This window comes from Pseudonocardia sp. MH-G8, assembly GCF_002262885.1.
Taxonomy (GTDB): Bacteria; Actinomycetota; Actinomycetes; order Mycobacteriales; family Pseudonocardiaceae; genus Pseudonocardia.
The window spans coordinates 1-57,391 of sequence record NZ_NKYF01000041.1 but is presented as its reverse complement, the minus strand read 5'-3'; the positions used below and the strand labels follow the sequence as shown (position 1 = coordinate 57,391).

At 73.0% G+C, this 57,391-nt stretch carries 50 protein-coding genes (1 of these 50 cut by a window edge); 30 read left to right on the top strand and 20 right to left on the bottom strand.

Translation table 11 applies throughout. The features are described 5' to 3' along the window. On the bottom strand, positions 1–462 hold the 5' portion of the coding sequence (locus CFP66_RS44045) for an alcohol dehydrogenase catalytic domain-containing protein (protein WP_094931345.1). Its footprint begins 561 nt before the window's first position; the window shows 462 of its 1,023 coding nt (coding positions 1–462); it begins with the start codon at positions 460–462; the stop codon falls past the left edge of the window. Between the two features lie 93 nt (positions 463–555). On the opposite strand from CFP66_RS44045, the gene CFP66_RS44040 reads away from it, so the two are divergent. The 6 genes from CFP66_RS44040 (at position 556) to CFP66_RS44015 (ending at position 9,444) form a co-directional block, all read left to right on the top strand. Further along, a complete protein-coding gene (locus CFP66_RS44040) occupies positions 556–1,746 on the top strand; it encodes a mandelate racemase/muconate lactonizing enzyme family protein (RefSeq protein WP_094931344.1) in 1,191 nt (396 codons plus the stop codon). After that, the gene (locus CFP66_RS44035; RefSeq protein ID WP_094931343.1) at positions 1,743–2,780 is read left to right on the top strand and encodes an aldo/keto reductase; all 1,038 of its coding nucleotides are present in this window, start codon (positions 1,743–1,745) and stop codon (positions 2,778–2,780) included. The genes CFP66_RS44040 and CFP66_RS44035 overlap by 4 nt, the downstream gene beginning before the upstream one ends. Further along, the gene (locus tag CFP66_RS44030; RefSeq protein WP_094931342.1) at positions 2,777–3,634 is read left to right on the top strand and encodes an MBL fold metallo-hydrolase; all 858 of its coding nucleotides are present in this window, start codon (positions 2,777–2,779) and stop codon (positions 3,632–3,634) included. The genes CFP66_RS44035 and CFP66_RS44030 overlap by 4 nt, the downstream gene beginning before the upstream one ends. After that, on the top strand, positions 3,634–4,686 hold the full coding sequence (locus tag CFP66_RS44025) for an aldo/keto reductase (protein WP_233160233.1): 1,053 nt from the start codon (positions 3,634–3,636) through the stop codon (positions 4,684–4,686). The genes CFP66_RS44030 and CFP66_RS44025 overlap by 1 nt, the downstream gene beginning before the upstream one ends. A gap of 25 nt (positions 4,687–4,711) precedes the next feature. Then, a complete protein-coding gene (locus tag CFP66_RS44020) occupies positions 4,712–8,794 on the top strand; it encodes a serine protease (RefSeq protein ID WP_094931341.1) in 4,083 nt (1,360 codons plus the stop codon). A 119-nt stretch (positions 8,795–8,913) separates the two neighbouring features. Continuing rightward, a complete protein-coding gene (locus CFP66_RS44015; RefSeq protein WP_094931340.1) occupies positions 8,914–9,444 on the top strand; it encodes a hypothetical protein in 531 nt (176 codons plus the stop codon). 211 nt (positions 9,445–9,655) lie between these two features. On the opposite strand, the gene CFP66_RS49715 is transcribed toward CFP66_RS44015, so the two are convergent. The 9 genes from CFP66_RS49715 to CFP66_RS43965 all read right to left on the bottom strand — a co-directional run bounded on the left by CFP66_RS49715 (position 9,656) and on the right by CFP66_RS43965 (position 19,182). Beyond that, positions 9,656–10,885, bottom strand: coding sequence for a serine hydrolase (locus CFP66_RS49715; protein ID WP_158228452.1), 1,230 nt, complete (start codon positions 10,883–10,885; stop codon positions 9,656–9,658). Then, on the bottom strand, positions 10,882–11,853 hold the full coding sequence (locus CFP66_RS44000; RefSeq protein ID WP_094931351.1) for an ABC transporter ATP-binding protein: 972 nt from the start codon (positions 11,851–11,853) through the stop codon (positions 10,882–10,884). Before CFP66_RS44000 ends, CFP66_RS49715 begins: the two co-directional genes overlap by 4 nt. Continuing rightward, on the bottom strand, positions 11,853–12,863 hold the full coding sequence (locus CFP66_RS43995; protein WP_094931338.1) for an ABC transporter ATP-binding protein: 1,011 nt from the start codon (positions 12,861–12,863) through the stop codon (positions 11,853–11,855). The genes CFP66_RS44000 and CFP66_RS43995 overlap by 1 nt, the downstream gene beginning before the upstream one ends. After that, positions 12,860–14,041, bottom strand: a complete 1,182-nt coding sequence (locus CFP66_RS43990; RefSeq protein WP_094931337.1) for an anhydro-N-acetylmuramic acid kinase — start codon at positions 14,039–14,041, stop codon at positions 12,860–12,862. The genes CFP66_RS43995 and CFP66_RS43990 overlap by 4 nt, the downstream gene beginning before the upstream one ends. Further along, positions 14,038–14,958 (bottom strand): N-acetylmuramic acid 6-phosphate etherase, encoded by a 921-nt coding sequence (gene murQ / locus CFP66_RS43985; RefSeq protein WP_094931336.1) that lies wholly within the window; start codon positions 14,956–14,958, stop codon positions 14,038–14,040. Before murQ ends, CFP66_RS43990 begins: the two co-directional genes overlap by 4 nt. Continuing rightward, a complete protein-coding gene (locus tag CFP66_RS43980) occupies positions 14,955–15,836 on the bottom strand; it encodes an ABC transporter permease (RefSeq protein ID WP_094931335.1) in 882 nt (293 codons plus the stop codon). The genes murQ and CFP66_RS43980 overlap by 4 nt, the downstream gene beginning before the upstream one ends. After that, positions 15,833–16,801: an ABC transporter permease gene (locus tag CFP66_RS43975; RefSeq protein ID WP_094931334.1), complete on the bottom strand. Its 969-nt coding sequence runs from the start codon at positions 16,799–16,801 to the stop codon at positions 15,833–15,835. The genes CFP66_RS43980 and CFP66_RS43975 overlap by 4 nt, the downstream gene beginning before the upstream one ends. Next, positions 16,798–18,345 (bottom strand): ABC transporter substrate-binding protein, encoded by a 1,548-nt coding sequence (locus CFP66_RS43970; protein ID WP_198962098.1) that lies wholly within the window; start codon positions 18,343–18,345, stop codon positions 16,798–16,800. Before CFP66_RS43970 ends, CFP66_RS43975 begins: the two co-directional genes overlap by 4 nt. Positions 18,346–18,465: 120 nt before the next feature. Beyond that, positions 18,466–19,182 carry a TIGR02206 family membrane protein gene (locus CFP66_RS43965; protein WP_094931332.1) on the bottom strand — a complete coding sequence of 239 codons (717 nt, stop codon included), beginning with the start codon at positions 19,180–19,182 and terminating at the stop codon, positions 18,466–18,468. A gap of 143 nt (positions 19,183–19,325) precedes the next feature. Between CFP66_RS43965 and CFP66_RS43960 the strand changes: the two genes are divergently transcribed. The 5 genes from CFP66_RS43960 to CFP66_RS43940 are packed head-to-tail and all read left to right on the top strand — an operon-like array spanning position 19,326 to position 24,821. Continuing rightward, complete coding sequence (locus CFP66_RS43960; protein WP_094931331.1) at positions 19,326–20,345, top strand: LacI family DNA-binding transcriptional regulator; 1,020 nt, start codon at positions 19,326–19,328, stop codon at positions 20,343–20,345. 23 nt (positions 20,346–20,368) lie between these two features. After that, positions 20,369–21,664 (top strand): ABC transporter substrate-binding protein, encoded by a 1,296-nt coding sequence (locus CFP66_RS43955; protein WP_094931330.1) that lies wholly within the window; start codon positions 20,369–20,371, stop codon positions 21,662–21,664. Further along, positions 21,661–22,563 (top strand): carbohydrate ABC transporter permease, encoded by a 903-nt coding sequence (locus tag CFP66_RS43950; RefSeq protein ID WP_094931329.1) that lies wholly within the window; start codon positions 21,661–21,663, stop codon positions 22,561–22,563. The genes CFP66_RS43955 and CFP66_RS43950 overlap by 4 nt, the downstream gene beginning before the upstream one ends. After that, positions 22,550–23,434: a carbohydrate ABC transporter permease gene (locus CFP66_RS43945; protein ID WP_094931328.1), complete on the top strand. Its 885-nt coding sequence runs from the start codon at positions 22,550–22,552 to the stop codon at positions 23,432–23,434. Before CFP66_RS43950 ends, CFP66_RS43945 begins: the two co-directional genes overlap by 14 nt. A 19-nt stretch (positions 23,435–23,453) precedes the next feature. Then, positions 23,454–24,821, top strand: coding sequence for a sulfatase-like hydrolase/transferase (locus tag CFP66_RS43940; RefSeq protein WP_094931327.1), 1,368 nt, complete (start codon positions 23,454–23,456; stop codon positions 24,819–24,821). 45 nt (positions 24,822–24,866) lie between these two features. On the opposite strand, the gene CFP66_RS43935 is transcribed toward CFP66_RS43940, so the two are convergent. Continuing rightward, positions 24,867–26,138 carry an MFS transporter gene (locus tag CFP66_RS43935; protein WP_094931350.1) on the bottom strand — a complete coding sequence of 424 codons (1,272 nt, stop codon included), beginning with the start codon at positions 26,136–26,138 and terminating at the stop codon, positions 24,867–24,869. Between the two features lie 335 nt (positions 26,139–26,473). Here CFP66_RS43935 and CFP66_RS43930 point away from each other — a divergent pair, with 335 nt between their 5' ends. Next, positions 26,474–27,523, top strand: coding sequence for a LacI family DNA-binding transcriptional regulator (locus CFP66_RS43930; protein ID WP_094931326.1), 1,050 nt, complete (start codon positions 26,474–26,476; stop codon positions 27,521–27,523). Positions 27,524–27,529: 6 nt separating this feature from the next. Here the strand turns inward: CFP66_RS43930 and CFP66_RS43925 are convergent, their stop codons facing one another. Further along, positions 27,530–28,471: a Gfo/Idh/MocA family protein gene (locus CFP66_RS43925; RefSeq protein ID WP_094931325.1), complete on the bottom strand. Its 942-nt coding sequence runs from the start codon at positions 28,469–28,471 to the stop codon at positions 27,530–27,532. Between the two features lie 290 nt (positions 28,472–28,761). Between CFP66_RS43925 and CFP66_RS43920 the strand changes: the two genes are divergently transcribed. Genes CFP66_RS43920 through CFP66_RS43895 form a run of 6 tightly spaced genes read left to right on the top strand, consistent with a single transcriptional unit; the run spans position 28,762 to position 35,802 of the window. Beyond that, positions 28,762–29,943: an ABC transporter substrate-binding protein gene (locus CFP66_RS43920; protein ID WP_158228451.1), complete on the top strand. Its 1,182-nt coding sequence runs from the start codon at positions 28,762–28,764 to the stop codon at positions 29,941–29,943. Between the two features lie 11 nt (positions 29,944–29,954). Further along, positions 29,955–30,857, top strand: coding sequence for a carbohydrate ABC transporter permease (locus CFP66_RS43915; protein WP_158228450.1), 903 nt, complete (start codon positions 29,955–29,957; stop codon positions 30,855–30,857). Further along, positions 30,854–31,690 carry a carbohydrate ABC transporter permease gene (locus CFP66_RS43910; RefSeq protein WP_198962097.1) on the top strand — a complete coding sequence of 279 codons (837 nt, stop codon included), beginning with the start codon at positions 30,854–30,856 and terminating at the stop codon, positions 31,688–31,690. Before CFP66_RS43915 ends, CFP66_RS43910 begins: the two co-directional genes overlap by 4 nt. A gap of 38 nt (positions 31,691–31,728) precedes the next feature. Then, positions 31,729–33,645, top strand: coding sequence for a cellulase family glycosylhydrolase (locus CFP66_RS43905; protein ID WP_233160231.1), 1,917 nt, complete (start codon positions 31,729–31,731; stop codon positions 33,643–33,645). A gap of 10 nt (positions 33,646–33,655) precedes the next feature. Continuing rightward, on the top strand, positions 33,656–34,846 hold the full coding sequence (locus CFP66_RS43900; protein WP_094931321.1) for a mandelate racemase/muconate lactonizing enzyme family protein: 1,191 nt from the start codon (positions 33,656–33,658) through the stop codon (positions 34,844–34,846). Further along, on the top strand, positions 34,843–35,802 hold the full coding sequence (locus CFP66_RS43895) for an aldo/keto reductase (protein ID WP_094931320.1): 960 nt from the start codon (positions 34,843–34,845) through the stop codon (positions 35,800–35,802). The genes CFP66_RS43900 and CFP66_RS43895 overlap by 4 nt, the downstream gene beginning before the upstream one ends. 395 nt (positions 35,803–36,197) lie before the next feature. Here the strand turns inward: CFP66_RS43895 and CFP66_RS43890 are convergent, their stop codons facing one another. Further along, complete coding sequence (locus tag CFP66_RS43890; protein ID WP_094931319.1) at positions 36,198–37,148, bottom strand: LysR family transcriptional regulator; 951 nt, start codon at positions 37,146–37,148, stop codon at positions 36,198–36,200. Positions 37,149–37,229: 81 nt separating this feature from the next. On the opposite strand from CFP66_RS43890, the gene CFP66_RS43885 reads away from it, so the two are divergent. The 4 genes from CFP66_RS43885 (at position 37,230) to CFP66_RS43870 (ending at position 40,864) form a co-directional block, all read left to right on the top strand. Further along, entirely contained in the window at positions 37,230–38,168 is a 939-nt protein-coding gene (locus CFP66_RS43885; protein ID WP_094931318.1) for a DMT family transporter, read from the top strand. A 95-nt stretch (positions 38,169–38,263) separates the two neighbouring features. Continuing rightward, a complete protein-coding gene (locus CFP66_RS43880) occupies positions 38,264–38,755 on the top strand; it encodes an Lrp/AsnC family transcriptional regulator (RefSeq protein WP_094931317.1) in 492 nt (163 codons plus the stop codon). A gap of 109 nt (positions 38,756–38,864) precedes the next feature. Further along, entirely contained in the window at positions 38,865–39,812 is a 948-nt protein-coding gene (locus CFP66_RS43875) for a DMT family transporter (RefSeq protein WP_233160230.1), read from the top strand. A 131-nt stretch (positions 39,813–39,943) separates the two neighbouring features. Then, a complete protein-coding gene (locus tag CFP66_RS43870) occupies positions 39,944–40,864 on the top strand; it encodes a ferritin-like domain-containing protein (RefSeq protein ID WP_233160229.1) in 921 nt (306 codons plus the stop codon). Between the two features lie 7 nt (positions 40,865–40,871). Here CFP66_RS43870 and CFP66_RS43865 read toward each other — a convergent pair whose 3' ends face one another. From CFP66_RS43865 to CFP66_RS43860, 3 genes are all read right to left on the bottom strand, one after another. Beyond that, on the bottom strand, positions 40,872–41,756 hold the full coding sequence (locus tag CFP66_RS43865; RefSeq protein ID WP_094931314.1) for a helix-turn-helix domain-containing protein: 885 nt from the start codon (positions 41,754–41,756) through the stop codon (positions 40,872–40,874). A 148-nt stretch (positions 41,757–41,904) separates the two neighbouring features. Further along, positions 41,905–42,072, bottom strand: coding sequence for a hypothetical protein (locus tag CFP66_RS48335; protein ID WP_158228449.1), 168 nt, complete (start codon positions 42,070–42,072; stop codon positions 41,905–41,907). Between the two features lie 22 nt (positions 42,073–42,094). Continuing rightward, positions 42,095–43,450: an erythromycin esterase family protein gene (locus CFP66_RS43860; protein ID WP_094931313.1), complete on the bottom strand. Its 1,356-nt coding sequence runs from the start codon at positions 43,448–43,450 to the stop codon at positions 42,095–42,097. A gap of 62 nt (positions 43,451–43,512) precedes the next feature. Between CFP66_RS43860 and CFP66_RS43855 the strand changes: the two genes are divergently transcribed. Further along, positions 43,513–44,061, top strand: coding sequence for a helix-turn-helix domain-containing protein (locus CFP66_RS43855; RefSeq protein WP_094931312.1), 549 nt, complete (start codon positions 43,513–43,515; stop codon positions 44,059–44,061). A gap of 298 nt (positions 44,062–44,359) precedes the next feature. Here CFP66_RS43855 and CFP66_RS43850 read toward each other — a convergent pair whose 3' ends face one another. Continuing rightward, positions 44,360–44,797, bottom strand: coding sequence for an Lrp/AsnC family transcriptional regulator (locus CFP66_RS43850; protein WP_094931311.1), 438 nt, complete (start codon positions 44,795–44,797; stop codon positions 44,360–44,362). Between the two features lie 161 nt (positions 44,798–44,958). Here CFP66_RS43850 and pdhA point away from each other — a divergent pair, with 161 nt between their 5' ends. The 6 genes from pdhA (at position 44,959) to CFP66_RS43820 (ending at position 51,398) form a co-directional block, all read left to right on the top strand. Next, positions 44,959–46,014, top strand: a complete 1,056-nt coding sequence (gene pdhA, locus CFP66_RS43845; protein WP_094931310.1) for a pyruvate dehydrogenase (acetyl-transferring) E1 component subunit alpha — start codon at positions 44,959–44,961, stop codon at positions 46,012–46,014. Positions 46,015–46,028: 14 nt separating this feature from the next. After that, positions 46,029–47,006: an alpha-ketoacid dehydrogenase subunit beta gene (locus CFP66_RS43840; RefSeq protein ID WP_094931309.1), complete on the top strand. Its 978-nt coding sequence runs from the start codon at positions 46,029–46,031 to the stop codon at positions 47,004–47,006. Then, positions 47,003–48,229 (top strand): dihydrolipoamide acetyltransferase family protein, encoded by a 1,227-nt coding sequence (locus tag CFP66_RS43835; RefSeq protein ID WP_094931308.1) that lies wholly within the window; start codon positions 47,003–47,005, stop codon positions 48,227–48,229. Before CFP66_RS43840 ends, CFP66_RS43835 begins: the two co-directional genes overlap by 4 nt. Before the next feature lie 81 nt (positions 48,230–48,310). Continuing rightward, complete coding sequence (locus tag CFP66_RS43830; protein ID WP_158228448.1) at positions 48,311–49,513, top strand: heparan-alpha-glucosaminide N-acetyltransferase domain-containing protein; 1,203 nt, start codon at positions 48,311–48,313, stop codon at positions 49,511–49,513. Further along, positions 49,510–50,700 (top strand): sensor histidine kinase, encoded by a 1,191-nt coding sequence (locus CFP66_RS43825; RefSeq protein WP_198962095.1) that lies wholly within the window; start codon positions 49,510–49,512, stop codon positions 50,698–50,700. Before CFP66_RS43830 ends, CFP66_RS43825 begins: the two co-directional genes overlap by 4 nt. Next, positions 50,697–51,398: a response regulator transcription factor gene (locus tag CFP66_RS43820; RefSeq protein WP_094931306.1), complete on the top strand. Its 702-nt coding sequence runs from the start codon at positions 50,697–50,699 to the stop codon at positions 51,396–51,398. The genes CFP66_RS43825 and CFP66_RS43820 overlap by 4 nt, the downstream gene beginning before the upstream one ends. Positions 51,399–51,420: 22 nt before the next feature. Here CFP66_RS43820 and CFP66_RS43815 read toward each other — a convergent pair whose 3' ends face one another. Then, positions 51,421–52,863, bottom strand: coding sequence for a sulfatase (locus CFP66_RS43815; protein WP_094931305.1), 1,443 nt, complete (start codon positions 52,861–52,863; stop codon positions 51,421–51,423). Between the two features lie 20 nt (positions 52,864–52,883). Beyond that, the gene (locus CFP66_RS43810; protein ID WP_158228447.1) at positions 52,884–54,200 is read right to left on the bottom strand and encodes an MFS transporter; all 1,317 of its coding nucleotides are present in this window, start codon (positions 54,198–54,200) and stop codon (positions 52,884–52,886) included. A 131-nt stretch (positions 54,201–54,331) separates the two neighbouring features. On the opposite strand from CFP66_RS43810, the gene CFP66_RS43805 reads away from it, so the two are divergent. Next, the gene (locus tag CFP66_RS43805; RefSeq protein WP_158228446.1) at positions 54,332–55,306 is read left to right on the top strand and encodes a sugar-binding transcriptional regulator; all 975 of its coding nucleotides are present in this window, start codon (positions 54,332–54,334) and stop codon (positions 55,304–55,306) included. A 103-nt stretch (positions 55,307–55,409) separates the two neighbouring features. Here CFP66_RS43805 and CFP66_RS43800 read toward each other — a convergent pair whose 3' ends face one another. Further along, positions 55,410–56,681 (bottom strand): HNH endonuclease signature motif containing protein, encoded by a 1,272-nt coding sequence (locus tag CFP66_RS43800; protein WP_094931302.1) that lies wholly within the window; start codon positions 56,679–56,681, stop codon positions 55,410–55,412. Between the last annotated feature and the right edge of the window lie 710 nt (positions 56,682–57,391).

The window sequence follows — 57,391 nt, the reverse complement described above, 5'->3', positions numbered from 1 at the left end:
GACCACGCTGGCGGGCTCGACGAGCACGCCGGCCAGGCCGAGGGCGGGATCCACCCGTACCGCGTACTCGGGCTCGAGCCGGTAGCGGTCGGAGGCGAAGCCGTCCCGGCCGAGGATGCCGCGCTCGGTGTAGCGGCCGTTCTCGCAGAGGTCGAACCGTCCTGCTGCGCAGGACGGGCAGGGCACCGGGTCCGGCCGTCGCACGATCCCCGCGACGAGATCCCCGGCCGACACTCCCGCGCCCGGCGGCGCGTCCAGGACCCGACCCAACGACTCGTGGCCGACGACGAGGGTGTTCCGGCCCGCGGGCGGGTGCCGGGGTCCCGCGGCGACGATGTGGCGATCGGTGCCGCAGATGCCGACCGCCAGCGCCTCGACGAGGATCTCGCCGTCCTCGAGCGACGGCTCGGGGACGTCGTCCAGCACCAGCTCGCCGGCTCGACGGAGGCTCAGTGCGCGCACCGGAGGTCTCCTCTCGTTCCCGGAGGGCGGCGAGAACGGCTAGTTTTGTATTCGAACTTAACATAGGCTGAGCTCCTCGATGAGGAGGAGCCGATGAAGATCGTCGATCTGAGGTGCGCGGTGATCGGGCAGAGCCCGATCGTGCGGATCGTGACCGACGAGGGCGTCGACGGCTTCGGGGAGATCGAGTCGTCCAAGCCGTACATGCGCCCGGTGGTCGAGATGTACAAGGACTTCCTGGTCGGCGAGGACCCCACCGACGTCGAGCGTTGCCTGCTCAAGATCCGTCGCTTCGCCGGGTTCAAGCCGTGGGGAAGCGCGGTGTCGGCGATCGAGATCGCCCTCTGGGACGTGGCGGGCAAGGCCGCGGGGTTGCCGGTGTACAAGCTGCTCGGTGGCAAGGTGCGCGACCGCGTGCGCGTCTACAACGGGGGAGTGCGGCCGGGGCTGCGCGGCCACCGTCCCGAGGACTACGCCGAGGCCATGGCCGCGATGAAGGCTGCGCCCGAGGGCTTCACGCTGATCAAGGAGGGCGTCGGCTACCACGGGCCGATGGCCCCGAACACGCCCGGTTTCTCCTACGCCGAACCGCGCACCGGCCCGCGCCACCCCAACCGCGGCCCGCTCACCGAGCGGGGGCTGAAGCACATCGTCGCGTGCGTCGAGGCGATGAAGGACGTGCTGGGCGACGAGGTCGGGCTGGCGCTGGACGCCGGGCCCGGTTTCACCGTGCCGGACGCGATCCGGCTGTTGCGGGCGCTGGAGCCGTTGAACCTGATGTGGGTGGAGGACCTGCTCACCGGCGACTACGTGCCGTGGGTGCACGCGGAGCAGTACCGCGAGGTCACCGTCGCCACGAGCACGCCGACGCATACCGGAGAGCAGATCTACCTGCGGCAGAACTTCAAGGACCTGATCTCCACGCAGGCCGTGCGCGTGGTCGGCCCCGACCCGTGTGACGTCGGCGGGATCGCCGAGCTGAAGTGGGTGGCCGAGTACGCCGACCTGCACGGGGTCCTGATGGCCCCGCACGGCGTGCTCGACGGCGTGTTCGGCCTCGCCGCGCTGGTGCAGGTGAGCGCCACGCTCCCGGACAACTTCATCGCGTTCGAGTACCCGGTCGCCAGGCCGGACTGGTGGTACTCGATCGTGACGGGCCTGCCGGAGCAGATCGTCGTGGACGGGTTCATCGAGGTGTGGGACCGGCCGGGCCTCGGTATCGAGTTCGACCGGGAGGCCGCGAAGGCGCACCTGCGCCCCGAGGACGAGGACTTCTTCGCATGAACACGGATCGTTCCCAGCCGGCGACGCGGACGGTCGGGCGTACCGGCGTCGAGGTCACGACGCTCGGGTTCGGCGGTGGGGCGCTCAAGCTGCCCCGGGCCGAGTACTCCGAGGACGACGCGGCGGCCGCGCTCGACGCGTCGTGGGCCGGCGGGGTTCGCTACTACGACACCGCGCCGTTCTACGGGCGCGGGATCAGCGAGCAGCGACTCGGCCGCTTCCTCGGCGGCAAGTGCGACGAGAGCTTCGTGCTCTCCACGAAGGTCGGGCGGCTGATCCGCCCGGCCCGCGCGGTGCAGCGGCCTGCGGCGCGGACCGCGATGGGCGACCCCGCCACGTGGGAGGTGCACTACGACTACAGCCGCGACGGTGTCCTGCGCTCCGTCGAGGACTCGATCCAGCGGCTGGGCGTCTCGGCGATCGACCTGGTGCTCGTGCACGACCTCGACACCGGCCACCTCGGGCCGCAGGCGCGGATGGACGCCCACACCGACGACCTGCTGCGCTCGGGCTGGGCGGCCCTGCAGGACCTCAAGGCGCAGGGCGTGATCCGCGGCGTCGGGTTCGGGATCAACGAGATCGGGCTGGTGTCGCACTGGCTCGACCGGTTCGACCCGGACCTGTTCCTCGTGGCGGGCCCGTACACGTTGATGGAGCAGGGCGGGCTGGCCGAGCTGGACCGCTGCGCCGAGCGCGGCGCCGGCGTGGTGATCGGGCAGGTGTTCGCCTCGGGCGTCCTCACCACGGGCCCGGTGGCGGGGGCGAGCTACTACTACCGCGACGCCGGTCCGGACGAGCTGGAGCGGGCCCGGCGGCTGCAGGAGGTGTGCGCGTCGTTCGGCGTGCCGCTGCCCGCGGCGGCGGTGCGGTTCCCGCTCGGGCACCCGGCCGTCGCCGCCGTGATCCCCGGGGTGAAGGACGCCGGCGAGGCGCGGTCCTGCCTGGACGCCTTCGCCCACGACATCCCGGCCGGGCTGTGGGCGGCGCTGACGGACCAGGGCCTGGTGACGCCCGACGCGCCGATTCCCGCATGAGGGCGCCGTGGACGTTCGCCGACGCCGCGAACGCAGCACTGCCCGACGGCGAGGTGCTGCTGTGGTGGCTGGGGCAGGCCGGGTTCCTGCTCCGCGGCGCGGGCGCGACCCTGCTGGTCGACCCCTACCTGACACCGACCGGGGCGCGGCAGGTGCCACCGCCGTTCCCCGCGGCCGACGCCGTCGGTGTGGACGCCGTGCTGGTGACCCACGAGCACGGCGACCACCTCGACGTCGACGTCGCCCGCGCGTTCGCCGAGGCCGGATCCACGGCGCGGTGGGTGGTGCCGGAGCCGGTCGCCGGCAAACTCGAAGCCCTCGGGATCCGCCGGGAGCTGATCGAACCCGCCCGGCCCGGCCGGCCGGTCACGATCGGCGCGGTGCGGGTCGACCCGCTGCCGGCCCACCACGGCATCGACATGACGGACGCCTACGGCACCGGTGCCGAGCACTCGGGCGGGCCGGCGCGCTTCCTCGGCTACGTCCTCGATCTCGGCGGCACGCGGATCTACCACTCGGGCGACTGCATCGACTTCCCCGGGCTCGCCGACGAGCTCGCCCGGCTGGACGTGCACGTCGTGCTGCTTCCGGTCAACGGCCGGGACGCCGAGCGGGAGGCTCGCGGCATCGTCGGCAACATGTCCGCCGAGGAGGCGGTCGACCTGGCCGCGCGGGCGGGCGCCGAGGTGTTCGTCCCGATGCACTGGGACATGTTCGCGGGCAACCCGGGCCATCCCTCGCGCGCCGTCGCGCTCGTCGAACGTGACCACCCCGAACTGGCAGTGCTCGTTCCGAGCAGGGCCCGCCCGATCGGCGTCCGCCGGTTCGGGCCGCGACGACCAGGAGTGGCCTGATGAGCATCGAGACCCGGTTCTTGGGCGCCAGCGGCCTGCAGGTGCCGGTGCTGACCATGGGGACCATGACGTTCGGTGGCGCCGGCCGGCACGCGCCGATGGGGCACGTGCAGGTCGACGAGGCAACGCGCATGGTGGACATGTGCCTCGAGCGCGGGGTCGACTTCTTCGACACCGCCGACGTCTACTCGCAGGGCCTGTCGGAGGAGATCCTCGGGCAGGCACTGGGCAAGCGCCGCCAGGACGCCCTCGTCGCCACGAAGCTCAACGGCCCGATGGGCGAGGGCGTCAACGACCGCGGCCAGTCCCGCCACCACATCATCGCGGCCTGCGAGGCGAGCCTGCGGCGCCTGGGCACCGACTGGATCGACCTCTACCAGGTGCACTCCGTGGACGAGCGGACACCGATGGAGGAGACCCTGAGCGCGCTCGACGACCTGGTGCGCCAGGGCAAGGTGCGCTACATCGGCTGCTCGAACTACTCGGCGTGGCACCTGGTGAAGGCGCTGTCGACCGCCGACCGGCGCGGGTTGGAGCGGTACGTCTCCCTGCAGGCCTACTACAGCCTCGTCGGTCGCGAGCTGGAGCGCGAGCTGCTGCCGGCGAGCCAGGACCAGGGGGTGGGCGTGCTCGTCTGGAGCCCGCTCGCCGCCGGCTTCCTCACCGGCAAGCAGCGCAGGGGCGAGGCCCCGCCCGCGGGCAGCCGCCGCGAGACCACCGGCGACACCGGCACGATGGACGCGGAGCAGGGCTTCGACGTCGTCGACGTGCTCGACGGGATCGCGCGCGAGCACGGTGTCAGCATCGCGCAGGTCGCGATCAACTGGCTGCTGCGCCGCCCCGGCGTCACGTCGGTGATCATCGGCGCCCGGACGCCGGAGCAGCTGCAGGACAACCTCGACGCTGCGTCCTGGGAGCTCACCGCCGAGGAGGTGGCCCGGCTGGACGAGGTGAGCGCGCGCCCCCTGCCCTACCCGTACTGGCACCAGCTGAAGATGAACCGCCCCCGCCTGCGCTACACGCTCGCGGACTCGGGAGCGCCGCCGGCCTGATCACCCGCACTCGTAGGCTCACCCCGTGCTCCCGGGGGAAGCGGACGCGGTCGCGGGTTCCGCCGCGCGGATCTGGTCGGCCCGCGGCGAGGTGGTCGGGGCCGGGTTCGTCGTGGGACCCGACACCGTGGCCACCTGCGCGCACGTGGTGGCAGAGGCGTTGGGCGCCGATCCGTACGCGCCGGAGCCTCCGGCCGGACCCGTCGCGCTCGACCTGCCGCTGCTGGGCGACGGGGAAGAACCGCCGCGGGTGACGGCGGTGGTGACCCGGTGGCTGCCGATCGCGCCCGACGGGACGGGTGACGTCGCGTTGCTGCGGGTGCGCGAGCCGCTCCCCGCCGGGGCGCGGATGCCGCCGCTGCGGCGGGCGGACGAGCTGTGGGGCAGGCCGGTCCGGGCGCTCGGGTTCCCCGACGGCGCCTGGGACGGGGTGTGGTCGGCGGGACGGCTGCGCGCCGCGCAGGGCACCGGCTGGGTGCAGCTGCAGGGCGACCCGGGCGAGCAGCCCGTCGTCGGCGGGTTCAGCGGCTCCGCGGTGTGGGACGACGGGAGCGGTGCCGTCGTCGGCATGACCGTCGCGGCGGACCGCGTTGAGACCAGCACCGCCTACCTCGTGCCGATCGACCGCGTCCTCGGGCTCGACCCCGAGCTGCTGCCGTGCCCGTACCAGGGGCTGGCGCCGTTCACCGAGGAGCACGCGGCCTACTTCTTCGGCCGGGACCAGGAGATCGAGCGGCTCGTCGACACCGTGGGCCGGGAACCGCTGGTCACGCTGGCCGGTCCCTCCGGGGCGGGGAAGTCCTCGTTGCTGCGGGCGGGTCTGTTGCCCCGCCTGAAGCAGGCCGGCACGGCGGTCGTCGAGCTGCCCGTCGGGGCGTCGGTCACCGACTTCCGGCCCGACGGCACCGAGCAGGTGCTCGTCCTCGACCAGTTCGAGGAGCTCGCCGCCCGGGACCCGCGCTCGGCCCGCGAGCAGCTGGAGGAGCTGGTCCGGCTCACCGGTTCCGGCCGGGTCCGCGCCGTACTGACGCTGCGCTGGTCCGCGCTGGATGAGCTGCTCACACCGGCGCTCGCCACCGTGCTGGAGGCCGGCACGCTGCACATCACGCCGCTGGGCCGGACGAACCTGCGGGAGACGATCGTGCGCCCGGCCGAGCGGGCGCCGGGCTTGACCTTCGAGCCGGGACTGGTCGACCGCATCCTCGACGACGCCGGTGCCGAGCCCGGTCAGCTGCCGCTCGTCGAGTCGCTGCTCGCGGACCTGTGGCGGCGCCGCGACGGAGGGCGCCTCACCTGGCGCGGGTACGCGGAGGCGGGCGGCGTCAGCGGTGCGGTGTCCCAGCACGCGGAGCGCGTGGTGGCGGAGCTGGCCGGCTCCGGGCCCGATCCGGATCCCGATCTCGAGGACCGGCTGCGAAGGCTGTTCTCGCTGCTCGCCGCCCCGGACCGGGCGGGACGATTCGTCCGCAGGCCCGTCGCGTCCGGGGCGCTCGCGCCGGAGCTGCGGACGCTCGTGACGCCGCTGGCCGCGGGCCGGCTGCTCGTACTGGGTCGCGACGCGAGTGGCGCCGAGGTCGTGGAGCTGGCCCACCAGGCGTTGATCGACCACTGGCCGCGGTTGCGCGACCGGCTCGAGCAGGACCGCGCCTTCCTCGCCTGGCGCGACCAGACCGACCAGCAGCGCGATCGGTGGGTCGGGTCCGGTCGCGACGACGGGAGCCTGCTGCGAGGGTCGGCGCTGGCGGTCGCGGCCGAGTGGCTGCCGGTCCGGGGCTCCGAGGTCGCGCAGGTGACCCGCGAGTTCGTGAAGCGCAGCGCGGTCCGCCAGCGCCGCGAGGTGCGGCGCTGGCGGGTCGTCACGGCGCTGCTCGCGGTACTGGCACTGGCCGCAGGCACGCTCGCGGTCGTCGCCGTGCAGCGCGGGGACCGGCTCGCCGCGCAGCTCGCCGCCGCCCGGGCCGACGTGCTCGGACGCGAGTCGGTGGCCCGGTCCGAGTCCGATCCCCTCATGGCCGCGCAGCTCGCGCTCGCCGCGTACCGGGCGGACCGGACGAACCCCGCCGCGCGCACCGCGCTCGCCGCCGCGTACCTGTCGCTGCAGGGCACCGACCTCGTCCTCCCCGACCTCGGCGGCAACGTCGGGGTCGCTCCGGTCGACGCCGACTCGGCGCTCGTCGTGGTGCCGACCGGCCGGATCGTGGTGACCGGGCTGTCCGGGCCGACACCACAGCGATGGCCGATCCCCGACGACAGCATCGAACGCCCGATCGCCGTGTCGGGGCGGTCGCTCGCCACCACCGACGCGGCGGGCGACCTGCGCGTGTGGGACGTGCCGACCCGCTCCCTGCGCCAGACCGTGCCGGTCCGTGGTGAGGTCCGTTCCACGGTCCGCTGGGGCGATGCGCACGTCGGCGCCCTGGTGGCGCGGCCGTCAGGGCCCGTGCTGGTGCTCGTGGACACCACGACCGGGGCGATCTCCGAGCGGGCGCTGCCCGGAGCAGCTCCCGATCTCCTGCGCATGACGCTGCTCCCGGACGAGCGGACCGTGCTGGAGGAGTTCGCCCCAGGGCTGCAGGCCCCGATCGCCGGGAGAGCCGTCCGCGTCCTGGCCGAGGACCCGGCCGGCGATCGCGAACTGCCGCTGCCGATCGACGCCGTGCCCGTGCGAGGGGGTGCCGCCAGGATCACGTGCGCGCTGCCGGCACAGCCACGGGGATCGGCTTCGGTGCAGGTCGCCCCGGTGGCGGGAACGACGGCTGCGCGCACGGTCGAGCTGTTCTGGGGCACCTGCGCCGATGCCCGCCGCACCCTCGACGGGCGCTGGCTGGTGGAGAACACGGGGGAGGTGCGCGGTCGCGGACAGGACGTCCTGCGCCTGACCGACCTGACCGACGGCGCGCAGTTCCAGGCCGTCGTCCCACCGGTACCCGTCGAGTCCCGCGGACTACCGAACGGGGCGCTGGCCCCCGACGCGTCGGTCGCGGCGGTCCGGCGTCCCGACGGCGGCGCCACGGTGCTGCTGATGCGTGGTCCCACCCTGGACGACGACGCCGCGACCGCGGCGCTCCTGCGGGTGCAGGCGACGCCGGTGCCGCAGGGCGGCGACTTCCACCTCGCCGGCACGGACGGCCGGTACGTCGTCACGGGAACCGAGGGCGTCGGGCTCTCGGTGAGCGACCGGGCATCGGGTGCTCGGGTCGCCGAACTCCCCCTCGACATCCGGCCGAGCACGAGCTCTGTCTCGGTCGACGACGGCGTGTGGCTCCGGCAGCGCGAGCCCGACGGCTGGGCCCTGCGCCGGTTCGCGCTGCCCTCCCTGCGCGAGCTCCCCGCTGTCGACGTGCCGCCCGGTGATCCGGCGAGCGCGTACGCGGACACGGCCGACGTGGACCGCGGCGCTCCGCCCGACGGCCCCGTCGTGGTGGTGACCGACGCGGTGCTGGCCGCAGCGGACCGGACCACCGGAGCGCGGCTGGGCCCGTGGACCCCCCTCGGCGCGAGCGAGCCCGAGCGGGCGGCGCTGCGGCAGGAGGCCGACCTCTGGGCGCGGCCGGCACACCCCGGCCAGGTCCTGGTCAACATCGCCCCCGGCGGCCTGCAGCTGTGGGACGCCGCGGCCGGTGAACTGCTCGGCACGATCCCCGTCCTCGCGGCAGGGAAGGCCGGGGTGGCCGTCGACCGGGACGGGCGGCGGGTGGCGGTCCTGTCGGTGCGCCAGACCCTCGAGGTCTACGACCTCGACACCCTGCAAGCGCTCCGGCCGCCGATCGCCCTGTCCGGGCTGACGCCCCAGGGTTTCACCGCCGACGGCTACCTCGTCGCCACCGACGTGGGGTACGGCAACAACAGGCTCGTGTTCCTCGACCTCGTCCTCGGCCGCGAGGCGGGGACGATCATCCCGGGCACCGCGGTCGACCAGGTCGGCACCATGCCCACGGGGGAGACGACGGTGACCGGCGAGGTCCCTGGGCAGGCCCCGACCGAGCTCGCGCTGCGGGGCGACAGCTGGTTTGACCACGTCTGCCGCGTGCTGGACCGCCCCTTCACCGAGGCCGAGCTGGCGGTCCTGCCCGGCGAGACCGACACCTCCCCGCCGTGCGGGAGCTGAGCGCCCCGGAGCGGCCGTGCCCGGTGCGTTGCCCGGCCCGGACACGCGGCGGTACCGTGACGGTGATCACGGGCGCTCGGTGGGTGGAGCGGTCAGCACACGGGTCGACGGGAGTGGTCATGGGGCGAGTCGCCGGTTCTGCGGTCGGGTCCGCGGTGGTGCTGGCAGCGCTGTTCGCCGGGTCAGGCACCGCCGTCGCGGCGCCCGCGGCCCCGGCAGGCGGCCAGGGGGCCACCGCGTGCGGCGACGCCCCGGCGGGCACCGACACCGGCGGGAGCGGCTCCTCGGCGGCCGCCGATCCGCTCGAGGTGCTGTGCCGGCTCATCCAGCAAGGAGCCGCAGGCTCGGGCGGCAGCGCAGGCGGTGAGGCGACCAGCGGCACGAGTGGCGGCTCGGCGTCTACTACGGCGTCCACGACGGCGGCCTCCGGTAGCACGGCCTCGGGCGGCACGGCGTCCGGTAGCACGGCCTCGGGCGGCACGGCGTCCGGTAGCACGGCCTCCGGCGCCGCGGCCACCGGCGGCGGCACCGCCGCAACCGGCGCGAGCGCCACCGCCCCGGCCCCGGGCGCGGCCGCTCCGCCCGCGGGCGGGGTGCTGAGCAGCATCCTGGCGTTCCTCGCCGGGTGCCTCCAGGCCGTCGGCCTCTGAGCCGCCGAACGCCTCGGCTCCTCGGACCGGTCGGGCGCCTGCAGTGCGACAGCGCGTCCACCTGGGCTCGGCGGGCGACGCCGAGGACGCGGTGGCGGACACATTCCTGCGGTGGCAGACGGCCGACCGCGACCGCATCGAGGTGCCCGAGGCGTGGCTGACGAAGTGCTCACCACCGTGTGCCTCGACCAGCAGGCCAGGTCCGCGGCCGTCACCGGCCGGACGGGTGCCGCATCGAGGAGGTCGTCTGCGCGGGCGGGGCCTGGAGCACGTCGCACCCGACGATCCTGCTGCCGACCCGCCGCCGTGTCCGCGCGGCCGTTGCGGTCTGACCGGAGGTCAGCCTGCTCGCGTGTAGCAGCGCGTGCGCGGCGTCGAGCGCCGGGCGCCACAGGGTCTCGTTCGCCACCGGTGGCCTGCTGACGTGCAGCCGGTTCGTCGCGAGGACGATCGTGGCCGCGTGCTCGGGCAGCACGGCGAAGGTCGTGCCGGTGAAGCCCGGGTGGCCGAACGCCGTGGTGGTGCAGCCGCCGGCCGTCGTCGGCCACGACCGGAACCCGCGCGACTGGCCCGGGTCCGGACCGGTGGCCAGGAAGGCGGCCGGCGCCGGCGCGTCCCACGGGCCGTCCCCGGACGCGCTGCGGCACAGCGCGCCGCCGATCCGCAGCAGGTCCTCGACGTCGGAGAACAGCCCGGCGTGCCCGGAGACCCCGCCGAAGGTGTGGAAGGCGTTGCCGTCGTCGACCTCGCCGACGAGCACGTGGTCGCGCCAGCCGGCGAAGTCGGCGCCCGTGCGCGGCACCGGGTAGGGCGTCCCGCTGTCCAGCATCTCCCGTTCGATCACGTCGCCGCGCCCGCCCGCCGCGACGTCGGCTCCCACCGGCGCGGCGAACGCGGTGCGCGCCGTGCCGGCCGGCTCGAGCACCAGCTCCCGGACCGCCGCCGGCAGCGCCGCACCCGCGGCGGCCTCGACGACCTGGCCCAGCAGCATGAAACCCAGGTCGGAGTAGTGCCGCCCGGTGCGGGGCGGGTAGCGCGGCGGGAGCTCCCGCACCAGCGCGGCGCCCTCCTCCGGGCCGTCCACATCGCAGTAGGTCGGCCACCACTCCCAGAGCCCGGCGCGGTGCAGCAGCAGGTCGTCGAGGCTCATCGGGCCGGTGCCCGGCAGGAACCGGCGCACGGGATCGGCCAGGTCGAGCGCCCCCGAGGAGGCGAGTGCCAGCAGTGCCGTCGTCGTGCCCGCCACCTTCGTCACGGACGCGAGGTCGTGGCTGGTGGCCGCGGTCATCGGGAGCGGCTCGGGCACGCCGAACACCTGCCGGTGCCCGGTCACCGCGATCGCGTCGACGCCGGGCGCACGCACCGCGAGGCAGGCCCCGGGCGGGCCGGTGAGCCCGCGCACGACCTCGCCGAGGTCGCCCGCGTGCGCCGGCCGGATCACGGGATGGCCGACAGCGACGCGGCCGCCGCCACGTGGCAGGCCGCCCGGTGCGCGGGCCGGATCTCGCCCAGCAGCGGGAGGTCGGTGCGGCAGACGTCCTCGGCCACGGGGCAGCGTGGGTGGAACGGGCAACCCGACGGCGGGGCGACGGGGTTGGGCACCTCGCCGACGACGGTGGCCTCGAGCGGCTGGGCCAGCGTCGGGTCCGGCACGGGAACCGCGCCGCGCAGCCCGGCGGTGTAGGGGTGCAGCGGCGCGTCGAGCACGTCCTTCCAACCGCCGTCCTCGACGACGCGCCCGAAGTACATGACGGCCACGCGGTCGCTGATCTGGCGGACCATCGCCACGTCGTGGCTGATGAAGACGTAGGCGAGCTGCAGCTCGGTGCGCAGGTGCACGAGCAGGTTCATCACCTCGGCGCGCACGGAGACGTCCAGGGCGGACACCGGCTCGTCCAGCAGCAGGACGCGCGGCTCCACGGCCAGGGCGCGCGCGACCCCGACGCGCTGGCGCTGCCCGCCCGACATCTCGTGCGGCAGCCGCTGGGCGAAGGCCTCCGACAGCCCGACGAGGTCGAGCAGCTCCACCACGCGGCGCGTGCGGTCGCGGGCGGTGGCGCCGATCCGGTGGACCGTGAGCACCTCCTCGAGCGCGCCGCCCACGGACTGGCGCGGGTCGAGCGAGGAGTACGGGTCCTGGAAGACCATCTGGATCCGTCGCCGCTGCTCGCGCAGCTTCCGCCCGCGCAGGGCCGTGAGGTCGATGCCGTCCAGCACCACCCGCCCCGACGTCGGGTCCTCCAGGCGCACCAGCACCTTCGCGAGCGTCGACTTGCCGCAGCCGGACTCGCCGACGATGCCGAGCGTCTCGCCGGCGTCCAGGGTCAGCGACACGCCGTTGAGGGCGTGCACGACGGCGTCGGAGTCGCGCACGGGGAAGCGCTTGACCAGGTCGGTGGCCTCGAGCATCACGTCCACTCCTCGGGGGGCACCCAGCACGCGGCACGCCCGGCCGCGCGCTCCAGCAGCCGCGGCCGCTCCCGGCAGACGTCGCGGGCCTGGGGGCAGCGCGCCCGGAACGCGCAGCCCACCACGTGCTCGGTGGGCAGCGGCGGCCTGCCGGGGATCTGGGCGAGCGGGGGACGGGCGTCGTCGGCCGGGTTGGGCAGCGACGCCAGCAGCCGCTCGGTGTAGGGGTGCTGCGGCGCGGCGAAGACCTGCCGCACCGGCGCGTCCTCCACGACGTGCCCGCCGTACATCACGACCACCCGCTCGACCAGCCGCGCGACCACGCCCAGGTCGTGGGTGACCCAGATCGTGGTCATGCCCATCTCGCGCTGCAGCTCGGCGACGAGCGCGAGGATCTGCTGCTGGATGGTGACGTCGAGCGCGGTGGTGGGCTCGTCGGCGATGAGGAGGGTGGGCCGCAGCGCGAGCGCCATCGCGATGACGACGCGCTGGCGCATCCCGCCGGAGAACTCGTGGGGGTAGGAGCGGCTCGTGCGCTGCGGGTCGGGGATCCCGACCCGCGTGAACAGCTCCAGCATGCGCGCCCGGGCCGCGGCGGCGTCGACGCCGTGCACGCGCAGGGCCTCCACGACCTGGTCGCCGACCCGCATGAAGGGGCTCAGCGAGGTCATCGGGTCCTGGTAGACCATCGCGATCTCGCGGCCGCGCAGCGCGCGCATCTCCGGCTCGCTCAGGCTCGCGAGGTCGTGGCCCTGGAACTGCACGCGTCCGCGGCTGATGTGCAGCGGGTCGCCGAGCAGCCGCATCAGGGCCAGCATCGTGACGGACTTGCCCGACCCGCTCTCCCCGACGACCCCGACGGTCTCGCCACGGCTCAGCGTGAGGTCGATGCCGTGCACGATCTCGACGGGACGGCGCCGGCCCGCGGCCACGGCGAGGTCGCGGACCTCGAGCACGGGTGCGTCGCTCGTCGTCGGGACCGCTGCGGCGGTGCTCGGCTCGGCCTTCACCCCGCGACCCCTTCGGCGGCGGTCAGCCGCAGCGATGCGGGCGCGCCGGTCAGCGGCTCCGGCAGGCGCAGCGGTCCGGCGCCCGGGGTGATCGCGCCGAGCACCCGCGGTGCGGACGCGCCGGTGGCCGTCGGCAGCGTCGCCGGGAGCCCGTGCAGCGTCTGCCAGCCGATCAGCGCGAACGCGATCGCCTCCTTGTCCGGCGGTGGCGCGCCGAGCTCGGCGGAGGTCGCGAGCCGCACGCCGGGGAGGCGGTCGGCGAGCATGCGCATCATCGTGGGGTTCGCGCACCCGCCGCCGGAGACCACGAGGGTGTCGACGCCGGCGCCGCGCACCGCGTCGGCCACCGTCTGCGCGGTGAGCGCGGTGAGCGTGGCGACCAGGTCGGCCGGCTCGACGGGACGGGCGTGCCGGGCGAGCGCGGCGGCCACGTAGCCGTCGTGGAACAGCTCCTTGCCGGTGCTCTTCGGCGCGGGCAGCCGGTAGTAGGGCTCGGCGAGCAGGTCGGCGAGCATGTCCTCGTCCACCCGGCCGCGGGCGGCGAGCGCGCCGTCGGCGTCGTAGCCGGCGGGGTGGGTGCCGGTGCGCAGCACGGCGGCGTCGACCAGCGCGTTCGCGGGACCGATGTCCCAGGCCAGGGGCCCGCCCGGTGCACCGGGAACGGTCATGTTGGCGATCCCGCCGAGGTTCAGCGCGGCGGGCTGCCCCGGCAGCGCGCCGAGCAGCAGGGTGTCGAGGTAGGACACCAGCGGCGCGCCCTGGCCGCCGACGGCGATGTCGCGGATCCGGACGTCGGCGACGACGGGCACGCCGAGCCGCTCGGCGATCCATGCGGGTTGGCCCAGCTGCAGGGTGCCGAGGGCACGTCCGCCGTGCACCCAGTGGAAGACGGTCTGCCCGTGGGAGCAGACCGCGTCGACGGGCGTTGTGGCGAGGATCTTCTCGGCGGCGTCGGCGAACGCCTGCCCGATGAGCGTGTCCAGCTCGCACACCTCGGCGAGCGACGTGTCGGCCGGGGGCAGTGCGGCGAGGATGCGCGCGCGCAGCGCCGGGTCGTACGGCGTGCTCGAGGTGGCCGTGACCTGCCCGTGCAGCGCGTCGCCGCTGCGCCGGAAGTCGACGACGGCGGCGTCGATCCCGTCGTGCGACGTCCCGGAGATCATGCCGAGGACCTTCACCGCTCTCCCTCCATCGCCGCCCGCAGGCGCCCGTCGACGGCGGCGAGCCTCGCGGTGGCCTGCTCCTCGTCGAGCCCGCTGTGCAGGTGCAGGATCGCGAGCTTTACCTGCATGTGCGAGGCCTCCAAGGCCGCTGCGGCGCGGTCCCGGGACGCGCCCGTGATCGTCATGACCGTGCGGATCGCCCGCTCCCGCAGCTTCGCGTTGGAGGCGTGCAGGTCGACCATGAGGTTCCCGTAGGTCTTGCCGAGCCGCACCATCACGATCGTCGAGAACATGTTGAGCACGAGCTTCTGCGCGGTGCCCGCCTTGAGCCGGGTGGATCCGGCCACGACCTCGCCGCCCACCGGCACCTCGATCGCGTGCTCGGCCGCAGCGCTGAGCGGGGTACCGGTGTTGCACGACAGCCCGATGGTCAGGGCACCGCGACCGCGCGCCTCGGCGACCGCCGCCACGACGAACGGGGTGCGCCCGCTGGCCGCCAGACCCACCACGGAGTCGAGCGGGCCGATGTCCTCGCCAGTGATCGCCGCGCGGCCGGCGTCCTCGTCGTCCTCCACGCCCTCCTGGGCGGCGAACACCGCGTCCCGCCCGCCCGCGATGACCCCGCGCACCAGCTCGGGGGGCGTCCCGAACGTCGGCGGGCACTCCGAGGCGTCGAGCACGCCGATCCGGCCGGGGGTGCCCGCGCCGACGTAGAGCAGCCGCCCGCCCGCGCGCACCCGCTCGGCCACGGCGTCGATCGCCGGCACGATCTGCGGCAGCGCGGCGCGCACGGCCGCGGGCACCTCGGCGTCGGCCTCGTTCATCAGCGCGGCGAGCTCGGCGACGCTCGCCGTGTCGATGGTGGCGTATCGCGGATCGGCGCGTTCGGTGACGAGCCCACCGAGGCCCTCCCCGTTCGCGAGCTCGGTCACCTACGGTCTCCGTTCTTCGGGTCGAGCGCGTCGCGCACGCCGTCGCCGAGGAGGTTGAGCCCCACGACAAGCGCGACGATCACGGCGCCGGGGGCGGCCATGGTCCACCACGCCACGTTCACCAGCACCCGGGCCTCCAGGACCATCGAGCCCAGCGACGGGGCCGGGGGAGGGGTGCCCAGGCCGAGGAAGCTGAGCGACGCCTCGGTGAGCACCGCCCAGGACAGCGACAGCGTGATCTGCACGATCACGATCGGCGCGATGTTCGGCAGCACGTGGCGGGCGAGCGTGCGCAGCGGGGAGAAGCCGAGCACGGTGGCGGCCTGCACGAAGTCGGCCTCGCGCAGCGACAGCACCGGCCCGCGCGTCACCCGTACGAAGATCGGCGTGTAGACGATCGCGATGGCGATCGCCACGGTCAGCCAGGTGCGTTCGAACGCCGAGGCCAGAGCCAGGGCCAGCAGCAGCGGGGGGAACGCGAACAGCACGTTCGTCACCCCGAGGATCGAGCGGCCCGACCACCCGCCGAAGAAGCCGGCGAGCACCCCGGCGACGGTGCCGACGACCGTCGCGATCGCCACCGCGACCACGGCGATGAGCAGCGAGTTCGCCGCGCCCGACGCCGAGCGGGCGAACACGTCGCGGCCGAACTGGTCGGTGCCGAACCAGTGCGTGCCCGACGGGCCCTGCAACCGGTCGGCGGGGTTCTGGGAGATGGCGTCGAACGGCAGCGCACCGGTGGCGGCGGCCAGTGCGGCGAGCACGACGAGCGTCACGAGGACGGCCCCGACGAGTCCGCTGCGGCTCGCGAGGGTCCGCGGCAGCAGGCCGCGCCTGGCCGCGGCCGCGACCGGAACGGGGGTGGCGACGTCGGTCACGAGGCACGCACCCGCGGGTCGATCAGCCGGTACAGCAGGTCCGTGGCCAGGTTGACCAGCACGAACGTCAACGCGATGACCAGCACCGTGCTCTGCACGACGGCGTGCTCCTTCTGTTGGATGCCGAGGAGCACCTGACGCCCGATGCCCGGCACGGAGAAGATCTGCTCGACGACCACGGCCCCGCCGAGCAGGTAGCCGAACTGCAGGCCGGTCATCGTCACGATCGGCACGAGCGCGCCGCGCAGCACGTGCCGGAACTGGATCGCCCGCGGGCCGACGCCCTTGCCGCGCGCGGTGCGCACGAAGTCCTGCCCCCGCACCTCGAGCAGCGCGGAGCGGGCCGTCCGCATGATCGGTGCGGCGAGCCCGAACCCGAGCACCAGCGCGGGCATCAGCATCTGCTGGAGGTTGAGCGTCGGGTCGCTCGTGAGGGGCGCGAACTGCTCGGCGTTGGGGTTGTAGCCCAGGAACCGCGCCGAGGCCGCGAGCAGCGCCGAGCCCAGCAGGAATGCCGGGATCGACAGCCCGGCCAGCCCGAACGTCTGGCCGACGGCGTCGCGCGCGGAGTTCGGGCGCGACGCCGACAGCATGGCCGCGGCGACCCCGAGGACCAGCCCGACGACCAGCGACAGCAGAGCCAGCTCGAGCGTGATCGGCAGGGCCGCCGCCGTCATCTCCAGCACCGACTGCCCGCTGCGCTGCGACGCGCCCAGGTTGCCCGTGAGCACCGCGCCGATCCACGTGAAGAACTGCACCACCAGGGGCTGGTCGAGCCCGTAGTACGCCTCGAGTGCGGCGCGTTGCGCCGGGGTGAGCGCCGCGGCCTCGGTGCCGAGGCTCGCCGTGATCTGGTCGCCGGGGATCGCCCGGAGCATCACGAAGACCAGGACGGCCACGCCGAGCAGGGTGAGCGCGGCCTCGAGGATCCGGCGGGCGAGCGGGTGCCGTAGGACCGCGGTCATGACCCGCTGACGGTGGTCTCGCGCAGGAACTTCAGCGAGCCGTTGGCCATCGGGGTGAAGCCGCTGACCTCGGGCGTGGTGGCGGTGTAGGTGAAGCTGGTGAACAGCCAGACCCAGGCGGCGTTGTTCTCCAGCTCCGCCGACACCTGCTCGTAGACGGCCTTGCGCGCCGCGGGGTCGGACGTCGCCTTGCCCTGGGCGAACAGCGCGTCGAGCGTGGGGGAGCTGTAGCCGGCGACGTCGTTGAGGTTGCCGGTGCTCGTGAAGTAGCGCCCGTACATGCCGTCCGGGTCCGGCCGGCCGCCGTTGAGCGCCACGGCGCTCTGGAAGTCCGCCGCCACCCAGCGGTCGACGAAGGCGCCGGACTCCAGCACCTCGAGGTTCATCGTGATGCCGGCCTCGGCCAGCTGCGCTTGGATGTTGGTGGCCTCGTTGACCGACGTGGCGTACTCGCCCTGCGAGACGATCGTCGAGACGGTCAGGCCGCCCGCGTGGCCGGACTGCGCGAGGTACTGCTTCGCCTTCCCGACGTCGCGCTGCGGGCACGGGCGCGCCGCCGGGTCGGAGCGGTAGGCCGGGGAGGTGATCGGGCCGGTCACCTCGCCCTCGCCGAGCGCCGCGGTGTCGAGCACCTGCTGGCGGTCGACGGCGCACTGGACCGCCAGCCGCACGTTGACGTCGTCGAAGGGCGCCTTGCGGGCGTTGAACTGCAGCGCGTGGTAGGAGAGCTGCGGCGTCTTCGCCACCTGCACGCCGGTTGCCTCGGCGCTCTGCGCCACCAGCGGGTCGTCGAACACCGCGAACTGCACGTTCCCCGACTGCAGCGCCGAGACGATCGAGGTCTCGTCCGGGATCACCCGGAACTCCAGCGAGGGCAGCGCGGGCGCCCCGCCCCAGAACGACGGGTTCGCGGTGAGCCGGATCGACTCGTTCGGCGAGCGCTCGGCGAAGGTGAACGCGCCCGTGCCGTTCGGGGTGTCGGCGAGGGTCTGCTCGGAGTCCTCGCTGGAGAGCATGGCGAGGTTCACCGAGGCCAGGGCGGCCAGGATTCCGGCGTCCGGGCCGGAGAGGGTGAGCACGACGGTGGCCGGGTCGGGCGCCTCCACGGCGGTGACCGAGGCGAGGCCTGCGGCGGCGACCGCGCCCGTCGCCTCCTCGCGGATCCGGTCGAGCGAGGACTTCACGTCCGCGGAGTCGAAGGCGCTCCCGTCGGCGAACGTGACGCCCTGGCGCAGCGCCAGCGTGACGGCGGTCCCGTCCTCGGACACCTGCCACGACTCGGCGAGCCCCGGCACGACCTCGAGGTTCTCGTCCAGCTCGGTGAGCGTGCCGTAGAGCTGCTCCAGGACGTTGACGGCCTGGAACTGCGTGGCCTTCCAGGGGAAGAGCGTGTCGGGGTCGGAGGTGGCGCCGACGACGAGCCCGCCCGGCCCCGCGGCGCCGCCGCCGGCCGGGGCGCCCCCGCCTCCGGAGCAGGCGCTGAGCAGCACCGCCCCCGCCACCGCGAACGCGCCGAGCCGTACCCCTCGCCGGCTCGTCGTCACGTTCCGAAGCATCGTCGCACCCTCCGCACCCGCATCCCCGCTGCTGTCGGCGGCAACAGGACCACAGCGGCACCGCAAGGTCAAGAGTTTCTGGCTCTGGCGCCTATTCGTAACAAACTTTCACAGCGACGGTGACGGGTTCGGGTCCCGGCGCGAGCGGGTCCACGGCCACGTCAGGGCGGCCCACGCCGACAGCCCGACGACGAGCTCGACGGCGAGGTACCAGGGCCAGTCCCCCATGAGGTCCAGGAGTGATGGGTTGTCCGGCCTGCCGCTGACGAACACGTAGTTGGTGCCGGCGAGCGCGTTGAACCCCAGCATCGCGACGCCCCACGCGACGGTGACCGCGGCGGCGAAGCCGAAGCCGCGCCAGTCCGGGCGCATCCCGGCCCACCAGGTCAGGAACACCGCCGCCCACACCACCAGCAGGTGCTGGCCCCAGAAGCTGAAGAAGTCGATGCTCGGCGCCGCGGGCGCGTCCAGGGCCGGGGTGAGCACCGCCTGCGGGACCAGGGTGAGCCCCCAGTAGTAGGTCAGCGCGTACGCCCGCGGCTCCCGCGACCACAACGCGACCGCGGCCGCCATCCACGACAGGTCGGAGACGTGGAACGGCAGCGAGTGCTCGATGTCGAACCGCGCCGGGGTCAGGTCGTAGATCAGGATCGGGACGTGGAAGGCGACCACGACCACGGCGAACGCGCGGCCGAGCGGCGCGACCACGGGCGTGCCGCGGTACCGGCGCCCGAGCCGGGCGAGGACCACCACGCCCACGGCCAACAGCGCCAGCACCAGCCAGTGGGGCGCGCCGTAGGCGGCGAACGAGCGCTGCGGCTCCACCGGGCCAGGCTAATTGTGCATCGTCCCTCCCGGACGAACGGCACTTTCGTCGGCTAGGTAGCAACGAAAGTGCCGTTCGTCGCAGGGGGAGCGTGTCTACGGGCGGCTTGACGGCGGCCGACCGCTTGGTGAATGCTTTCACCATGGCAGGCGGGAAGGCGCGTCCGACGCTGCGCGAGGTGGCCGCGGCCGCGGGTGTCTCCGTAGCGACGTGCTCGTACGTGCTCAGCGGCCGCTCGGACCGGGTACGGCAGCTGCCGCAGGACACCCAGGACAAGGTCCGGGAGGCCGCGCGCCGCCTCGGCTACGCCGGCAACACCGCCGCCCGGGTGCTGCGCCGGCAGCGCACGGAGCTGATCGCGCTGGTCTACGCGCCGCCGGTCGGGCCGTGGCTGGACCGGCTGACGATGCAGTGCGAGGACGTGGCCGTCGCGCACGGCTACTCCGTCATCGGGCTGCCGATCCGCCACGCCGAGCGCGCGGAGCACTCCCTGCGCGTGATCACCCAGGGCTACGTCGACGGCGTGATCTTCGCTCCCGGTCTGGCCGACGGTCTGGACCTGGACCGGTTCGCGCGCAGCACCCGGGCGATCGTCGCGTTCAGCGACTACCTGGAGCCCGGGCCGGCCGACCTCGTGCGCAACCAGGTGCGGGCCGCGATGGGGGAAGCGGTCGAGCACCTGCTGAAGATCGGGCACCGGCGGATCGGCTACCTCGCGCACACCGGCCGGCCCGCCGATGCCGGCACCCGGGACCGCTACCTGGGCTACCAGGACGCGTTGGAGCGCGCCGGCGTGCCGATCGACCCCGCGCTGGCCCGGCCCGGCGCCGCCTCGCGGGAAGAGGCGCTGGTCGGGGCCCGCGAACTGCTGGACGCCGCGGACCCGCCCACCGCGCTGATCAGCGAGTCCGACCGGGGTGCGATCGCCGCGCTGCAGGTGGCGCGCGAGCGGGGGCTCGCCGTGCCGGACGACTTCGCCGTGATCGGCGTCGGCAACACCCAGGAGGCCGTGGTCTCGTTCCCGGCGCTCACGAGCGTCGGGATGGCGCAGTTCGACTTCACCGAGATCGTCGAGGTCCTCTTCGCCCGCATCGACGAGCCCGACCGGCCACCGCGCGTGCTCGACCTGCCCTGGGTCCTCGACCGCCGCGCGTCCGCCTGACCCCGAGCACCAAGGAAGGGACGATGATGTCCGCATCGCGCCAGTTCACCCGCCGATCCCTGCTGCGGTACGGCATGGGAGCCACGGTGCTGGGCGCCGTCGGCGCCACCACCGGCTGCGCGCCCATCCAGCCGGACGCGACGAACGGCGGCGGCGCCGGGACGTTCACCGTCTACTGGAACGCCGGCCACTCCTACGACGCCTACCAGGCGGTGTTCGACCAGTTCGGCCAGGACCACGATCTCGAGGTCAACTGGCAGAAGTTCCAGTGGCCGGACCTGACCACGAAGCTGGTGGCCGACTTCCAGTCGGGCAACGTGCCGGACCTGGTGGAGGAGGTCAGCGCGGGCACCGGCACGCAGTACGGCCTGCCCGGTGACGTCATGGCCCTCGACGAGCTCGCGGCCGGCGACCCGGACATGCGGTTCCCCGACGACTTCATCGAGGCCTCGGTCACCTCCCGGCAGTACGAGGGCAGGACCTACTCGATCCCGCTGCAACTGACCGCGAACGGGCTGCTGTTCTACAACAAGCAGCTCCTGTCGACGGCCGGGTTCGCCGCACCGCCGACCACCTGGGAGGAGTTCCTCGAGGTCACGCGGGCCACGACCACGGGCGACGTGTCCGGCACCGCGCTCAACTCCGACCACACCTACAGCGCGCCGTTCTACTACCAGCAGCAGGTCGCCTACAGCGACGTCGCCAACGGGCGGTTCATGGTGCCGCAGGAGCAGGCCGACCTGGCGCTGCAGTACATGCAGGACCTCATCCACACCCACCGGGTCTCACCCCCTCCCGTGGCCAGTACGGACTACTCCGGGCCGCAGAAGCTGTTCTCCGCCGGGCGCGCGGCCACGTTCCTGTCCGGGCCGTGGGACATCGGGCCGGTCCGCACCGGCAGCCCCGACATCGAGCTGGGCCTCGCGCCGCCGCTCACGGGGGCCGTGCAGGCCACGTCGCTCGCCGGCTCCGGGCTGATGATCCCGTCGAAGGCCAAGGACCCGCAGCTCTCGTGGGAGCTGGTCCGCAGGCTCACCGCCCTGGAGACCGAGCTGGCCGTCACCGCGGAGGTCGGCATGTCGATGCCCCGCAAGAGCTGGGCCCAGGACCCCGCGGTGGCCGGTGACCCCGATCTGGGAGTGATCGCCACCGCGCTGGGCATGGTGACGGAGCAGGACCCGCAGCTGGCGGCCAGCGGTCGCAAGGCCCAGATCGACGAGCTGTACAAGAAGGCCTACCAGGAGATCGTCATCCAGCAGCGGCCCGTCGGTGAGGCGCTGGCCGAGTTCCGCACCGCGGCGGAGGGGACGCTCGGATGACCGTTGCGGCCCCCTCGGCGCTGCGGCCGAGGAACCCCCGGCGTCGCCGCGCGCAGGCGAGGACGGCGTGGCTCTTCCTGTCCCCGGCCGTCGTGTTCTTCGCCCTGCTGTTCTTCCTCCCCATCGGCAACCAGCTGCTGGCCAGCGCCTACGGCGGCGTCAGCGGCACCGAGTACGTCGGTGCCGGCAACATCGTCCGGGCGCTGCAGGACCCGGAGGTTCAGCACTCGTTCTGGATCACGCTGGTCTACGCCGCGGGCACGCTCGTGGTCGGCATCGCGATCGGGCTGGGCCTCGCGGTGATCCTCAACCAGTCGCTGCCGGGACGCACGTTGTTCCGCTCGGTGCTGCTCGTCCCGTACCTGACGTCGGTGTCGATCATCGGGCTGCTGTGGCGCAACATCCTCGACCCGCAGATCGGCATCCTGAACCGGCTGCTGGACGCGCTCGGGCTGCCGGGGCAGACCTGGCTGAACACCGCGCCGCTCGCGACGATCATCGGCATCACCGTCTGGTCGTCGGCGGGCTACACCATGGTGCTGTTCCTCGCCGGCCTGCAGGGCATCCCGGCGGTGTACTACGAGGCCGCCCGCATCGACGGGGCCGGGCCGTGGCGGCGGTTCTTCTCGATCACGCTGCCGCTGCTGACCCCCACCACGCTGTTCGTCTGCATCATCGGCGTGATCAGCGCGCTGCAGCAGTTCGCGCTGCCCTACATCGTCACCGGCGGCGGCCCGGGCAACGCCACCTCGCTGTACGCGCACCGGCTGTTCACGACGGCGTTCGAGACCAACCAGTTCGGCTACGCCGCGGCGCTGTCGCTGCTGCTGCTCGTCGTCGTCCTCGTCCTGTCCGTCGTGCAACTGAAGATCGGGGACCGGACCCATGACGCTGCTTGACACCGCCCCCGCCCCCACCGCGGCCCCCGTGGCTCGCACCGTGCACCGCGACCGCCTGTTCCCCGGCGACCGGGCCGCCTCCTACGTGCTGCTGGTGCTGCTCGGCCTGGTCACGGTGCTGCCGCTGCTGTACATGCTCGCCCTGTCCCTGCAGTCCGACGCCGAGGTGTTCGCGGGCGAGCCGGTGCTCTGGCCCGCGGAGCCGCAGTGGGACAACTTCGTGCGGCTGTTCGAGGCGGCGCCGTTCGGCCGGTTCTTCCTCAACAGCCTGATCATGGCCGGGGCCATCACGATCGCGCACCTGGTCTTCGACCCGCTCGTCGGCTACGTCTTCGCCAAGTTCGACTTCCCCGGCAAGCGGATCGCGTTCGTCGCGGTGCTCTCGACGCTGATGGTGCCGTTCTTCGTGCGGATGCTGCCGATCTACGCCATCTTCTCCAACCTCGGCTGGATCGACACCTACCAGGGCCTGATCGTGCCGTTCCTGATGGACGCCTACGGCATCTTCCTCATGCGCCAGTTCATCCAGCCGCTGCCCGACGAGCTGATCGAGGCCGCGCGCGTGGACGGGGCCTCCGAGCTGCGCATCTACCTGCAGATCATCCTGCCGCAGTGCAAGCCCGCCCTGTCGGTGCTGGCGCTGCTCACCTTCGTCTTCCAGTGGAACGAGTTCCTCTGGCCGCTGATCGCCACCAGCACCACCGAGATGCGGACGATGCCGATCGGGCTCACGCTGTTCAACCAGGAGTACTTCACGCAGTGGAACCTCACCGCGGCCGGTGCGCTGATCCTGTTCGTCCCCACCGCGCTGTTCTTCGTCGTCACCCAGAAGTTCCTCGTCGAGGGCATCTCGCTGTCCGGCCTCAAATGACCAGCTCAGGAGTTCTCCGTTGACCCGTCCCAACGTCGTCGTCTTCCTCACCGACCAGCAGCGGTGGGACTCCCTGGGCGCCGCGGGCAACCCGCTGGGCCTCACGCCGAACCTCGACGCCATGTGCCGCACCGGAACGATGTTCGAGGTCGCCTGCACGACGAACCCCGTCTGCGCCCCGGCCCGGGCGGCGCTGCAGACCGGGCGCTACCCCACGAACGCGGGCGTCCACCGCAACGGGCGGCCCCTCCCGCCGGACGTCCCCACCCTGGCCCGCGAGTTCGGCGCCGCCGGCTACCAGACCGGCTACATCGGCAAGTGGCACCTGTCGAGCGAGGATCCCGTGCCGAAGCAGGACCGGGGCGGGTACGACAGCTGGCTCGCCGCCAACCTGCTCGAGTTCAGCTCCGACGCCTACCACACGGTGGTCTACGACGAGGACGACGAGGCGGTGTTCCTGCCCGGCTACCGCTCCGACGCGCTCGTCGACGCCGCCATCCGGTTCATCGCCCGCGCGAGCCGCCGCGACCAGCCGTTCCTGCTGTTCCTGTCGCTGCTCGAGCCCCACCACCAGAACGAGCAGGACAACTACCCCGCGCCCGACGTCTACCGCGACACGTTCACCGGCGCCTGGCTGCCCCCGGACCTCGCCGCCCTGCCCGGCACCGCCCACCAGCACGCGGGCGGCTACTACGGCCAGATCAAGCGCGTGGACGAGGGCTTCGGCCGGCTGCGCGACGCGCTCACCAGCCTCCGCCTGGCCGACTCCACCCTGGTGCTCTACACCTCCGACCACGGCTCGCACTTCAAGACCCGCAACGACGAGTACAAGCGCTCGCCCCACGACGGCTCGATCCGCGTGCCGCTGGTCGTCGACGGGCCCGGGTACCGCGGCGGGCGCCGGGTGCAGGCCCCGGTGAGCACGGTCGACGTGGTGCCCACGCTGCTGGCCGCCGCCGGCATCGCGTGCGAGGAGCACCTGGACGGCAGGCCGCTCGACCGCTACTTCGACGTCCCGGCCGACGCCGCCGACGGCGTCCTCGTGCAGGTGAGCGAGACCGAGGTCGGCCGCGCCCTGCGCACGTCCCGGTGGAAGTACCACGTCCACTCCCCGGACGCCGGCGACGTGCCCTGCGCCGACACCTACACCGAGCGCGCCCTCTACGACCTCGACGCCGACCCCTACGAGCTCGACAACCTGATCGACAGCGAGAACCACCGCGACGTCGCCGCCGAGCTCGGCCGGGCGCTGGTCGACGCGATCCGCCGGGTCGAGCGCATGGAGGTGCAGGTCCAGCCCTGGCAGGGCGCGACGCGCCGCCTCCGCCACCCCGACCCGACGGCCCGAGGCGGGCCGCTCCCGGCCCGAGTCATCGAGCGCTTCTGACCGCATCTTGGAGCCGTACTGCTGTTTTGGTCGCTCCAGACAGCATTACGGCTCCAAGGTGCGCGCGACACTTTTGCGCACCTGTCGCAGGTCGCGTCCCTTCGTCTCGGGCATGGTCAGCAGGGTGATGGTGGAGGCTGCGAGCGCCACGACGGCGTAGCCCGTGAACAGGGCCGGCGAGCCGATACCGGCGAAGTAGCTCTGCAGGTACGGCGCGGTGCCGCCGAACGCGGCCACGGCCACGGAGTAGGGCACGCCCATCCCGGCTGCGCGGATCCCGGTGGGGAACATCTCGGCGTACAGCGCGGGGACGATCGCCGCGCCCGCCGCGATGAGGACGAGCGCGATCGACATGGCGAGGAACAGCGTCCACGCGCTGGTGCCGGCCAGCGCGTCCAGGGGGAACAGCAGGACCGCGAGCAGCACGCCGGCGCCGATGAGGGTCGGGCGCCTGCCGATGCGGTCGGACAACCTGCCCCACAACGGCAACACGGCGATGAACACCACCGTGGCGCCGCTGCCGGCCCACAGCGCGGACTGCGGGTCGATACCGCGCGCGCTGATCGCGTAGGCCGGCGCGCTGATCGCCCACACGTAGTAGGAGATCGTCAGGCCCACGGTCAGGCCGATGACCCGCAGCATGGCCACCGGGTTCGCCACGAGTGCGCGCCAGAACGAGGTCGGCAACCGGTCGGCGTCCGGCGCGGCGGTGTGGTCGGCACCGTGGTCGGCGGCGTCGAGGAACGTGTCGCTCTCGCGCAGGCGCAGGCGCATCACCAGCGCGTACAGGCCGAACACGCCGCCGAGGACGAACGGGATCCGCCAGCCGAACGCGGTCATCTGCTCCGGGGTCAGCAGGCCGGACAGGACGGCGCCGAGCAGCGTCCCCCCGAGCACGCCCACCGAGCCGGACACGTAGATCAGGCTCGACCACTGGCCGCGACGTTCGGGCGGGGCCATCTCCGCGATGTAGGTCTGCGCGGCCGGCAGTTCCCCGCCGTGCGCGAGGCCCTGCGCGAGGCGGGCCAGCAGGAGGATCAGCGGCGCCGCGATGCCGATGCTGGAGTAGGTCGGGGTGAGGCCGATGACGAGGCTGCCGCCGCCGGCGAGCGCGACGGTCAGCGCCATCGACAGCTGCCGCCCCTTCCGATCGGCCAGCCACCCGAACAGCGCCCCGCCGAAGGGCCGCGCGACGAACCCGACCGCGAAGATCGCGAGCGTGCGCAGCAGGTCGGCACCGCTGTCCCCGGAGGCGAAGAACTGCGAGGCGAAGAACGTGGCGAAGGTGGCGTAGATGCCCCAGTCGAACCACTCCATGGCGTTGCCCGCGCCCACCCCCACGAACGTGCGGATGCTGCTCTGCGCCTCCGCGGGCCGTCTCGCCGAGTGATCCACGCCTACCCCCTCGCCGTTGAGTAGGCGTCAGTGTGGCTACCGATCACCGGATCCGGTAGATCCGATCCGGAGCGGTGGGTGAACGGAACACCAGCGTTCTCCGCGCAAGATCAAACAGCGCTGGTGTTCCGTTCACCCGAGTGCGGCCGCGGCGAGGAGGGTGGACGTGCCGGACCGTGCATCATGGACGGGGTCTGGCAGCTTCAGCCACGCCGACACGACGGAGCGGGGCCCGACCCCGCAGGCCAGGGACGGGAATGTCGAGAACGACGGGGGTGCCGGCCGCACGCCGGACGACGATCGCGCAGGTCGCGCAGCTGGCCGGCGTCTCGAAGGCCACTGTGTCGAAAGCCTTCAACAATCGCGGCGGGGTGTCGGCGGAGACCCGGCGTCGAGTGCTCATGGCGGCCGAGAGCCTGGGATGGCGGCCCTCGGCGCGCGCGGTGGCCCTCACCAGCGGCGGCTCGGGCGCGGTCGGGTTCGTCATCAACCGCGCGCCGGACCTCCTGTCCTCCGACCCCTACTTCGGCGAGCTGCTCTCGGGGATCGAACGCACGCTCGCCGAGCACAGCTACTGGCTGCTGCTGCAGATCGCGGAGCACACCACGCCCGCGCAGGAGCGGGACGCCTACGCCACCCTCGCCCAGACGCAGCGGATCGACGGCGTCTTCCTCGTCGAGTCGCGGATCATGGACCAGCGGTTCGAGGTCGTCGACGAGCTGAACCTGCCCGCGGTGATCGTGTCCCGGCCGTGGGCGCGGACCGACATCCCGTGGGAGGGCGCCGCCGACCCGGGAGGGGGTGTGGCCGATGCGGTGGCCCACCTGGCCGCGCTCGGGCACCGGCGCGTGGCCTATGTGGCGGGCCCGCCGGACCGCTCCCACGTCCAGTACCGCACCCAGGCGTTCCTCGGTGCCGTCGCGGCGAACGGCCTGTCGGTGCTCGGTATCGCGCGCACCGACTTCTCGGCCGAGGAGGGTCACCGCGCCACCGTCGAGCTGCTCGGTCAGCGCGAGACGCCCACCGCGATCCTCTACGACAGCGACCCGATGGCGATCGCGGGATGCCGCGCGGCGCACGCCCGCGGCCTGCGGGTGCCCGAGGACCTCTCCGTCATCGGGCACGACGACATCCACCTGAGCCGCTGGACGACCCCGGCGCTGACGACGATCCAGCAGGACGTCCAGGGGCTCGGCGAGCGGTGCGCCGCACGCCTGCTCGGGCTCCTCGGCGTGCCCGTCGCCGCTCCCGGGCCGCTTCCCGACCCGGTTCTGGTGGTGCGCGAGTCGACGGGGCCGGTGGGCTGAGGGCGGTCAGCCCGTGGCGCGCAGCTCGTCGCACCCGACGGGCCGGCCGAGCTCGAGCGAGGACTCCGCCGCGGCGAGCACCTCCACGATCTCCACCCCGAACTCCAGGTCGGCGTCGTGGTGGCGTTGCCCGCTCGCGGCCATGGCGGCGAGGTCGGTGATCGCGGTGGTCGCGGCCACCCGCGGCGTCGACAGCGGCGTGGGCATCGCCAGCACCCCGGCCGTCCCGACCGCGGTGAACAGGCTCTGCTGCACCGGTGCGGTCAGGCTCAGCGTCACGGTGCTCGACGGCGCCGTACCCGACGCGACCGCGGAGCCCGGCGCGTGGCGCATCGCCAGGTGGACGGTGTCGCCGACGCCGCGGGTCGCACTCACCTCGTGGACCGGGCCGAGCACACCGAGCGTCACGGAGAGGGCGTGCGGACCGACGTCCCAGAGGGCGCCCTTGGCCTGGCGCCAGTCGCTGAGGTCCCGCGGCGCCGAGGGGTCGTACAGGCCGGCGAGCCAGCTCGCGTGCGCGCTGTGCCACCCGCCGTGCGCTCGTGCGGCCGCGATCCACGCCCGCTGCTCCGGGCGGTGGCGGGAGGTGAGGAAGACGAGGCCCGCCACGTCGTGCGCGGCGGCTTCGTCGCGGATCCGCCGCGCGCCGGTGAGGTCGAGGGCGAGCGGCTTCTCCATCAACAGGTGCGTCCGGGCCTGCGCGGCCCGGACCGCGAGTTCGGGCTGGATCGTCGGTGGCACGGCGAGCACGACGGCGTCCACGGCGTCGAGGAGATCGTCGATCGCGCGGAACGCCCGCGCGCCGTACGGGGCCACCAGGGCCTCGGACGTCGTGTGGTTGCGCCCCCACACGCCCACGAACTCGACCCCGGTGTGCGCCGCCAGTACCGGTGCGTGGGTGTCGCGGGCCCAGATGCCGTTCCCGATGATCCCCGTGCGCAACGTCATGAACTGCTCCTCGTCGTCGGTGACGCCTATGCCGCCCGGCGCGGTGGTGCTGTTGCGCCCGCCGGTGCCCGTGTTAGCGTACGAAACCGGTTTACATCACGGTAGTACGTAGCGAAGATCGGCTCCAACGCACGCTGCCTGGAGCGATGGTCCGCTGCCGTGATCGTCGCTCGCGCTGGAGCACGAACCGGTTTCGAGGACATCGAGGTCTACTCGGGAGGAGCGCCGTGGCCATACGTGGGAGATCGGCGGCATTCATCGGCGTGTCCGCCGCTCTGGTGGTCGCAGTCGTGGCGACCATCGCCGTGGCGGTGGTCTCGGGCGGCGACTCGTCGCGGACCGTCACCTGGTGGTTGCCCAACTGGGACACCGAGATCGCGCAGGAACTGCTGGCGGAGTTCGAGGCGGAGAACCCGGACCTGACGGTGCAGACCGTGGAGACGACCGTCGACACGATGGCGAACAAGATCTCCGTCGCCCTCGACTCGGGCGACACCCCCGACGTCATCACCGACCTGGTGTCCCGGACACGCACCTACATCCGGTCCGACCAGCTCACCGACCTGTCCGGCCTGTACGGCCCGGGCATGCCGCGCGAGGACTTCATCAACGGCGCACTCGACGCGGTGACCACGGACATTGCGACCTACGCCGTCCCCTACCGCTGGGACTGCATCTCCTTGATCTACAACAAGGACCTCTTCGCGGCGGCGGGCATCGACGGGCCACCTGCCACCTGGCCCGAGTTCATCGCCGATGCCCAGGCCCTCACCACCGGTGACGCGGCCGGCGTGGCCTGGCCCATGAGCGGTACGCCCAACGACCTGGTGAACCGCTTCCTCGGCTTCGCGATGTCGGCGGGGGCGACGGTCGAGGACGGCGTGCCGCACCTGGACGTGGCCTCCTCGCAGGCCGCGCTGGAGATCGTCGGGTCCTCGGTGGCGCAGGGCTGGGCGTCGCGCAGCTCGCTCGAGGTCAACAACACCGAGGTGCGCGAGCTGTTCATCAACGGACGCGTCGCCATGTACGTCGGCGGCGTGTTCGACGTGGAGCTGGAGCGCGAGGCCGGCATGAACGTGGGAACGGCCGTGACGCCCGGACCGGACGGCCCCGGCATGCAGGGCGCGGACGGCTGGGGCTACATCGTCCCCGCCGAGGCGAAGAACGTCGACGGCGCGAAACGGCTCGTCGCCTTCCTCTCCCGGCCCGACGCCATGGCCCGGCTCACGTCGACCTACCCGGCGAGGGTCAGCGCCGCCGCGGGCGAGCGCTTCCACGACGAGGACCGCCAGGCGCACTACGAGCAGCTCACCGAGCACTCCGTGCCCACCCCGAACGATCCGGCGTGGGTCTCGATGATCCCGTCGGTCTACAGCACGATCCAGTCCGTCGCGCTCGGTGAGAGCACCCCCGCCGAGGGCGCGCGCGCCATCCAGGCGGAGGCCGACCGGCTGCTCGGACCGGTCCGATGAGGAGCGCCGAGATGACATCGGCCGGCAGCGCAGCCCCGGTGCGACCCACGCAGACGAGCGAGCGGGCACGGCGCAATCGGCGCCGGACCGGCGTCGGTCTCGCGCTGCCCGCCGTTCTGGTGATGGCCGGGCTGACGGTCGTCCCGATCCTCTCGGTGCTCCAGCGGGCGATCAGTGGCGACGGTGTGGCGGCGTTCGGGCGCCTGTTCGACTCGCCCGACTTCGTCCAGGTCCTGGCCAACACCCTGGTCTGGACGGTGGTGTCGGTCGTGGGAGCCCTCGTGCTCGGCCACGGCGCCGCGCTGCTCATGAACTCGAGGTACCTGCGCGCGGCCGGCCTGTGGCGCGGGCTGTTCATGATCCCGTGGATCATCCCCAACGTCGTCGGGGCCACGGTCTGGAAGTGGAACTTCTCCATCGACTACGGGCTGGTCAACCACACGCTGCTGCAGGCGGGGCTGCTCTCCGAGCCGATCGGCTGGCTGTCGGACCCGAACGTCGTGCTGTACGCGCTCGCCGTCGTGCAGGTCTGGTTCACCGCGCCGTTCATCATGCTGATGGTGTCGGCGGCGCTGACCTCGATCCCCGACGAGCGGATCGAGGCCGCCCGGATCGACGGCGCGGGAGGGCTCGCGGTCCTGCGGCACATCGTGCTGCCGGCGATCCGGCCGACGACCGGGCTCTCGGCGCTGCTCATGGTGGTCTGGGCGCTGAACTCGTTCACGATCATCTGGGTGGCCACCGGCGGCGGGCCCGCCGGCTCGTCGACGATCCTGCCGATCCTGATCTACCAGGCGTTCCAGAACGGCGACGCCGCGATGGTGTCCGCGGTCGCGGTGATCCAGCTGGCCGTCTCGATGGTGTTCGCGGTGATCTACGTCCGCGCGATGCGGGGCGAGGAGGAGACGGCATGAGGTCCTACCGCAGAGGTGCGCTCGCCACGGCGACCTGGGTGGGCGTCGCGGCCATGGCGATCTGGACGCTCGCCCCCATCGCGGTCATGGTGTTCACCTCGATGAAGCCGCGGGACGAGATCTTCGCGATCCCGCCGTCGCTGTTCCCTGGCAGCTGGACGCTGCAGAACTACGTCGAGGTGTTCACGAACTCCTCGATGCCGCGCGCGTTCCTCAACTCGATCCTCGCCGCCGGGTTCGTCACGCTGATGACGCTCATCCTGTGCACGAGCGCGGGGTACGCCCTCGCCCGGTTCCGGTTCCGCTCGGCGCGCCCGATCGCGCTGTTCATCCTGCTCGGCCAGATGGTGCCGATCACGGTCCTGCTGCTTCCGCTGTACGAGATGATCGGCGCGATGCGGCTGCAGGACTCCGTGGTGGGCCTGGCCATCGCCCATCTGGTGATCACGGTGCCGCTGGTCACGTGGATGATCCGCAACCAGATCGCGGCGATCCCGATCGAGCTCGAAGAGGCCGCCATGATGGACGGCGGGTCGCGGCTGGACGCGGTCACCTACGTGACGCTGCCCGTGGCGGCGCCGGGGATCGCGGCCGCGGGGATGTACGCCTTCCTGCAGTCGTGGCACGAGTTCGTGCTCGCCTCGGTGCTCACCTCGTCGGCGTCCGCGCAGACCGCGCCCGTGGCGCTCACGGAGTTCGCCTCGGAGTTCCGCGTGGACTGGGGCTCGACGATGGCGGCGTCGGTGGTGCTGACGGTTCCCGTGGTGATCGTCTTCATCGCCCTGCAGAAGTACTTCGTCCGCGGCCTGGCCAGCGGTGCGGTCAAGGGCTGAACCGGAAAGCTGAGCCCTGGAAGTGGAGAACCATGACCATGCCTGACACACCTTGGCTGGGCGTCAACTACTGGTCCCGGGCGGGCGGGCCCCGGATGTGGGTCGACTACGACGCCGAGACGGTGGCCGAGGAACTGGACACGCTGGTCGCGCACGGCCTCACCACCACGCGCAGCTTCTTCTTCTGGCCGGACTTCATGCCCGAACCCGGCCGGATCGACGAGGCGAAGGTCGCGGCGTTCACCCGGTTCCTCGACCAGCACGCCGAACGCGGGATCGGCACCATCCCGACGTTCCTCGTGGGCCACATGTCCGGCGAGAACTGGGACCCGTCCTGGCGCGGCGGGCGCGATCTCTACACCGACGTCTGGATGGTGGGGCGCCAGTCCTGGTTCGTCCGCGAGATGGTGGAACGCCTCGGTGCGCACCAGGCGATCGTCGGCTGGCTCGTGTCGAACGAGATGCCGATCTACGGGCGCCCGGAGACCCGCGGGGGCCCGGAGGACCGTGAGGCCGTGTCCGCGTGGGCGGAGCTCATGATCACGGCCGTGCGCGCGGGCGGCGCCACGCAGCCGGTGTCGCTCGGCGACGGGGCGTGGGGGATCGAGGTCACCGGCGCGGACAACGGCTTCCACGTGCGCGACATCGCGCCGCTGGTGGACTTCCTCGGCCCGCACGTCTACCGCATGGAGGACGACCAGAGCCGCCAGTTCCTCACCGCCGCGTTCATCTGCCACCTGCTGGACTTCGCCGGCCGTCCGGTCGTGCTCGAGGAGTTCGGCGTGACGTCGGCGTACGTGTCGGACGCCAACGCGGCCCACTACTACCGCCAGGTGCTGCACTCCTCGCTGCTCGCGGGCGCGCGCGGATGGCTGGCGTGGAACAACACCGACTACGGCCACATCGCCGACCAGGATCCCTACCGCCACCACGCCTTCGAGCTCTACTTCGGCCTCACCGACTCCGACGGGCGCCCGAAGCCGGCGCTACGGGAGGTGCGGGAGTTCTCCCGGGTGCTCGAGGCGGTCGACGTCGGCGCCCTGCGTCGACCGGCGAGCGACGCGGCGCTGGTGGTGTCGTCCTACCTCGCACAGCGCCACCCGCTGACGCCCGCCGCGGACGGCCCGTTCGTGTTCCGGGCGCTGCGGCAGGCGTGGATCGCCGCATGGGCCGCCGACCTGCCGCTGGACCTGGTCCGGGAACGGGACGGGATCACCGAGGGGCACCGCCTGTACCTCGTGCCGTCCACCAAGGCGCTCCTGGCGCCGACGTGGACCCGGCTCGAGGAGCTGGCGGCGGGCGGGGCCACGGTCTACGTCTCCTACTGCGCGGGCGAGCACAGCTGGCAGCGCGGGCCCTGGTGGGCGGAGATGAACCGCATCTTCGGCGTCGAGCACCAGTTGCGGTACGGGCTCGTCGAGCCGGTCGAGGGGGAGGTCGAGCTCACGGTCGCGCGGGCGTTCGGCGGCCTCGCCGCAGGCGAGCGGCTCACCTTCACCGCCGCAGGCACCGAGAACTCGCGCTCCTACCTCCCGGTCCGCCCGACGGACGCCGAGGTGCTGCTGGCCGACGCCCAGGGCAGGCCCGCGCTGCTGCGGCGCCGGGTCGGGGAAGGCTGGATGGTGCTGGGGACCTACCCGGTGGAGCACTTCGCCGCGATGACGCCGGGCGTGAACCCCGAGGACACCACCCGGATCTACGGCGCGCTCGCCGCCGAAGCGGGCGTGCGGACGGCGGCGAGCGTGGCGGACCCGCTCGTCCACGTCGAGGCGCTGGTGCACCCGGACGGGCGCCGCTTCCTGTGGGTCCTCAGCCAGCACGAGGACGCGGTCACGGCGCACGTCGAGATCACCGCCGGCCTGGTCGACGCCGTCACGGGGGAGCCGGTCGAGCCGGGCCGCGTCCCGCTGGACCCGTTCGGCGTGCGGGTGCTGCAGATGACCGGCGAGAACTGAGGAGGACCCGATGAAGATCGTCGATCTGAGGTGCGCGGTGATCGGGCAGAGCCCGATCGTGCGGATCGTGACCGACGAGGGGGTCGACGGCTTCGGTGAGATCGAGTCGTCGAAGCCCTACATGCGCCCCGTGGTGGAGATGTACCGGAACTTCCTGGTCGGTGAGGATCCCACCGATGTGGAGCGTTGCCTGCTCAAGATCCGCCGGTTCGCGGGTTTCAAGCCGTGGGGCAGTGCGGTGTCGGCGATCGAGATCGCGTTGTGGGACGTGGCGGGCAAGGCCGCGGGGTTGCCGGTGTACAAGCTGCTCGGCGGCAAGGTGCGCGACCGGGTGCGGGTCTACAACGGCGGGGTGCGGCCGCAGCTGAAGGGCCACCAGCCCGAGGACTACGCCGAGGCGATGGCGCAGATGAAGGCCGCCCCCGAGGGTTTCACCCTGATCAAGGAGGGGGTGGCCTACCACGGGTTCATGGTGCAGAACACCGCCGACTTCACCTACGGCGAGCTGCGCACCGGGCCCCGCCATCCCAATCGCGGCCCGCTCACCGAGCGGGGCCTCAAGCACACCGTCGCGTGCGTGGAGGCGATGAAGGAGGTGCTCGGCGACGAGGTCGGGCTGGCGCTGGATGCCGGGCCCGGTTTCACCGTGCCCGATGCCATCCGCCTGCTGCGCGCGCTCGAGCCGCTCAACCTCATGTGGGTCGAGGACCTGCTCACCGGCGACTACGTCCCATGGGTGCATGCCGACCAGTACCGCGAGGTCACCGTCGCCACGAGCACGCCGACGCACACGGGTGAGCAGATCTACCTGCGGCAGAACTTCAAGGATCTGATCTCCACGCAGGCGGTGCGGGTGGTCGGGCCGGACCCGTGTGACGTGGGCGGGATCGCGGAGCTGAAGTGGGTGGCCGAGTACGCCGACCTGCACGGCGTGCAGATCGTGCCGCACGGCGTGCTGGACGGGGTGTTCGGGCTGGCGGCGCTGGTGCAGGTGTGCGCGACGTTGCCGGACAACTTCATCGCGTTCGAGTACCCGGTTGCCAAGCCGGACTGGTGGTACTCGATCGTCACCGGGCTGCCCGAACGGATCGTGGTGGACGGGTCCATCGAGGTGTGGGACCGGCCCGGCCTGGGCATCGAGTTCGACCGGGAGGCGGCGGCCGCCCACCTGCACCCCGGCGACGAAGGGTTCTTCGCATGACCGGCACGACCATGCCCCGCCGCCCCCTCGGGGGCACCGGCCTGCAGATCACCCCGCTGACGATCGGCGGCGGGCCACTCGGGTCGATGCCGGGCAACTTGGGGTACGAGGTGTCCGCGGACCGGGGGGTCGCCACTGCCGTGGCCGCCCTGACCGGACCGGTCAACGCGCTCGACACCTCCAACTCCTACAGCGGCGGCGAGTCCGAGCGGCGGATCGGGGAGGCGTTGCGGCAGATCGGGGGCATCCCCGAGGGCTACGTGCTGTCCACGAAGGTGGACCGGGACCTCGACACCGGCGAGTTCTCCGGCGACCAGGTGCGACGCTCGATCGAGGCCAGCCTGGCCCGGCTGGGCGTCGACCGGGTGCCGCTGCTGCACCTGCACGACCCGGAACACATCACGTTCGACGAGGCGATGGCGCCCGGCGGGCCCGTGGAGGTCCTCGTGCAGCTGCGCGACGAGGGCGTGGCGGGTTCCATCGGGGTGGCGGGCGGACCGGTGGACCTCCTGCGCCGGTTCGTCGCCACCGGCGCGTTCGACGCCGTGCTCACGCACAACCGCTGGACCCTGGTGAACCGCGCCGCCGACCCGCTGCTGGACGAGGCCGCAGCCCGCGGGATGGGCGTCGTCAACGCCGCCGTGTTCGGTGGCGGCATCCTCGCCGCGGGCACGCGGCACACCACCCGCTACGCCTACCGGGAGTGCTCACCCGCGCTGCTCGCGGCCGTGCACGCGGTCGAGCAGCTCTGCGCCGGCTACGGCGTCCCCCTCGCCGCGGCGGCGGTGCAGTTCTCGACGAGGGATCCGCGGATCGCCACGACGGTGCTCGGGGTGTCCCGCCCGGAACGCGTCGCGGAGAGCGTGGAGCTGGCCACGTGCGAGGTCCCCGAGCAGTTGTGGAGCGACATCGACGAGGTCGCCGCACGCCTGAGCCCCGATCAACAGGTCAGCTAGTGGGTTGACCGGCGCGTTGATCGCCCGACGCAGTGCGAGTCGCACGCCAGGACCCTCGCGAGCGCGCTCTTGTACTTCTCGCGCGCCGGCTCAGCGTCATGATCGCCAGGAGTGGTGTGAGGGCGTCAAATCTGTCGCCCTCACACCATTTCTGCTGATCAAGACCGCCCGTTCCATGATCAGATAGACGTATGGGGCTTGAGGGAAGATCCAACCCCCATCACGTCTACGTCGTCGTGGGATCTTCTGTGGGCGGGCCGTTCCCGGCTCGCGACCACTGCCTCACAGCCGTACACCCCATCGACGGGTCGGGTGAGGGGAGAAGGGATGCATCGGCCGAGAAGGGTGTGGGCGGACGGCCGCTGAATGAACCGGTGCCCCCCGACGGCCACCGCCTAGCTTCGTCCGGCGGTCAGCAGGGAGCCTGACGAGGTCCGTCCCGGCAGCGGTCGGGCGGCGGTCTCGCCGGCGATCGCCCGCAGCTCCTCGCACGCCCCGCGCACCGGCGGCGTGTGGGCGACGGCGTCGCGGACGACGGCCAGGATCGAGCGGACCGGCACCGGTGAGACGACGGGCACCGCGCGCGTCCCGGCCGGGGGGTGGGCGGCGCCGAGCTCGGGCAGCACGGTGATGCCGATGCCGGCGGCGACGAACGCGAGGGCGGTGGGGTAGTCGTGCGCCTCGACGTGGAACGGAGGCCGGAACCCCGCCGCGGTGCACGCCTCGACCAGGTTGCGCCGGCACCAGCCGCGCGCGAAGTCGTTGTCCACCCAGCGCTCCGTGGCGAGCTCGGCCAGCTCGATCTCGTCCCGGTCGGCGAGCGGGTGGCCTTCCGGCAGCACGGCGACGTACGGGTCGTCGAGCAGGTGGTGCGCGGTGAAACCGGGCCAGGCCGCGAAGTCCGGGCGCTCCACGGCGATCTGCACGTCGGAGCGAGCAGCCGCGTCGTCGGGCAGCCATTCGCGCAGGGCGAGGTCGAGCCGGACGCCGGGGAACTCGCCGGTCAGCCGCCGGACGATCCGGGGGAGCCAGGCCGCGCCGACCGAGGCGAAGTAGGACAGCGACAGCGCGCCGGTGCGGCCCGCCTTCAGGTCTGCGATCACGGCCTCGGCCTCACCGAGCCGGTCGAGGATCCCGTCGGCCTGCTCGGCCAGCCGCAGCCCGGCGGCTGTGACCCGCAGGCCGCGACCAGCTCGTTCGAACAGGGCGAGCCCGGTCTCCCGCGCCAAGGCGGTGACGTGCTGGCTCACCGCGGAGGGGGTGTAGCCCAGGTTCGCGGCGGCGGCCTGCACCGATCCGCTGGCGACGACGGAGCGGAAGATGCGCAGGCGGTGGGTGTCGAGCACGCCTCGACACTACAGCGATACTGAATCGAACTGTAGGAACAGTCGCTGGTGCTGAACCATCGACCGTCGCAGGCTGGGGTCATGACGCTCTCCCGGCAGTTCCTCCCCCTCGCCGCCGCGGCGACCACCGTGGTCCTCTGGGCCTCGGCGTTCGTCGGCATCCGGGCCGTCGGCCACGAGCTGTCACCCGGGGCGCTGGCGCTGGGCCGGATGCTCGTCGGGTCGCTCACGCTCACCGCGATCGTGCTGGTGGTGCGAACCCGCACCCGTGCCGCGCCGGTGGCACTCCCGCGCGGGCGGTTGCTCGGTGCGATCGCGCTCTGGGGCATCGCCTGGTTCGGGCTCTACAACCTGGCGCTCAACGCCGCCGAGCGACAGCTCGACGCCGGCACCGCCGCGCTGCTGGTGAACGTCGCCCCGGTGGTCGTCGCGGTGCTGGCCGGATTGCTGCTCGGGGAGGGCTTCCCGGCGCGGTTGCTGGCCGGCATGGCGATCGCGTTCGCCGGGGTCGTGCTCATCGCGGCCACCACGTCGGCCGGGGGTGCGGACGTCGCCGGAGTCCTGCTCGGGCTGCTCGCCGCGTTGCTCTACGCCGGCGCCGCCGTCGTGCAGAAGCGGCTGCTGGCCCGGCTCGACGCCCTGACCCTCACCTGGATCGGCGCGGTCTCGGGGACGGTCGCGCTGCTGCCCTACCTGCCCGCGCTGCTCACCGAGCTGGCGACGGCGTCCGCCGCGGCGACCGGCGGGATCGTCTACCTCGGCGTCTTCCCGACCGCCGTCGCCTTCCTGACCTGGGGCTACGCCCTTTCCCGGACGACCGCGGGCCGTCTCGCCGCCGCCACCTACGCCGTGCCGCCGATCGTCGTGCTGCTGTCCTGGGCGCTGCTCGGGGAGATCCCGGCGCCGCTCGCGCTCGCCGGTGGGGCGCTCTGCCTGGCGGGGGTGGTCGTCGCCACCCGTCCGCAGCGCCCTGTCGCGGCATCCGGGCAGGAGCCGGCCCAGCCGGTGACCACCGCCTGACCGCACTGGCATGATTCGAACGAACGTCGGCCGGCAGCGCCTTCTGCCGAGCATGACGCGAAGGACGTTCGGCTCGTGCAGCGGGAGGGGACGACGTGGACGCGGTGGACCAGGCCATCCTGCGGCGCTTGCAGCGCGACGGCCGCCAGACGAACCGGGAGCTGGCCGAGGCGGTGGGCGTGGCCCCGTCCACGGCGCTGGAGCGCACCCGGGCGCTGCGGGCCCGCGGGGTGATCACGGGGTTCCACGCGGCCGTCGATCCCACGGCGTTGAACCGCAGCGTGCAGGCCCTGATCTCGATCCGGATCCGCCCGCAGTCCCGGGAGGCCATCGAGAACGTCCGCGACAGCATGGCGGCCCTGCCCGAGACGCTGGGCGTGTTCGTCGTGACCGGCAACGAGGACGTGCTCGTGCACGTCGCGGTGCCCAGCACCCAGTACCTGCGCGACTTCGTCCTGGACCGGCTGGCGCGCCGCAAGGAGTTCGTGGACGTCCGCACCACCGTGGTCTTCGACTACGTGCAGCCGGTGGAGCAGTCCGAACTTCTGGACGACACGCGGCACGCTCGCCGAACGAGCTCCGGCTGACCGGCGCGCTCGCCCTCGCCGGTCGAACCGGTGACGGTCGAGCCGGCGGTGACCGAAGGACGTTCGATCAGCCGGCGCTGCTGCCGCCGTTCTGCGCATGCTCGGCGGCGTGGAGCGACAGAAGAACCGGTTCGGCGTACCGCTCGTCCTGCTGGCAGGGGTCCTGTGGGGAACGGTCGGGCCTGCGCAGCTGCTCGCCGGCGCCGCGGCGGGGCCGGCCGCGCTCGGCGGTGCCCGGATCCTGGTCGGCGGGCTCGTGCTGGCCGCCGTCGTGCTCGCGACCGACGCGGGGTCCTTCCGGCTGCTGACCGGACGCGCCTGGCCCGCGGTGCTCGCGGCGTCGGCCGCCACCGCCACGTTCCAGGCGGCGTTCATGACATCGGTGGCGACCACGGGCGCCGCCGTGGCGACGGCGCTCACCTTCGGTGTCGCCCCCGTCGCCACGGGGATCTGTGAACGCGCCGCCACCGGCACCCGGTTGACGCGGCGCTGGGTGGCGGGCACCGGCTGCGCGGTGATCGGGTGCGTCCTGGTGGTCGCCCCGGCCGAGGGCGTGCGGGTCGACCTCGGCGGTGCCGCGCTCGGGGTGCTGGCAGGTGCCTGTTTCGGCGTCTACACCGTCTCGGCCAAGCGGCTCATCCAGCACGGCGTCCCGATGCCCGCGGCGGTCGCGGTGACGCTCCTGGTCGGCGGCGCGGTACTGGCGCCCTGGACCCTCGCCGCCCTCCCCGCGCTCACGACACCGCGGGGGTTGGCCCTGGTGGTCTGGCTCGGGCCGGTCACCGCAGCCGCCGCGTACTGGTTCTTCGTCACCGGGCTGCGTCGCGTCAGCGCCGCGACCGCGGGCACGCTGTCCCTCGTCGAGCCGCTGGTCGCCGCCGCGCTCGCCGTGCTGCTGCTCGGCGAACGCCTGTCGGCGCCGGTCACCGCCGGCGCGGTCCTGCTGCTCGGCGGGCTCGTGGTCGTCTCGTGGCCGCGCGTACGGAACGGCGCCGACACCTCCTCGATCCGGAACGAAGTCGTTGGACGTTGTGAATCAAATTCTCATGTCGCCTGATCGGACGGACACCACCCGCGTTCCTCGATCGTTCTTCCTTACAGGGATCGCTGCGCGGCCACCGCCGCAGCGCCATCGTGCATTTCCCGTGTGAGGAGACTCGAGTGTTCGAGGGTTTCACCAGGTCGTTCGTGAATGACGCAATCGGTCGCAGTGCGGAGAACGGGCTCGACCGGCGCCGTTTCCTGCGGGCGGCAGGCCTGACGGGCGCGGGTGTCGCCGGGATCAGCGTCGTGGGGGCGGGCACCGCGTTCGCCGGCGGCGGCGACGACGAGCAGAGCGGTCCGAGCGACGCGGCCGTACTGAACTTCGCGCTCAACCTCGAGTACCTGGAGGCCGAGTTCTACCTCCGGGCCGTCACCGGCGACGGGCTGAAGGACTCGCAGGTCGACGGCGCAGGTGAGCTCGGTGGGGTCCGGGGCGGTCGCAAGGTGCGGTTCGAGAGCAAGCTCGCGAAGCAGTACGCCGAGGAGATCGCGGACGACGAGCGCGCGCACGTCGACTTCCTGCGCAGCGCGCTGGGCGACGCGAAGGTCGCCCGTCCGGAGATCGACCTCGACGATGCCTTCACCGCGGCCGCGCTCGCCGCCGGCGTCATCAAGAACGGGGAGCGATTCGACCCCTTCGCCGACGAGAACAGCTTCCTGCTCGGTGCGTTCATCTTCGAGGACGTGGGCGTCACCGCGTACAAGGGTGCATCCCCCCTGGTGTCGAACAAGACCTTCCTCGAAGCCGCGGCGGGGATCCTCGCCGTCGAGGCCTATCACGCCGGACTCGTCCGCACCGTCCTTCTCTCGAAGGGGCTCGAGGACCCGGCCGGCAAGATTTCCGACGCGCGCGATTCCCTCGACGGCAGTTCCGATCTGGACCAGGGGATCGTCACGAGCGGCACGGCGAACATCGTGCCGGCCGACGACAACGGGATCGCGTTCTCGCGCACCCCCGGCCAGGTCCTCAACATCGCCTACCTGAACCCGTCGGCCGTGAGCGAGGGCGGGTTCTTCCCCGCGGGCGTCAACGGCGAGGTCAACACCAGCGACGACAACGGCTGATCCGGCGTCACCCCGTCCTGGGTGGCCCCGCCACCCAGGACACCGGATGCCGGGAACCGGCATCCAGGAAGGTGCTCAACCCCGCCACCGACGACTCCCCGTCCCGGGACATCGCCGCACGGACGCACGCGAGGTGCGCGAGCCGTGACCACGACGCGGTGCACGGCGCGCGGTGGAGGGTGGCGCCGTGCGCCCGCGCCCACGCGGCGACCTCGGGCGGCACGGTGCCGGCGCAGAGCACGCGACGTGCGGCGCGGCAGCCGCCGAGCCGGGTCAGGAAGTCCGCCGGCGCGGCGGGATCGAGAGCCGGGTCGAGGCCGGTCGCGGCCAGTCGCGCGCCGAGGTCCGTCCAGCGCGCGACCTGCCCGGCGGCGCCGGGTTCGCCTGCGCGCAGCACGAGCAGCCGCAGCGACGGGCCGGCGTACAGGCCCTCCACGCGGTCGACGTCCGCATCGAGGTAGGGCTGCGCGGCCAGCCACAGCGTGCCGTCCGCGCCGGGGACGAGCCCCCAGGTCCGCCAGACCTTCGCCACCGCGGCGTTGCTGATGCCCAGCTGCGCCGCCACCAGCCGGGTCGACCAGCGACTCGCGCCCGGCGGCGCAGGCGCCAGGGTGCGGGCGACGACGGCGTGGGCGTCCACGGTGGCGGGCCGGCCGGAGCGGGGTGCGTCCGCGAGCCCGGGCAGTCCCTCCGCCCGGAAGCGGGCGCGCCAGCTGACCACGGTCTGGCGTGAGCAGCCCAGCACGTCGGAGATCGCGGTGGCACCCAGCCCGTCGCGTGACAGCAGGACGATCCGGGCCCGCAGCGCGCGCGGCGACGGGCCGTCCCGGACCCAGGACTCGAGGGCGGCGGCGTCGTCCGCGTCCAGCACCAGGGCGGGCGTGAGGCGCATCGCGAGCCGCTCAGGCGGCGCGGGGGAGCAGGAGCGTGGCTCCAGGTGTGGGTCGCATCGTGGCCGGGTCCTCCACAGTGGGTGCGTCGACGTTCAGCCGGGTGTTCGGCGCGCGTCGCACATCGGTTCGGCGCAAGCCGTCGGCTGATCACGCATCGCGGCGGGCCCCCACCTGCGCCGCCGCGCCCGGCTCCCCGGAGGCGGCGAAGGCGATTCCGACCAGCAGCGCGAGGCCGGTCGCCCCGCCGAGCCGGTCGACGCACCTCTGGACGCCGGACGCGACGCCCGCGTCCTCGTCGGTGACGTCGGTGATCATCGTCCGGCACCGCTCTCGCCCGTCACGCAGGCTGCGGTGGATGCACCCCGCTCGACATCCACCGGGCGAACGCCGCCTGGACGTCGGCCGGCGCGTGCGCGAGGGCCGCGGGATCGGGGTCCGCAGCGGTGACGTGCGGGAGGTGGACGACGAGGTCGAAGGCGTCGAGGGGGCGCACGTCGCCGTCGAGCGCTCCCATGCGGTGCCGGGGGGCGGCCGCGACGGCGCCTGCGTCGGCAGGCGAGAGCCGCCGCAGGTCGACCGCGAACGGCCCGTCGTGGCTCGCGGCCATGAGCGCGTCGAGGGTGCCGGCACCGGGCGGATCCAGGTCGGTGAAGAACCGGCCTGTGTAGAAGTCGCCGCCGATGTTCAGGGTCTCGCCGGTGCCCGAGGTCGTGCCGATCACCAGGTAGTCCTCGCCCAGCCGCTCGGCGAGGTGCATGCCCATCGTCGTGGCCGTCGGCAGCATGCCGGGCACGGCGACGGGATGGCGTTGGACGTGGCCGTTGTGGGCCGCGACGACGAGCCGGCCCTCGCGGCGCAGGATCCACTCGACGGTGTCCGCGATCGCGGCGTCGCGGATGCTCGACATCGTGCCGTCGACGCTGCCGCGCGCCAGTTCGCGGTGCATCGCGTCCAGGCCGACGGTGAGGTGCAGGCTGTGCAACGCGCGCTCGTACTCCTCCACCGTGGTGCGCTGCAGGTGGTCGAAGCGGTGGGCCCGCATGCGGGCGGCCAGGTCGGCGAGGCCCGAGGTGAGGGCGTCGCGGCGCTCGGGGGCGAGCGCCCGGTAGGCGGCGACGGCCGCGCCTGCGGCGAACGTGGAGGGCCCGGCGTAGGCAGCGGCGGTGTCGCGGAGGGCCGGGTCGAGGACGAACCCGGGGTCGGCAACGGCGAAGTGCGCGCGCACGGCGTCGAGGCCGGGCAGCGGGGAGACGGTCGAGCCGGGTACGTCGATGCCGTAGAAGCCGACCGGGCGGCCGGTGCGGTTGTGCTGCCGCATCCATTCGAGGTGTGCGCGCATCTGCCTGTTCAGGCCCATCAGCGACGTGATGCCGTTCGCCAGTGCGTCGTCGAGCCGGTCGCCGTCCGCCCCGCCGCGGACCCAGGCGTCGGTCTGCCACCCCTCGACGAACCCGGACTCCATCGCGTACGCGCTGAACCCGTGCCGCTCGACCAGGTGCCGCAGCACGCGGTGGCGCAGGAGGGCGAACTCGCGGTTGAAGTGCGCGCTCTCGCCGATCGCCACCACCCGCGCGTCGCCGATCGCGTCGTCGAGCCAGGCGAGGTCGTCGGTGGGTGCCGCCGGGTCCAGCGTCGCGAGCGGGCGCACCGCATCGCCACTCAGGCGCGCCGGCGGCGGTGTCGTGGTCGCCATCGCTTCTCCTCCGCTCGCAATCCCAACTTTGGGAACGGTACCAGTAGTGGGATCATCGCGACGTGGATACCCTCGACCTGCTCCTGCACCCGGTCCGGCTGCGCGTCGTGCACGTCATGTCGGGGTCACGAGCGCGCACCACGTCCGAGCTCTGCGCCCGCCTGGCAGACGTGCCCCGCACGACGGTGTACCGGCACGTCGCGCTGCTGGTGGAGGGTGGCGTGCTGGAGGTCGTAGACGAGCAGCGCGTCCACGGTGCCGTCGAGCGCCACTACCGGCTCCGCCGCGGCCGGGCGGCGATCGACACCGATGCGGCCGCGTCGATGTCCACCGACGACCACCGCCGCGGGTTCGCCGCCGCGACGGCCGCGCTGCTCGCCGAGTTCAACGCCTACCTCGACCGGGACGGCGCCGATCCGGCCGCCGACTCGGTGGGGTACCGGCAGGGCGTGGTCTGGCTCAGCCCCGCCGAGCGCGACGAGATGATCGGCGTGCTGCGCGACCTCCTCACGTCGCTGGCCGGCAACGGCCCCGCGCCGGGGCGCAGCCCGCACCTGGTCAGTGCGATCTTCTTCCCGACCGTCGAGCCGCCCGATGCGCAGTCGTCCTGATGCTCCGGCCGGGCTCGTGATCAGCTCGGCGACGCGGTGCCGTCCCGCGCCGTGGCCGCAGGTGGCGCTACTGCTCGGAACTCCGGGGCGGGGGTACTTCGTCCAGCTGCGCCGGCGACGGCCGTTGCACCTGGGTGCTGGTCTCGCGGAACACCTCGGACGGGCGGTGGGCCCGCAGGAGGAGCCGGTACTGCGGTTCCCGGGCGCATCTCGCGCGATCGTCGTCCACCGTCGGCCTCCTGGATCGGTCGTCCCGTAGATCCCACGGTGCCCGGTGCGGATCGGGCCAAACGCGGTGTCAGCCCGCCGCATCCTCGAAGATCAGGAACGTGCGGGTGGCGAGCACGCCGGGGATGGCCTGGAGCTGTTCCAGGACCACGCGCCGCAGCGCGTCGTTGTCGGCGGCCCGGACCAGCAGCATGACGTCGAACTCGCCGCCCATCAGCGCCATGTGCCGCACCTCGGGGATCTGCCGCAGCTGCTCGCGCAGGTCGCGCCAGCTGTTCTGGCGCACCGACAGCGTGACGTAGGCGGAGGTGTTCAGGCCCACCTTCAGCGGGTCGACGGTCGCGGTGAACCCGGTGATCACGCCGTCGGCGACGAGCCGTTCGAGCCGGGCGTAGGCGTTCGCCCGGGAGATCGTGACGCGCTCGGCGAGCGCGCGGCCGGACAGCCGGCCGTCGGCCTCGAGCGCGGCGATGATCCGGCGGTCGGTGTCGTCGAGGGTGGTGTCCACTCGTCTCGCTCCCGGGCGGTGCGGCGGTTCGCGGGCGGCCGATCGGCGCGACCGAGCGCGCTGCTCCAGCCAACCGTCTCGGCTTTGGCTCTGAGCATAGCCAGTTGGCCTGCCGCAGCGGCAACATCTCTTCGGGTCGGCTCACCGATGGAGGTGCGGGTATGGGCACGGATGTCGCCACGGTGCGGTTCCTGGACGAGTCCGGACGCCTGCGGGAGGGGCAGGAGGCGCCCGACCCGACGGCCCTGCTCGACGGCTACCGGCAGCTCGCACTGGCCCGCCGGCTGAACGAGCAGGCGGGCGCGCTCGTGCGGCAGGGCCGGCTCGCGGTGTACCCGTCGTCGCGGGGCCAGGAGGCGTGCCAGGTGGCGTGCGCCTCGGTGCTCGGCGACGGGGACTGGCTCTTCCCGACCTACCGGGACACGGCCGCGATCGTCGCCCGCGGGGTCGACCCGGTGGAGGTGCTGAGCATGCTGCGCGGCGACTGGCACTGCGGCTACGACCCCGCCGCCCACCGTGTGGCACCGCAGGCCACACCGCTGGCGACGCAGCTGCTGCACGCGGTCGGGGTGGCGCACGCGGCGCGGCTCAAGGGTGAGGGCACCGTGGTGATGGCGCTGTGCGGCGACGGCGCCACCAGCGAGGGCGACTTCCACGAGGCCTGCAACTTCGCCGCCGTGTTCGCGGCGCCGGTGGTGTTCTTCGTGCAGAACAACAAGTACGCGATCTCGGTGCCGCTGGCCCGGCAGTCGGTGGCGCCGTCGCTGGCCGCGAAGGCCGTCGGCTACGGGATGCCGGGCGTGCGCGTGGACGGCAACGACCTCGCGGCGCTGACCTCGGTGCTCGGCGACGCCGTGGCCCGGGCCCGCGCGGGGGAGGGCCCGACGCTCGTCGAGGCCGACACCTACCGCATGGAGGCCCACACCAACGCCGACGACGCCACCCGCTACCGCGCGGACGCCGAGGTGCGCGAGTGGGCCGGGCGCGACCCGATCGTCCGGCTGCGGGCCCACCTCGGCGCCGCGGGCGTGCTCACCGAGGACGTCGAGCGGGAGGTCGCCGCGGCGGCGGAGGAGATGGCGGCGCACGTGCGGGCGGGGATGGGCGCGGAGGCACCGGCCGACCCGGAGGAGCTGTTCGCCCACGTCTACGCGACGCCGACGCCCCAGCTGGTCGTGCAGCGCGCGGCGCTGCGGGCCGAGCTCGAGGAGGCCTGACGAGCGTGCCGAAGATGACGATGGCGCAGGCGATCGGCACGGCGTTGCGCGACGCGATGACCGCCGACGACTCGGTGGTCGTGTTCGGCGAGGACGTCGGCCCGCTCGGTGGGGTCTTCCGCGTCACCGACGGCCTGACCCGCGACTTCGGCGAGGCCCGCTGCTTCGACACCCCGCTGGCCGAGTCGGGTATCGTCGGGATGGCGGTCGGGATGGCCATGAACGGCATGCGCCCGGTGGTCGAGATGCAGTTCGACGCCTTCGCCTACCCGGCGTTCGAGCAGATCGCCAGCCACGTGGCCAAGTTCGGCAACCGCACGCGCGGGCGGATGCGCCTGCCGATGGTCATCCGGATCCCCTACGCGGGCGGCATCGGCGGCGTGGAGCACCACTGCGACTCCTCCGAGGCCTACTACGCGCACACCCCGGGGCTGACGGTCGTCGCGCCGGCGACGAACACCGACGCCTACGGGCTGCTGCGGGCGGCGATCGAGTGGCCGGACCCCGTGGTGTTCCTGGAGCCGAAGAAGCACTACTTCGCCAAGGAGGAGGTCGACGTCGCCGTCGCCGTGCCCCCGATCGGGCGCGCGGTGGTCCGCCGGCCCGGCCGGGACGCCACGCTGATCGCCTACGGGCCGTCGGTGCCGGTCGCGCTGGCCGCCGCCGAGCAGGCCGCGGCCGAGGGGCGCGACGTCGGCGTGGTGGACCTGCGCTCGATCGTGCCGTTCGACGACGACACCGTCTGCGCCGAGGTCGTGCGCACCGGGCGCGCGGTGGTCGTCGCGGAAGCGCCGGGGTTCGCCTCGGTGGCCTCGGAGATCGTCGCCCGTGTGACCGAACGGTGCTTCCACCACCTGGAGGCGCCGGTGCGGCGGGTCACCGGGTTCGACGTGCCCTACCCGCCCCCGAAGCTGGAGCAGCACCACCTGCCCGGTGTCGACCGGATCCTCGACGCCGTCGACGCGCTGCAGTGGGACGAGGGCGCGGCATGAGCACGCAGGTCTTCATGCTGCCCGACCTCGGCGAGGGGCTCACCGAGGCCGAGCTCGTCCGGTGGCTGGTCGCGGTGGGCGACACCGTGGCGGTCGACGCCCCGGTCGCCGAGGTCGAGACGGCCAAGGCGGTGGTCGAGGTCCCGTCGCCGTTCGCGGGCGTCGTCGCGCAGCGCCACGGCGAGGAGGGTGCGACCCTCGCGGTGGGGGAGCCGTTGCTCTCGGTGGAGAGTTCCGCGGCCTCCGAGACCTACGTCGAGGAGGAGCGGGCCGGGTCGGGCAACGTCCTGATCGGCTACGGCACGTCCGAGGCGCCGCCGCGCCGCCGTCGCCGTACGGCCCCGGCCCCGACCTCGGCCCCGGTGGCCGCGCGGCCCGCCGTGAAGTCACCGATCGTCCGTCAGCTCGCCCGGCGGCGGGGCGTCGACCTCGCCACCCTCACCGGCACGGGCCCGCACGGCGTGATCACGCGCCGCGACGTCGAGGCGGTGGCCACGGACGAGCCCGCCGCCGTCGACGGGCGGACCGGCCTGGCGATCCGCACCCGGGTGCCGCTACGCGGGATGCGCAAGGCCGTCGCCGAGACCCTCACCCGCAGCCGCAGCGAGATCCCCGAGGCCACCACCTGGGTGGACGTCGACGCGACGGCCCTGCTGGAGCTGCGGGCCGCGCTCGCCGCGCAGGGGTCCGCGCCGGGCGTCCTCGCGATGGTCGCCCGGTTCGTCGTGGCCGGGCTCGCCCGCTTCCCGGAGCTCAACGCCCGGGTGGACACCGAGCGCGACGAGATCACCCACCTCGACGGGGTCAACCTCGGCATCGCGGCGCAGACCGCGCGCGGGCTCGTCGTGCCCGCCGTCCGCGACGCGCACCGGCTGGGCATGCGGGGCCTGGACGCCGAGATCCGCCGGCTCACCGCGGCCGCCCGCGACGGCTCGAGCACCGCGGCCGATCTGACCTGCGGATCGTTCACCCTCAACAACTACGGCGTGCTCGGCGTGGACGGCAGCGCCGCGATCATCAACCACCCCGAGGTCGCGATCCTCGGCATGGGCCGGATCTTCCCCCGGCCCTGGGTGGTCGACGGCGAGATCGTGGCCCGGCAGATCGTCCAGCTGTCGCTGGTCTTCGACCACCGGGTCTGCGACGGCGGCACCGCGGGTGGCTTCCTGCGCTTCGTGGCGGATGCGGTGGAGTCGCCGACGTCGGCGATGGCGGACCTCTGATCGTTCTCCTCCCGCGGGTGGAGAACGATCTCCACCCGTGCTCCGATGCGGTGGGGCCACCGCCGGCGGACGATCGTTCCCATGATCGGTACGACAGGTGCGACGTCCTCGCCCGCCACGACGGTGCGACCCGGTCGGGTGGCCGGCGTGGACATGGCACGGGGGCTGGCGGTAATCGGGATGATCGTGGTCCACGTCGCGGCGGCCGCCGCCATGAGCCCCGGGCCGGGCGGCGCGGTCTTCGAGGTGTTCGCGGGCCGCTCGGCGGTGTTGTTCGCGGTGCTCGCCGGGGTGTCGCTGGCCCTGCTCAGCCGGGGGACGAGCGCCGGGGTGCGGCGGCGGATCGCCGTTCGCGCCGCGCTGCTGTTCGTCCTCGGCGTCGGGCTGGCGGAGATCAGCACCGGCCCGATGATCATCTTGTCCTACTACGCCGTGATGTTCGTGCTGGCGCTGCCGTTCCTGCGGGTCCGCCCGGCCGTGCTGTTCGCGTGGGCGATCGGCTGGGCGGTGGTCGGCCCGCTGGCCTCGTTCTGGCTGCGCAGCACGGTGGTGCACGGGAACACGTTGGGCGGCGCCGTCACGGCGTCGGACTTCACCTCCTGGCCGGCGGCCGGTGCCGCCGGGCTGCGGCTGCTGCTCGACGGCGCCTACCCGGTGCTGACCTGGATGCCGTTCGTGCTCGCCGGCCTCGCCGTGGGGCGTCTCGACCTCCGCGCGGCCGCGGTCCGCGCTCGGCTGCTCGTCGCGGGCCTGGCCGCCGTGGCCCTCGGCTACGGCGGATCGTGGTTCGCGCTGGAGGTGCTCGGCGGTGCACGACCCCTGCAGGCGGTGGCCGACGCGATGGCGCCCCGCCTCGGCGTCCCGCCGGACATCGCGTGGGAGTTGATGACCGGTTCGGGGCTCGGCGCCACGGGCACGCTCACGCCGGCCTACCTCCTGCTGGACGCGCCGCACACCGGCACGCCGTTCGAGATCGTCGGCTCCGGCGGTGTCGCGGTCGTCGTGCTCGTCGCCTGCCTGGTGCTCGCGCGGCGGTGGCCCCGGGCGGTGTTCCCGCTCGTGGCCGCCGGGGCGCTGGCGCTGACGGTCTACGCGGCGCACGTCGGGGGGATGGCGCTGCTGACCGTGGCCGCGCCCGGGTGGCAGGCCGACCCGTGGCCGTCCACCATCGCGTTCGTGGTGGTCACCCTCGTGCTGGCGACGGCGTGGCGGCTGCTCGCCGGTCGCGGTCCGCTGGAGCGCGTGGTGCACGCGCTCTCGACCCGCGCGGGTGCCGCGGCGTGACGGCGACGGGGCGCGTCGACCCGATGCAGCGGATCAGCGGCTGGCTGCACACCCACCCGCTCGTGGTCGACACAGTGCTCGCCGCGGGCCTCGTGGCGATCGTCTACTCCTGGGTGCGGAACGGGACGGACATCGCGGTCGCGGTCGCCGCCGCGCTGCCGCTGGTGGTGCGCCGCCGCTACCCGATGCCCGCGGCGATCGCCGTCGCCCTGGTCGGGGCCGTCGCGCTGGTGGTGATGGCCGCCCCCATAGTGGTCCTCCCCGCGGTACTGGTCGCGGTCTACTCCGCGGCCGCCTACGGGCCCCGCTGGTCGGGCCCGCTGGCGGTGGTGGTGACGGCCGCGGGCGTCGGACTCGAGACGGTCGTGATCGGCGTGGCCGCCGAGCCGCTGGCGCCGGGGGTCGTGGCCGTCATGATCGGGTTCGGCATCTCCTTCACGCTGACGGCCTGGCTGGCGGGTTCGCTGCGACGGGCGCGGCGGATCAGCCTCGAGCAGCTGCAGGAGCGGGCTCGGATGCTCGAGGTGGAGCGCGAGCAGGAGAGCCACCTGGCCGCGCTGGCCGAGCGGGCCCGCATCGCGCGGGAGATGCACGACATCGTCGCGCACTCGCTGTCGGTGATCGTGGTGCAGGCCGACGGCGGCCGGTACGTCGCGGCCGACAACCCGGCCGCTGCCGCCGAGGCCCTCACCGGGATCGCCGCGATCGGACGTGAGGCGCTCGCCGACGTCCGCGGGCTCCTGGGCATGCTCCGGGCCGACGAGGGCGGTGCGGCGGCGGACGGTCCGGGCCCGCAGCCCGATCCCTCGCTGATCCCGGGACTGGTCGAGGAGATCCGGGCGGCCGGCACACCGGTGCGCCTCACCGTCACCGGCGAGGCGCGGGACCTGCCGGCCGCCGCCGGGCTCGCCGCGTACCGCGTCGTCCAGGAGGCGCTGACCAACGTGCTCAAGCACGCGGGCGCGGGCGCCGAGGCGCACGTGGAGCTGGAGTGGCGGCGCGACGACCTGACCGTGCGGGTGACCGACGACGGCGTCGGCCCGGCCGTGGACGACGACCGCCGGGGGCGCGGGCTGCAGGGCATGCGCGAACGCGCCGCGTTGCACGGCGGGCACCTCGAGGCCGGGCCGCGACCCGGCGGCGGCTTCGCCGTGCACGCCGTGCTTCCCTACGCTCCCCGGTCATGACCGACGGCCCCGACGACGCCGTGCGCGTGCTGGTGGTCGACGACCAGCAGCTCGTGCGCGCCGGCTTCTGCATGGTCCTGAACTCCCGGCCCGACATCACCGTGGTGGCGGAGGCGGCCGACGGGCAGGACGCGCTCGACGTCCTGGAGCGCATGGCGGTCGACGTCGTCCTGATGGACATCCGGATGCCGCGCCTGGACGGCATCGCGGCCACCCGCCGGATCGTCGCCACCCGCCCGGACGTCCGCGTGGTCGTGCTGACCACCTTCGACCTCGACGCGTCGGTGACCCGGGCCATCGCGGCCGGGGCCAGCGGCTTCCTGCTCAAGGACGTCACCCCGGAGAAGCTCATCGAGGCCGTGCACACCGTGTACCGGGGCGAGGCGATGGTCGACGCGGTCTCCACCCGGCGGCTGCTGCGCCAGGCCGCGCCGCTGCTGGCCGCCGCGCCGCCCGATGCCGCCCGGGCGGAGGGACCCACCGGCGAGATCGCCGCCGTCCTCGCCCGGCTCACCCCGCGCGAGCGCGAGGTGCTGACGCTGATGGGGCAGGGGGCGACCAACACCGAGATCGCGGCGGAGCAGTTCGTCTCCGAGGCCACGGTGAAGACCCACGTAGGGCACATCCTCGCCAAGACCGACTCCCGGGACCGGGTCCAGGCAGTCGTCTTCGCGTTCCGAGCGGGCCTGGTCTCGTAAGGCTCGTACAGGCGGTGGTGGATCAGCGAAAGGCCTTCGCCCACGTTGCCGTGTGCATCGCGCTGCTCACCCGCCAGCGGTTCACCGTCTCGTGCAGTTCGTCGCGCACGGACCGGTAGCCGGGATCGTCGAAGAGGTTCTGTTCCTCGGACGGGTCGGTCTCCAGGTCGAACAGCTGGCCGTGGGCGTGGTCGGAGAACTCCACGAGCTTGTAGCGGGAGTCGCGCACCATCGTCATGAGTTCCGTGTCGGTGAGGATCAGGTCGCGGGCGTGCTCGGAGAACACGTGGCTGCGACCTTCCCACGGCTGGCCCTGCAGCGCCGGGACCAGCGACTCGGCCTCCATCCACGCCGGCGGGCGGAGCCCGGCCAGCTCCAGGACGGTCGGCCCGATGTCCATCAACGAGGTCAGGCCGTCGAGGACGAGGCCGGGGCGCACGCGGCCGGGGCCCCAGACCAGCAGCGGGACGTGCACGCTGGGCTCGTACATCGTCCACTTCTGCGAGTGCCCGTGGTCGCCCAGCGCGTCACCGTGGTCGGACGTGAAGACCACGACCGTGTTCTCCAGGACGCCGCGGTCCTCCAGCGCCTGCAGCAGCCCGCCCACCTGCTCGTCGATGAGCGAGACGTTCGCGTAGTAGTGGCGGCGCTGGCGCTGCAGCTGCTCCTCGGTGGAGTCCTCCAGGTGGACGATCGCGTCGTGGTCGTTGTCCACGTGCTGGCGGCGCAGCGCCTTGAGGGGCGCCGGCTGGGCGTCGAGGTCCTCGGGGGTGCGGTGCGCTGCGGGCATCTCCCGCTCCCGGTAGGGGTCGAGGTGGCGCGGCGGGGGGTCGTAGGGCGGGTGCGGGCCGGGGAAGCCGACCTGCAGGAAGAACGGGGCGTCGTGGTCGGGGTAGGTGTCGAGCCAGTGCCGGGCGAGGTTGCCGACGAAGTTGTCGGCGTGCAGGTCCTCGGGCAGCTCCCACTCGAAGGCGCCGAGGCGCTCGCCGTAGTCGGCGCGGCGGCGGTAGGTGACGCGGCTGGGCTTCTCCTCGCCGCGGACCCACAGCGCCTTGTCCCACTGGTCGAGGAAGTACGGCAGGCTCGGGTGCGCGCGGTCCTTGTTCTCCACCACGTGGCGCTCGGCGAAACCGACCGGCGCCTCGTAGGGGTAGGTGTGCATCTTGCCGATGCTGGTGCAGCGGTAGCCGGCCTCGGCCAGGTCCTCCACCCAGGAGTGCGCCCATCGGTCGTCGTTGCGCAGCACGCCCGACGTGTGCGGGTAGAGGCCGGTGAACAGGCTCGCGCGCGAGGGCGCGCACGACGGCGACGCGACGTAGGCCTGGGTGAAACCGGCGCCCTCGCGGGCCAACCGGTCCAGGTTCGGCGTGTCGACGTGGGCGTGGCCGAGCGCCGCGATCGAGTCGAAGCGCTGCTGGTCGGTCATGATGAGCACGATGTTCGGACGGGGTGCCGCGGCGGTCACGCGGGAACTCCTTCTTGTCGTCAGCGGGTGGCGGCCGCGGCGTCGCGGTCCTCGACCAGGTCGGAGCGGTGGGTCTCCGTCGTCAGCAGCACGCAGACGGCGCTGACGGCGCACATGGCGGCGAGGAAGATCGCCGGCGGCCAGTACGAGTAGCCGAACGCCGCGGCCAGCGCCAGCGCGATCGCGGGTGTCGGCGCTCCGCCCAGCAGGGCCGAGCCCTGGTAGACGACGCCGAGCCCGGTGTAGCGGGTGCGCGTGGAGAACATCTCGGCGAAGTAGGCGCCCTGGATCGCGAACATGCACCCGGTACCGGCGGCGACCAGCACCACGATGGCCGTCCAGACCAGCACCGTGTTGCCGGTGGCGAGCACCGGGAAGTAGAGGAGCCCGCCGACGCCGCAGAGCAGCACGCCCGTGAGGTAGACCGGCCGGCGACCGATGCGGTCGGAGAGCCGGCCGAGGAACGGCAGCAGCACGATCTCGACCGCGGCGGCGAGGACGAACCCGTTGAGGATCATCGACTTCGGAAGCCCCAGGTGCGTGGTGGCGAACGAGATCGCGAAGACGTTGATGACGTTGAACGTCACCGCGTCGGCCATCCGGGCGCCGATGCCGAGCAGGACGTTGCGCCACTGGGTGCGGAAGAGCGTGGCCATCGGGAGGCGGTCGACCTTGGCGCGGCTCGCCTCGAACGCGGGCGTCTCGGGCACCCGGGAGCGCACGATCAGGGCGATCACGACGAACACGCCGCTGAGCAGGAACGGCAGCCGCCAGCCCCAGGCGAGGAACTGCTCCTCGGGCAGGAGGCTCACCAGGCTGACGATCCCCGTCGACACCAGCAGGCCCGCCGGGGTGCCCATCTGGTGGAAGCTGCCCATGAAGCCGCGCTTGCCCGTCGGCGCGGACTCCAGGGCCAGCAGCGACCCGCCGCCGAACTCCCCGCCGATGCCGATGCCCTGCAGCAGGCGCAGCGCGATCAGCGCGGCGGCGGCCCAGGCGCCGATGGATTCGTGAGTCGGCAGCAGGCCGATGACGCAGGTGACCGCGCCGATCAGCAGCACGGTGAGCATCAGCATCGGCTTGCGCCCGATCCGGTCGCCGAAGTGCCCGAAGAGCAGGGCGCCGAGCGGGCGCGTCAGGAACCCGGCGGCGAACGCCCCGAAGGACTCGATCACGCTCGCGGTGGGGTCGTCACCGGGGAAGAACAGCACCGGGAAGACGAGGGCCGCCGCGGTGCCGAAGAGGTAGAAGTCGTACCACTCGATGAAGCTGCCGGAGAATGCGGCGCCGACCGCCTTCCACGGGGAGTGCGGCGTCGGTGCTGCCCGCTCGGTCATCTGGCCCGTCCTTGGGAATCGCTCAAGTGAGCGAACTGCTCCGCTCATCTGGTGAGCGGACGCTAGCAGGAAATCTCTCGACCTCTCAATGGCGCGATACCTATCGCTCAGATGTGAGTTATGGTGGAGGTGTGAGCCCCGTGGACGGTCGCAGCGCGGCCTTCGAGAGGCACCTGCTGCTGCAGGTCGCCCAGGCCTACTACCTCGATGACCGCTCGAAGGTCGAGATCGCGCAGCAGACCGGGCTGAGCCGGTGGCAGGTGGCCCGCGCGCTGCGGGAGGCCCGGGACACCGGGATGGTGCAGATCCGCGTCGGTGACCCCGGCGACGAGCACGCCGCCCTCGGAGACCGGCTCGCCGCGGTCCTGGGCATCGAGCGGGCCGTCGTGGTCGGGATCGCGCCTGCCGCCGGCGCCGACGGAGCCGCCGACGCCGTGGCCGAGGCGCTGGCCGGCGTGCTGGCCACCACCGTCGGCGAGGGGCGGTCGGTGGGCCTGACCTGGAGCCGCATCATCGAGCGGCTGCCGGCCCACCTCGCGCGCATGGCGCCGTGCGACGTCGTCCAGCTGGCCGGGGTGGTGACACTGCCGGGAGACCGGATGGGATCGGTCGAGGTCACCCGGGAGGTGGCCCGGATCGCCGGCGGCACCGCGCACCCCTTCTACGCGCCGCTGTTCGTGGCCGAGGCCGGCACCGCGCGCGCCCTGCGCGCACAGCCCGAGATCGCCGCCTGCCTCGACCGCGTGGAACGCCTCGACGTCGCGGTCGTGTCGGTGGGCCACTGGAGCGAGTACGGCTCCGCGGTGTACCCGCTGCTGCCCCGGGAGCTGGCCGAGCAGGTGGGCGCCGCGGGCGCGATCGGCGAGATCAGCGGCCGGGTCTTCGACGAGGCAGGCCGCCCCGTCAGCCCGGCCCTCGACGAGCGCATCGTCGGGATCACCGCGGATGCGCTTCGCGCCATCCCGCGCCGGATCGCCACCAGCTTCGGCGAGTACCGGGCCCGCTCCACGCTGGCCGCCGCCCGCGCGGGGCTGATCAGCGAGCTGGTCGTGGACGCGCCGCAGGCCGCGGCGATCGTCGCGCTGGACGCGGAGGCGGGAACCTGACTCCTCAGCCCCTCGACGCGGGCGCCCTCGAGTATCAGGTCCTCCCCGGTGTGCACGTCGCAGCAGCGAATTGGTCGTCTTGGAGGGCGGCGACAACAACGTGTTACAGGTTTCGGCGGGGTTTTTGTTCCGGGTCGATCCATTTCGGTGGGATGAACTCCGGTAACCCGTCACGGATCCGCACCACCCACCCGGAATCGTGGATCAAGCGGTGGTGCACCTTGCACAAGCTCACCAGGTTGCCCAGTTCGGTGGGGCCGCCGTGCTCCCACTCCCAGATGTGGTGGATTTCGCACCAAGAAGGTGTCCGGTCGCAGCCCGGGTGGGCGCATCCACGGTCGCGGGCGGTGACCGCCCTGCGCAACCCGTCGGGGATCACGCGGGTGGAGCGTCCCACGTCGAGGGGTTGTCCGGCGCCGTTCATGACGATGGGTACGACGGCGGCGTCGCAGGCCAGCATCCGCAACGACTCTGCGGTCATGCGGCCGCCGAAGTCGAGCACGGCTGACCGGGCACGGGCTTCGAGGTCCTCGAGCCGGATCAGCACGTTCAGGTGCGGCCGTCGCCCACCGGCGTCGGGGAGGGTGGCGTGGTCGGCGTGGGCGAGGACGAACCCGCACGCATCGGCGAGGGCCTCGGCCTGACGCTGCCCCGTCGATCGTTGATCATCGCGGCCGAGGGGCTTCGCCTTGGCATCGATCACAGTGGCGATCGCATCGAACATCGCCGCATCGTCGAACTGCCCGCTGATCGTGCCGCCCGACCCGTTGCGACGCTTGCGGACCTGCAGCCGGTTGACCGGCTCGGGCGGGTTGTCATCAGGCTCGGGGCCGTCGCCGTCCAGCGCCTCGAGGAGCTGGGTGCCGATCTTGCGTAGCTGCCCTGGCGAGTACTCGCCGGCCATACCGGCCAGCTGCTCTTCCAACCCCGCCCGCTTCCAGTCGGTGATCCGCCCAGCCTCCGCAGTGTTGAGAAGGGCGGCGATGACCTCGACATGACGCAGCCCGGCCTGACCGGCCGCGAACGCCTTCCCCGTCGCCGGAAGCCGGGCGGGCAGCACGGTGCCGTCGAACCCGACCTGCTCACACGCCTGCTCCGCGGCCACCACCCGGCGGCGCGCCTCGTAGGAGTCGCATCCCAGCAGATCGGTCAACGCGCCTTCGGGTTTGCGATAGCCGCGTTCGGCGAACGTGCCGCGCCGTTGCAGCGCGGCAGTGGTGGAGACGGTCACGTAATCCAACTGCCGCGACACACCTTCGGTCACCGACAACACCGACAGCAGCTCATTGTCGGAGGCCAGGGCGGATTCCGCAGCCGTCCGCAACTCCTCGATCGCCTCGTGGAGGCGTTCGTATGCGGCGGCGACTGCGGACATACCCCGAGTTTAGTCGAACAGGTGTTCGATGGCATGGGTCTGTTCGGGTGATCCCACCGTGTGCAATAGTGAACGTTGCGCGCCGAGATGATCTCGATAGCAGAACAACGAGTGTTGGCCGCCCTTGCCGCAAACGTCGTCTGCCGGTCTATCAGAGGCGATCCTCCTCTGCCTCGTAGCCCGGGTTGCAGTGGGCGCGCCGTCCCCGGCTCGACACCTCCTGCCCCACCCCCATTTCCAGGTCTCACGCGCAGTCGGTTCGGCGCCGAGGTCGACCTCCGCGCCGAAGGTGGCCGGGTTGGGGACAAGCAACGAATACCGTGGTCGACCGGGTAGTCGTCCCCGACGCGGGCCCAGGCCTGTTCTGGACGAGTCCGTGGCGGCCGGGTGGGTGCCCACCTGGCTGTGGTGCCGTTCTCGAACCCCTTCTAGACGGCCTTGACCAGCGGGACAGGGACCTGATCCGCGCAACTTCGTTGCCGGTCCTTAATCCCGCCGGGCACTGGAGTGGGCGCGCCGTCGATCTGACCGCTGATCATCGATAAGGGCGTGGAACGGGACCACCGCAAGGTGGGCACCCACCCGGCAGCGACGGACTCGTCGCGGTAACTAGTCAGGTCATTGGGGTGCGGGCAGCCAGGGCCGTCCCTCGGCGAGCATGACGAGGGTGTCGAAGAAGTGCCTGCCGTGTTTGGCGGCGGTGGAGAGGT

Bases quoted from the DNA above. Each gene is read 5' to 3' on its own strand.
- CFP66_RS44015 (WP_094931340.1), top strand. From the start codon at position 8,914: ATGGGGCGAGTCGCCGGTTCTGCGGTCGGGTCCGCGGTGGTGCTGGCA.
- CFP66_RS43800 (WP_094931302.1), bottom strand. From the start codon at position 56,681: ATGTCCGCAGTCGCCGCCGCATACGAACGCCTCCACGAGGCGATCGAG.
- CFP66_RS43915 (WP_158228450.1), top strand. From the start codon at position 29,955: ATGACATCGGCCGGCAGCGCAGCCCCGGTGCGACCCACGCAGACGAGC.
- CFP66_RS43835 (WP_094931308.1), top strand. From the start codon at position 47,003: ATGAGCACGCAGGTCTTCATGCTGCCCGACCTCGGCGAGGGGCTCACC.
- CFP66_RS48335 (WP_158228449.1), bottom strand. From the start codon at position 42,072: ATGATCACCGACGTCACCGACGAGGACGCGGGCGTCGCGTCCGGCGTC.
- CFP66_RS43885 (WP_094931318.1), top strand. From the start codon at position 37,230: ATGACGCTCTCCCGGCAGTTCCTCCCCCTCGCCGCCGCGGCGACCACC.
- CFP66_RS43900 (WP_094931321.1), top strand. From the start codon at position 33,656: ATGAAGATCGTCGATCTGAGGTGCGCGGTGATCGGGCAGAGCCCGATC.
- CFP66_RS43820 (WP_094931306.1), top strand. From the start codon at position 50,697: ATGACCGACGGCCCCGACGACGCCGTGCGCGTGCTGGTGGTCGACGAC.
- CFP66_RS43975 (WP_094931334.1), bottom strand. From the start codon at position 16,801: ATGACCGCGGTCCTACGGCACCCGCTCGCCCGCCGGATCCTCGAGGCC.
- CFP66_RS43955 (WP_094931330.1), top strand. From the start codon at position 20,369: ATGATGTCCGCATCGCGCCAGTTCACCCGCCGATCCCTGCTGCGGTAC.
- CFP66_RS43930 (WP_094931326.1), top strand. From the start codon at position 26,474: ATGTCGAGAACGACGGGGGTGCCGGCCGCACGCCGGACGACGATCGCG.
- CFP66_RS44030 (WP_094931342.1), top strand. From the start codon at position 2,777: ATGAGGGCGCCGTGGACGTTCGCCGACGCCGCGAACGCAGCACTGCCC.
- CFP66_RS43895 (WP_094931320.1), top strand. From the start codon at position 34,843: ATGACCGGCACGACCATGCCCCGCCGCCCCCTCGGGGGCACCGGCCTG.
- CFP66_RS43935 (WP_094931350.1), bottom strand. From the start codon at position 26,138: ATGGAGTGGTTCGACTGGGGCATCTACGCCACCTTCGCCACGTTCTTC.
- CFP66_RS43865 (WP_094931314.1), bottom strand. From the start codon at position 41,756: ATGCGCCTCACGCCCGCCCTGGTGCTGGACGCGGACGACGCCGCCGCC.
- CFP66_RS43960 (WP_094931331.1), top strand. From the start codon at position 19,326: ATGGCAGGCGGGAAGGCGCGTCCGACGCTGCGCGAGGTGGCCGCGGCC.
- CFP66_RS43945 (WP_094931328.1), top strand. From the start codon at position 22,550: ATGACGCTGCTTGACACCGCCCCCGCCCCCACCGCGGCCCCCGTGGCT.
- CFP66_RS44040 (WP_094931344.1), top strand. From the start codon at position 556: ATGAAGATCGTCGATCTGAGGTGCGCGGTGATCGGGCAGAGCCCGATC.
- CFP66_RS43910 (WP_198962097.1), top strand. From the start codon at position 30,854: ATGAGGTCCTACCGCAGAGGTGCGCTCGCCACGGCGACCTGGGTGGGC.
- CFP66_RS43810 (WP_158228447.1), bottom strand. From the start codon at position 54,200: ATGACCGAGCGGGCAGCACCGACGCCGCACTCCCCGTGGAAGGCGGTC.
- pdhA (WP_094931310.1), top strand. From the start codon at position 44,959: ATGGGCACGGATGTCGCCACGGTGCGGTTCCTGGACGAGTCCGGACGC.
- CFP66_RS43925 (WP_094931325.1), bottom strand. From the start codon at position 28,471: ATGACGTTGCGCACGGGGATCATCGGGAACGGCATCTGGGCCCGCGAC.
- CFP66_RS44000 (WP_094931351.1), bottom strand. From the start codon at position 11,853: ATGCTCGAGGCCACCGACCTGGTCAAGCGCTTCCCCGTGCGCGACTCC.
- CFP66_RS44025 (WP_233160233.1), top strand. From the start codon at position 3,634: ATGAGCATCGAGACCCGGTTCTTGGGCGCCAGCGGCCTGCAGGTGCCG.
- CFP66_RS43860 (WP_094931313.1), bottom strand. From the start codon at position 43,450: ATGGCGACCACGACACCGCCGCCGGCGCGCCTGAGTGGCGATGCGGTG.
- CFP66_RS43830 (WP_158228448.1), top strand. From the start codon at position 48,311: ATGATCGGTACGACAGGTGCGACGTCCTCGCCCGCCACGACGGTGCGA.
- CFP66_RS43840 (WP_094931309.1), top strand. From the start codon at position 46,029: ATGACGATGGCGCAGGCGATCGGCACGGCGTTGCGCGACGCGATGACC.
- CFP66_RS43950 (WP_094931329.1), top strand. From the start codon at position 21,661: ATGACCGTTGCGGCCCCCTCGGCGCTGCGGCCGAGGAACCCCCGGCGT.
- CFP66_RS44035 (WP_094931343.1), top strand. From the start codon at position 1,743: ATGAACACGGATCGTTCCCAGCCGGCGACGCGGACGGTCGGGCGTACC.
- CFP66_RS43905 (WP_233160231.1), top strand. From the start codon at position 31,729: ATGCCTGACACACCTTGGCTGGGCGTCAACTACTGGTCCCGGGCGGGC.